This window comes from Aureimonas ureilytica DSM 18598 = NBRC 106430 (genome assembly GCF_000382705.1).
Taxonomy (GTDB): domain Bacteria; phylum Pseudomonadota; class Alphaproteobacteria; order Rhizobiales; family Rhizobiaceae; genus Aureimonas; species Aureimonas ureilytica.
The window spans coordinates 451,113-505,920 of record NZ_ARQE01000001.1; the positions used below are offsets into that span (position 1 = coordinate 451,113).

Sequence of the window (54,808 nt, forward strand, 5' to 3'; positions counted from 1 at the left end):
TGGCGCGCCGGGGGAGCTTCAGTCGCCGCTGACGGCCCATATGGTGCCGCCGCCGCCCCGGCTCGAGGAGCGCGTCGGCGAGTGGAAGGACCGCGAGCTTTATTGGCTCGGCCTGCATGGCATCAAATATTCCGGCATGCCCTCCTGGACCACGCAGACGCGGCCGGACGAAATCTGGTCGCTCGTCGCCTTTCTACGCGCCCTGCCCGACATGACGCCTGAAACCTATGCCGATCTGGCGCTCGGCGGCGCGGGCGGCGGCATGGGTGGCGCGCCCGTCCCGGCGGCTTTGAAGCCGGCGCTGGCGGGCCTCGGGCAGAAAAGCGTGCCGGCGCTCGCCGACTGCGCGCGTTGCCATGGCTATGACGGGCGCGGCCGCGGCGCGGAAGGCGCCTTCCCCAACATCGCCGGCCAGCCGGAAGCCTATCTCGCGGAAACGCTGATCGCCTATGCCAATGGCACGCGCGAAAGCGGCATCATGACGCCCGCCGCCGGCATCCACGATCAGGCGGTCTTGCGCGAACTCGCCGCCTGGTATGCCCGTCAGGACCCCGGTCCGGCGCCCGGCGGGGACATTCCGCCGCCCTCGGGCGTCACGATTGGCTACGAGGGCTCGACGCGCCTGCCGCGCGGCAGCGTCGGCCCGAATGCGCCCGCGACGGAGCCCCCCGCCAGCGGCTCGGCCGCCGAGGTGGACCACGCCGCCGCGCACGGTCCGCCCTACAGCGCGACCGGCCTTCTGGAACTCGGCCAGCGTCTTGCGGAGGAAGGCCTGCCCGACCGCAAGCTCGCCGCCTGCGACACCTGCCACGGCGCGGCGGGTCGCGAGAAGAACCCGCATTACCCGCGCCTCGCCGGCCAGCCCGAATGGTTCCTCGCCACCCAGCTCCAGCTCTGGAAGGACGAGCACCGGGGCGGCACGCCGTTCAACCATGTGATGACCCCGATCGCGATCAACCTGACCGAGGAGCAGATCGACGCGCTGGCGCTCTGGTATTCGCGCGCCGACCCGGCCGGCGGCGCGCCTCTTTCCAGCGCGGCGGCGGGGCGCTAAGCCGGCCTTTCTGATGGGTCGGTGCGCCTGTGCCGGCCTGCAAGGGAAAGCCACCATGCCGCTTCACATCGAGACGCCGCTCGTTCCGTCCTCGCCCCTCTCGCGCGAGGGGCTGGAGGTCTGGCTGAAGCTCGAAGCGCTCCAGCCGCCGGGCTCCTTCAAGATCCGGGGCATCGGGCATGCCTGCGAGCGCCATGCGCAAGCCGGCAAACGGCGCTTCGTCTCCTCCTCGGGCGGCAATGCCGGGCTCGCCGTCGCCTATGCCGGGCGCCGTCTCGGCCTGCCCGTCACGGTGGTCGTGCCGGAAACCACGAGCGCCCGCGCCCGGGCCCTGATCGAGGCGGAAGGGGCGGAGCTGCGCGTCCACGGCGCGGCGTGGCACGAGGCCAACGCGCTGGCGCTGTCCCTCGTGGACGAGACGACGGCGTTCCTTCACCCCTTCGACGATCCGCTTCTCTGGGAAGGCCATGCCAGCCTGATCGACGAGGCGCTGCGACAGGGCGCGCGCTTCGACGCCGTGGTGCTCTCGGTCGGCGGCGGCGGGCTTCTGGCCGGCGTCGTGGAAGGGCTGAAGCGCAACGGATTGAGCACGCCCGTCTTCGCGGTGGAGACGCACGGCGCGGCCTCGCTGGCGCGCTCGGTGGAGGCCGGGCAGCGGGTGGAACTTTCGGAGATCGCGACCGTCGCCACCTCGCTTGCCGCCCGTCAGGTCTGCGAACAGGCCTTCGAGCTGACCAAGCGCCACGACATCCGCCCGGTTCTCGTCAGCGACCGCGCGGCGCTCCAGGCCTGCGAGCGCTTTCTGGACGATCACCGGCTTCTGGTGGAGCCCGCCTGCGGCGCGGCGCTGGCGGCGCTGGAGGTGGCCGATCTCACGGCCTTCCGCTCGGTTCTGGTCGTGGTCTGCGGCGGGGCGGTGGCGACGATCGACACGATCCGCGCGGCGAGCGCCGCGCTCGCCCCGGCCGCCTGACCGGCCTTGCCTTTTCGCGCCCTGCCTCTCGCCACCCGCGCCCTCTCCGCGCATGATCGCCCCTGATTCGGGGGAGCCTGCATGAGCATCGTGTTTCTGGGGATCGACGCGGGCGGCACCTCTTGCCGCGCGCGGCTGATCGACGAGAGCGGAACCCTGTTCGGCGAGGGCGCGGCCGGTCCGGCCTCCGCGCGGCTCGGCGTGGAAACCGTGTTCGACGCCCTGATGAGCGCGGCGCGCGAGGCTTGGCGCGCGGCAGGGCTCGGCCCCTTCGCCTTCGGCCGGGTGCGCGCGGCGGCCGGGATAGCCGGCTATCTGCGCGAGGGCGTGGCCGACAGTTTCGCCGCGCGGCCCCATCCGTTCGAAAGCCTGACGCTGACCGACGACGGCACGATCGCCTGCCTCGGCGCCCATGGCGGGGCCGATGGCGGCGTGGTGATCGCCGGCACGGGCTCCATCGCCTATGCCCGGCAGAACGGGCGAACGCTGCGCTTCGGCGGCTACGGCTTTCCGGCCTCGGACGAAGGCTCGGGCGCGCGGCTCGGCCTTGCCGCGATGGAAGCCGCCTTCCAGGCGCTCGACGGCCGGCTGCAGCCGACCCCATTGACCGAAGCGCTGCTCGATCGGTTCGGCGGCCGCGCCCCGGCCATGACGCTCTGGTGCGAGGGCGCGACGCCGACCGACTACGGGAGCCTCGCTCCGCTCGTGACCCTTCATGCCGAGCGCGGCGACAAGGTGGCCCAGCTTCTGATGGAAAGCGCGGGCGACGCGCTGGCCGCGCTCGCCGCGACGCTGGAGGCGGCGGGCTGCGCGCGCGTCGCGCTGACCGGCGGCCTGTCCTCGGCGATCCAGCCCTACCTGCCGCAGGCGCTCGCCCGCCGCCTCGCCGAGCCGATGGGCGACGCGCTGGACGGTGCGCTCGCGCTGGCGGGCCTGCCGCTCGCCCCCGCCATGTCGGATGCACGCTGACGCTTGTCGCTCCGGTGGTGGCGCGAGAGGCCTTCCTTCGTGTATCGAAGGCACGACGACAAACGCCGCGCGGCACAGGCGCGGCTCGGGATGGGATGCGAAGACGATGAAATCACGCGCCGCCGTGGCCTGGGAAGCCGGCAAGCCCCTGACGATCGAGACCGTGGACATTCGCGGGCCGCAGCCGGGCGAGGTGCTGGTCGAGATCATGGCGACGGGCGTCTGCCACACCGACGCCTACACGCTGTCGGGCCTCGATTCGGAAGGCAAGTTCCCCGCCATTCTCGGCCATGAGGGCGCGGGCATCGTGCGCGAGGTCGGCGCGGGCGTCACCTCCGTGAAGCCGGGCGACCACGTCATCCCGCTCTACACGCCCGAATGCCGCAATTGTAAGAGCTGCCTGTCGCAGCGCACCAATCTCTGCACCGCGATCCGCTCGACGCAAGGGCAGGGCGTGATGCCGGACGGCACCTCGCGCTTCCGCTGCGACGAGTCGACCGTGTTCCACTACATGGGCTGCTCGACCTTCTCGAACTTCACCGTGCTGCCCGAGATCGCGGTGGCGAAGGTGCGCGAGGACGCCCCCTTCGACAAGATCTGCTATATCGGCTGCGGCGTGACGACGGGCATCGGCGCCGTCATCTACACGGCCAAGGTCTGGCCGGGCGCCAATGTCGTGGTCTTCGGCCTCGGCGGCATCGGCCTCAACGTGCTTCAGGGCGCGCGCATGGTCGGCGCGGACAAGATCATCGGCGTGGATCTCAACCCCGGCAAGGTCGAGATGGCCAAGAAGTTCGGCATGACCGACTATATCAACCCCAACGAGGTCGGCCACGACAAGGTCGTGCAGGCGATCCTCGATCTGACGGGCGGCGGCGCGGACTTCTCCTTCGACGCGACCGGCAACACGACCGTCATGCGTCAGGCGCTGGAATGCTGCCATCGCGGCTGGGGCGAATCGATCATCATCGGCGTGGCCGAGGCCGGCAAGGAAATCTCGACCCGTCCGTTCCAGCTCGTCACCGGCCGCGTCTGGAAGGGCACGGCCTTCGGTGGTGCGCGCGGCCGCACCGACGTTCCCAAGATCGTCGACTGGTACATGGACGGCAAGATCAACATCGACGACCTCATCACCCACAAGATGCCGCTCGACGAGATCAACACCGCCTTCGACCTCATGCACGAGGGCAAGTCGATCCGTTCGGTCGTCGTCTACTGAGCGTGAGCGCAGGAGACTGGCTCTGGCGCCGGTTCGACGAACTGACGGCGCGAGAGCTGCATGACGTGTTGAAGCTGCGCTGCGACGTCTTCGTCGTGGAGCAGCGCTGCGCCTTCGCCGAGATCGACGGGCAGGACCCGGCAGCGCTCCACCTCCTGTATCGGGAGGGGGAGGCGCTCGCCGGGTGCCTGCGCGTGTTCGCGCCACAGGGCCCTAGCGACGCGGCGCGCATCGGGCGCGTCGCCACCTCGCCCGATCATCGCGGCGGCGGGCTCGGCCATCGTCTGATGGGTGAGGCCGTGCGTTTTTGCGCCGAGCATTGGCCGCAAGCCGCGATCGACCTCTCGGCGCAAAGCCATCTTCAACCTTTTTACGGCAAGCACGGCTTCCAGCCCGTGTCGGAAACCTATCTCGAAGACGACATTCCTCATGTCGATATGCGACGCCGCGCGGGCGCCGCGTCTCATCCCTGATCGCTTTTCGCGCAAGGACCTTTGACCCATGCCGCTCGATATCGTTTCCACCGCGAAGGCCCATGGCGGCACCCAGGGCGTATACCGCCACCACTCGCGGTCGACCGACACGCAGATGACCTTCGCCGTCTTCGTGCCGCCGCAGGCGAGCGAAGGGCGCGTTCCCGTTCTCTGGTATCTTTCGGGCCTCACCTGCTCGCACCAGAACGCCATGGACAAGGCGGAATACCGGCGGCTCGCCGCCGAGCTCGGCCTGATGATCGTCCTTCCCGACACCAGCCCGCGCGGCGCGGACGTGCCGGACGAGAAGGACAATTGGCAGTTCGGCTCGGGCGCGGGCTTCTATGTGGACGCGACGCGCGAGCCCTATGCCGAGAACTACCGCATGTACACCTACGTGACGGACGAGCTGCCCGGCTATCTCGCCACGCATTTCCCGGCCGACATGAAGCGCCAGGGCATCTTCGGCCATTCCATGGGCGGCCATGGCGCGCTCACCATCGCGCTGCGCAACCCCGAGACCTACCGCTCGGCCTCGGCCTTCGCGCCGATCGTGCAGCCGACCACGGCCGACTGGTCGAAGCCCGCGCTCGACAAGTATCTGGGCGTCGGCGCCAAGTCGCAGCGTCTCTACGATGCCACGGCGCTGATCGAGGACGGGCACCGCTTCCCGGAATTCCTGGTGGATCAGGGCACGGCCGACAGCTTCCTCGAAACGGGCCTGCGCCCGCAGCTTCTGAAGGCGGCCTGCGAGCGCGCCGGCATCAAGCTGACCCTCAACATGCGCGAGGGCTACGACCATTCCTACAATTTCATCTCGACCTTCATGGACGATCATCTGCGCTATCACGCGGACCGTCTAAAGGCCTGACAAGCGTGGGGCGTCGGAGCGATCCGGGGCCCCTTTTCACGATGAGGACAGGCGGCAGGTGGGATGCCGCGACAGGGGGACAGGACAGGATGAGCGATCAACAAGCCGATCTCGGCGTGCTCGGCATGGGCACGATGGGTGCCAATCTGGCGCTGAACTTCGCCGACAATGGCGGCTTCACCGTGGCCCTCGGCAATCGCACGGTGGAAAAGGCCTATGGCGTGCGCGAGAGCAATCCGGCGCTGGCCGAGCGCCTCGTGCCGACCGATTCCATCGAGCATTTCATTTCGACGCTGAAGAGCCCGCGCGTCGTGGTTCTCATGGTCAATGCCGGCAAGCCGGTGGACGATCAGATCGCGCTCGTCCTGCCGCATCTCGAACCCGGCGACATCCTGATCGACGCCGGCAATGCCGATTTCAACGACACGGTGCGCCGCGAGAAGGACGTGAAGCCGACCGGCATCCACTTCGTCGGCATGGGGGTGTCGGGCGGCGAGGAAGGCGCGCGCCATGGTCCCTCGATCATGGTGGGCGGCGACGAGAAGGTCTGGGAGCGCCTGAAGCCGCTTCTGGAGCCGATCTCCGCCAAGTTCGACAAAACGCCCTGCGTCGACTGGCTGGGCGCGGACGGCGCGGGCCATTTCGTCAAGACGATCCACAACGGCATCGAATATGCCGACATGCAGATGATCGCCGAGGTCTACGGCGTGCTGCGCGACGGCATCGGCCTGTCCGCCGGCGAGATCGGCGACATCTTCGGCGACTGGAACACGCGCGGTCTCCAGTCCTATCTGATCGAGATCACCGCCGTGACGCTCGCCGAGAAGGACCCAGAGACCGGCAAGCCGCTGGTGGACGTGATCGTCGACGAAGCCGGCCAGAAGGGGACGGGCCGCTGGTCCGTCATCGAGGCGCAGAAGCTCGGCGTCGGAGCGACCACGCTGGAAGCCGCCGTTTCGGCGCGCGGCATCTCCTCGCGCCGCGGTGAGCGCGCCGAGGCGGAAAGGCTCTTCGGCGACGTCCAGACCGCGCGGGCCGAGTTCCACGCCGATCAAAGCGGGCTTACCGAGCTGGAAGCCGCGCTCGAGACCGCCAAGATCATCGCCTATGCGCAGGGCTACGCTGTCATGAGCGAGGCCAGCCGCGAATATGGGTGGAACCTGCCGCTCGGCGGCATCGCCCGCATCTGGCGCGCCGGCTGCATCATCCGCTCGCGCTTCCTCGACGACATCACGCAGGCCTACGAGGCGGGCGAGGTGGTCAATCTCCTCCAGTCGCCGCATTTCGCGACCCGCGTTCGCGAGGGGCAGGCGAGCCTTCGCCGCGTCGTCGCCAAGGCCGCGCTCGCCGGCCTGCCCGTGCCGGCGCTCTCCGCCGCGCTCGCCTATTTCGACGATTACCGCCGGGCGCGCGGCACGACCAACCTCACGCAGGCGCAGCGCGACCTCTTCGGCGCGCACACGTTCCACCGGCTCGACCGCGAGGGCACGTTCCACCACAAATGGCCGCAGGTCTGAGCGGATTTCCAAAAATTGCTAAAGGGCTCGCGCAAGCGGGCCTTTTTTCGTTGAAAGGCGCATGGGTCGGGCGCGCGGCAGACAATCGCGCGAACACGGACGGATCACATCGGCGGGAAACCGGTTGTTGGGCAGCTCACGAACGCCAATTGGCGGGTCGAGAGCGGTCGGAGAGCCGCTGACCCCAACTCGTGAGACCCGACCCGATGCGCTCGTCATCCCGCCTTCTCGCCGTGCTTCTCGCTTCCACGCTTCTCGGCGCCGCCCCGGCCTTCGCCCAGGGCGAGGGCTCCGAGGCCGACCGCCTGTCGCATGTCGACGGCAACCTGCCGGACGCCGGCAACGCCGCCGGCCAGCCCGCCGAAACCGCCGAGGCCAACGCGCCCCAGCAGGAGCCGGCCTTCGAGAACCAGACCCGCGCGCCGCAGCCGGCCGAGCTCGCCAAGGTCGAGACCGCCACGATCGCCGAAGGCCTGCCGCATCTCTGGGCCATGGAGTTCCTGCCCGATGGCCGGATGCTCGTCACCGCCAAGAAGGGCCAGATGATGGTGCTCTCGGCCGACGGCCAGACGCGCACCGACGTCTCGGGCGTGCCGGAGGTGGACGCGCGCGAGCAGGGCGGCCTTCTCGACGTCGCGCTCGGCCCGAACTACGCCACCGATGGCATGATCTATTTCACCTTCTCCGAGCCGCGCGGCGCGGAGGGCAACGGCACGGCGCTCGCCAGCGCCAAGCTGACCCTGGGCGACGGCTCGGCCAAGCTGGAGGACGTGAAGGTCCTCTTCCAGCAGATGCCGAGCTACGAGGGCAACAAGCATTTCGGCTCGCGCATCGTCTTCGACAACGAGGGCAAGCTGTTCCTGGGCGTCGGCGAGCGCTCGGACGACCCGATCCGCAACCAGGCGCAGGAGCTGAATTCGGGCCTCGGCAAGGTCTTCCGCATCAATGCCGACGGCTCGATCCCAGAGGATAATCCGTTCGTCGGCCGGGAGAACGCGCAGGATGCGATCTGGAGCTACGGCCACCGCAACATCCAGTCCGCGACGCTCGGCCCGGACGGCCGCCTTTGGACGATCGAGCACGGGCCGCGCGGCGGCGACGAGCTGAACCGGCCGGAAGCGGGCAAGAACTACGGCTGGCCGGTGATCACCTACGGCATCGAGTATGGCGGTTCGGAGGTCAACGAGGGCATCACCGCCAAGGACGGCATGGAGCAGCCCGTCTATTACTGGGACCCGGTGATCGGCCCCTCGGGCCTCGCGCTCTACAAGGGCGACGAGTTTCCGGGCTGGCAGAACGCCCTGATCATCGGCGGTCTCGTGACGCAAGGGCTCGTGGTCGTGCATCTCGACGGCGACAAGGTGAAGACCGAGGAGCGCGTGCCGATGGAAGCGCGCGTGCGCGACGTGAAGGTCGGCCCGGACGGCGCGGTCTATGCGGTGACGGAAAACCGCGAGGGCGAGGGCTCCTCCACGATCCTGCGCGTGACGGCGGCCGACTGAGCCACACCTTAAATCCGAACACGAAGGCCGGCTCGAAAGGGCCGGCCTTCCTCGTTCAAAGCGGAAAGGCGATCGGATCGCCCGAGCCGGGATGGGCGATCACGCTCATGTCGAGCCCGTAGATGCGCTTCAACGGTTCGGGCGCGACCACCTCGCCGGGGAGCCCGCGCGCCACGACCCGCCCGCCCTTCAAGGCCAGGATCTCGTCGCAGAAGCGCGCGGCCATGTTGACCTCGTGCAGGACGGCGATGACGCCGACGCCCTTTTCGTGGCTGAGCCGGCGGATGAGCGCCAGAATCTCGATCTGGTGGGCGATGTCGAGCGCCGAGATCGGCTCGTCCAGAAGCAGGCAGCGCGCGTCCTGCGCCACCAGCATGGCGAGCCAGACGCGCTGGCGCTCGCCGCCCGACAAGGCGTCCACCACCCGGTCGCCCATCCCGCCCGTGTCGGTGAGGTCCAGCGCCTCGGTGACTTTCTGCCGATCCGCCTCGCGAAAGCGGCCGAACGGTCCGTGCCAGGGGTAGCGGCCGAGCGCGACGAGCTCGCGCACCGTCATGCCGGGCGCTGAGGGCGTCGATTGCGGCAGATAGGCGACGGCGCGGGCGAAGTCGCGCGCGCCCCATTGGGCGAGGTCTCGCCCGCCGAACAGAAGACGCCCCGCGCTCGGGCTTTCCTGCCGCGCCAGAAGCTTCAGCAGCGTGGACTTGCCCGAGCCGTTGTGACCGACGAGACCGACGACGCGCCCGGCCGGCAGATCGAGCGTGATGGCGTCGAGAAGCCGGCGCCCCGGCACGTCGAAGGCGACGTCCTGCAGCGAGAAGCCGGCTTGCGACAGGCCGGGCGCCGCAGCGCCATCGGGCCGGGGGGCGGGTGTGTCGAGCATGGAGGGCCTCATGCGGAGCGGCGGTTGAGAAGCAGCATCAGGGCCGGCGCGCCGATCAGCGCGGCGACGATGCCGGTCGGCATCTGCCAGGGATAGGCGAGCGTCCGGCCGAGCCAGTCGGCCGCCACGAGCAGGAGCGCGCCCGACAGGGCCGAGACGAGAAGCGCGGGCGCGGCGCGGTGAACGCCGAGAAGCCGCGCGGCGTGAGGGGCCATCAAGCCGGCAAAGGTGAGCGGCCCGACGATCGGCGTGGCGGCGGCGGTGAGGGCGGCGGCGAGCACGAACAGGAAGAGCCGCGCGCGGTTCAGGCGCAGGCCGAGCGCGCTGGCACTCGCCGCGCCGAGCGGTAGGAGTGCGAGCGGCCGCACGGCCAGAAGCGCCAGCGCCGTGAACAGGACCGCGCCGCCCGCTGCCGCGAGCGCCGCCGAAGCATCGATGCCGCTGGTGGAGCCGGCCATCCAGGCAAACAGCATGAGCGCGCGCGGGTCGCCTGTCGCGGAGAGAACGCCCACCACCGCGTCGAGCAGCGCGTTCAGCGCGATGCCGGCGAGCAGCACGCGCTCGGGCTGGAAGCCGGAGCGCCGGCCGAGCGCCAGGATCGCGCCGATCACCGCGAGGCTGCCGCCTGTCGCCATGAGGCCGACCAGCGAGGCGTGCGGCGTCGCCGTCAGAAACAGCGACAGCGCGGCGGCGAAGGCCGCGCCGGCGCTGACGCCGAGCACTTCGGGGCTCGCCATCTCGTTGCCGGTGAGGCGCTGGAGGATGAAGCCGGCCAGCCCCAGCATGGCCCCCGCCGACGCCGCGCCGACCATGCGCGGCCAGCGCCAGGGCAGGATTTCGGCAAAGCGCGAGGGGGAGAGCCATTCCCAGGCGCCGGTCAGGGCGTCGCGACCGAGGCAGAGGGCGAGCGCGACGAGAAGCAGGGCTGCGCCGAGAACCAGCAGCCGGCTCGCGCCGGGCGAAAGGCGCGAGGCGCCGGCCGCAAGCGCGGCGCCGAGCGGCGGGCGCTCGGCCTTGGGCAGGCGCTGGAGGAGAAGGAGAAGCAGCGGCGAGCCGAGAAGCGCGGTGACGGCGCCGGTCGGCAGAAAGGCGTCCGACGCGCCGGCCAGAAGCTGCACGCCGCAATCGGCGAGAAGCAGGAGCAGCGCGCCGATCAGCGCGGCGCCGAGAAGCCGGCCGCCGAAGCCGCGCGCGCCGGCGAGCCGCGACAGGATGGGCGCGACGAGGCCGATGAAGCCGACGACCCCGACCGCGCTCACCACGAAGGCGGACATCGCGACCGCCAGAAGCACGGCGAGCGCGCGCAGCCGCCCGGCCTCCAGCCCGCGCGCCCGGGCGCTGGCGTCGTCGAGATCGAGAAGCGACAGGGGGCGCACGATCAGAAGCGCGAAGGGCAGAAGCAGCGCGAGCCGCAGGGCGAGCTGCAGGAGCGGCTCCCAGCTTTGCTGGCTGAGCGAGCCGGCGCCCCAGATGAAGAGCGAGGCGAGATAGCGCTCGTTGAGAAGCGTCAGCAGCGCCGACAGCGCGCCGGCATAGAGCCCGACCACCAACCCTGCGAGGATCAGCGTCACGGCGGCAAAGCCCCGCCGGCGCACGAGGGCGAAGACGAGAAGCGTCGACAGGCCTGAGCCGCCGAGCGCCACGAGATCGCGCCCCAGACCCAGAAGGCCGGGCGCCCAGAGGGTGGCGACGGCGAGCGCCAGCCGCCCGCCGGCATCGATGCCGAGCGTGGTCGGCGAGGCCAGCGGATTGCGCAACGCCTGCTGCAACAGGGCGCCGGACGCGCCGAGCGCCGCGCCGCACAGAAGCGCCATGCCGGCGCGCGGCAGCGTGGCGTAGAGAAACACCATGCGATCCGGATCGTAGCCGGCTGCCGCCGACGCGCCGCCCTGCCAGAGCTGGACGAGCGGCGGCCCGAGCAGGGCGGCGGCTGCAAGAAGCGTCAGGGCGAGGAGCGGCAGGATCACCGAGGCCGCGCCAAGCCGGCTTACCCCCGAGCCTCCCCCGTTCGCGCGCGAGGCGGCGGGCGCGCTCATGCCGCGCCGTCCACGGCGAGGCGATCCAGAAGCCGCGCGAAGCGCAGCGCCGAGGGCAGGGTTCCGAACATCAGCGAAGCGGGCATGGTGGCGACGCGCCCCTCGCGCACGAAGGGAAGCTCGCGCCAGAGCGGCGAGCGGGCGAGCGCCGGCCAGATGTCGGGCGCGACCGGCTCGATCGCCACGCATGTGGCTTCGCCCACTCCGGCCAGTTCCTCGATGCCGACCGTGGCAAAGCCCCAGCTATTGCCCTCGCCGGCCCAGGCGTTGGACAAGCCGAGCCGGGCGAGCACGTCGCCGTAAAGGCCCTTGCGGCCGTAAACGCGCACATGGCGCGGGTCGAGAAAGGACAGGAAGAGAAGCGGGCGCGTGAAACGCGGGCGCAGCCGCTCCCCGAGCGCGGCGATCTCGCTATCGAAGGCGGCGATCGCTCGGGTTGCCTCCGCTTCGCGGCCCGTCAGCTGGCCGAGCCGCCGCGTCACCTCCACCGAGCGTTTGAGCGGATCGTAGCCTTCCTCGTTGCCATGGACCGTCAGGCGCTCCACGGGCGCGATGCGCCGCAGCGTCGGCTCGGCCATGGCGACATAGCTCGTGGTCAGGATGAGGTCCGGCTTCAAGGCCGCGAGCCGCTCGAAATTGGGCTCCACCGAGGCGCCGAGATCGGCGACCGTCGGGGGCAAGGGCGGCTCCACCACCCAGATCTTCCAGTCCTCGGCCGACATGACCGCGATCGGCGTGACGCCGATCAGCATCAGCGCTTCGGCGAGGCCATAGTCGATCACCGCAATGCGCTCCGGGAAGGGCGCGGCACGGGCGGCCGAGGGGAGGGCCGCAAGGCTCGCCGCCGCCCAACACAAGCGAGCGAAGCTCCGGCGCGTCAGCGCGTTGCGGCTCATTTTTATAATCCTGACTTTTTATTTCATGTTTCTCCTAGCGAGGGCGGGAAGCCCGTTCAAGGGGCTGGTTCCCGAGCGTGCGAAAGGGCGGATACGAAAAAGGGCCGGAAACCGGCCCTTCTCATGAGGATGACACGGGGAGGGGAGGCGGGCGCCGTCAGGCGCTGAGGCGCTCCCATTCGCCCGCCTCGGGGCGCGGCGGGGCCGCGCGCGTGGGCGCGCGCAGCGGCGTGACACCAGCTGGCGCTTGCGCGGCGACGGGCGCGGACTGGCCGGCGGCAGGCGCTTGCGGTGCGGCGCGGTCGAGCCGGAAGAAATGCGAGCGCTCGTTGAGGCCGGCGGCCTCGGCCTGGAGCTGCGCGGCGGTGGCCGACATGTTGCCGGCGGCGGCCGCGTTCATCTGCGTCACCTGTTCGAGCTGCTGGATCGCCTGATTGATCTGCTGCGCGCCGAGATTCTGCTCGTTGCAGGCGGCGGAAATCTCGCTGACCAGCTCCGCCGTGCGATGGATGCCCGGCACGAGATCGCGCAGGAGGCTGCCCGCTTCCTGCGAGGTCGCGAGCGAGGTGCCGGACAGGTCGGCGATCTCGGCGGCGGTGCGCTGGGAGCGCTCGGCGAGCTTGCGCACTTCCGAGGCGACGACCGCAAAGCCCTTGCCATGCTGGCCGGCGCGGGCGGCCTCGATCGCGGCGTTCAGCGCCAGAAGATCGGTCTGGCGCGCGATTTCGCCGACTTCGCCGATCTTGCTGGCGATTTCGCGCATGGCCACCAGCGAATCGGCCACGGCCTTTTCGCTGCGTTCGGCATGGGCGCTGGTCTGCGAGGCGACCTGTTCGGTCTGGCGGGCATTGTCGGCGGTCTGGCGGATGGTCGCCGACATTTCCTCCATCGCGGCGGAAGCCTGCTCGGTGGCCGCCGCCTGTTCGCTGGCGCCCTGGTTCAGCTGTTCGGCCGTGTCGGCCGACAGATGCGAGCCTTCCGCGACCTGACCCGCCGACTGGCGCACGCCCGAGACGGTGTCGCGCAGCTGGCCGACCATGTCGTTCATCGCCCGCTGCAGGGCGGCGATCTCGTCGCTTCCGCGCGTCTCGACCGTCTGCGACAGGTCGCCCTCGCCGATGGCGCGGGCGAAATTCGCCGAGCGCGACAGGGCACGGGAAATCGACAGGGAGATCCACAGCGCGGCCGCGCTTCCCAGAACGATCGCGCCCGCCACGAGGGCAAGGAGCGTGACACGCATCGTTTCGGTGCGGTTGCGCGAGTCCGCGACATATTGCGCGCTGACCTCCTGGGCCCGCGCGACGAGATGCGCGACCTCGGTGGAAACGGCCTTGGCCTTGGGAATGGTGTTGTTGTTCAGATAGTCGAACATCGCCATGTCCGCGCGGTTCACCGCGTCCTCAGTGACCCCCCGTCCGGTCAGGAAGAGCGACCGGGCGCTGCTCTCGATGTCCGACAGCGCGTCGGGGGCGAGGCCCGGCAGGTCGCGCAGGGCGGGGAGCCTGGTTGTGAAGGCGCTTTCGGCGCTGGCAAGATCCTGGCTGGCCTCCTGGCGCAGGGCCGGATCGGCGCTGGCGAAGGCGGCGGCCGTGGCCAGGCGTGCCGCGCCCGCCGCACGGGCGAGTTCGGACGGGACGGGGCTTGCGGGATATCGCGCCTGCAAGGCGTCGAGGCGCTTGCTCAGGGCTTCGAAATCGCCGGCCGTGCGCGCGAGGCCGGTGGCGACCGGGGTCTTGTCCTGCGCCAGGATTAGGGCCAGCGATCGGTCGAGGGTCTCGCGATAGGACGCGATCAAGGGCATGAGATTGGCGACTTCGCCCTTCCGCTCGGGAGGAAGGGCGGCGACGAACTCCTGGATATCGCGCTCGATGGACGCCCAGCTCTTGGCCAGATCCTTCTGGGTCGCGGCCTGGCTCGCGGCGTCCTGGTAGACCAGGAGAGCCAGAAGCTGACGGCGCGTCGTCATCACGTCCGTGTCCAGCGCCGTGATCTGGCGCAGTTGCTCCAGCGGCTGAGCGGCGAGGGTCTCCATGGATGCGTTGCTCTGCGACAGGCTCGACACCCCGGCATAGCCGGCTATGCCCGTGAGAAGCAGGAGGCTCCCGAAGGAAGCGAGGAGTTTGGCCTTGATGGTCACGCGCATGATCGGTCTGCCTTGCTGGATTCGCTTCCGTCGCGTGGGGACGCCTCGTGCCTCCCGGCCCCGCCGCATGGGTCTGATGGAAGGGATTGCGCCCTTCTCTCACCCGTCGGTATTCCTTAGGCGTTTAAGGAATCACCTGATCCCCGCTGAAAATGCTCTGAATGACGCCGTTCGCAGGTCAGGTATGCAATTTTGGGTGGACTCGGATGCGAGGGGGGATGCGCTGATGGAAAGGCCAGGCGCCTTCGGATAACGATATGGCCGCCGGAAGTACGCATATGAACGCGTGTTTGTTCGCCGGCTTAGCTCGAGCCGAAGGGGTTGGGGCGAAGGAGACTCCGCTCGCGCCAGCGCCGCCGCTCGAAGGCGTGGCTGTGGAAAGCCCAGGGCATGGAAAGGGCTGGGGCGCGCGGCGGGGAAGACGACGTCGGAGGGGTCGCGCCGTCGCGCGTGGAGATCCCCGCATCCGGACAGGGCGTCGGCTGGGTGCCCTCCGCCCTGGGAGGCCCGCCGGGCAGGGCCGTGCCGTCCGCGCCGGGCCCGCCGCCTTGGCGCGCTAAACCTGCGTCAGGCGACGTCGGCGGCCGGGACCGATTCGTCCCGGGCGGTTTCCTCGTCCGAGCGATGCCCAAGGACGCAGGTCCCCTTGCCGGACGCCTTGGCCCGGTAGAGCGCCCGATCCGCCCGGCGCAGCATGTCGCGGAGCGCCGCGCCGTCGCCCGCGTCGCTCACGACCCCGACGCTCGCGCCGACGCTGGCAAGCACATGGTCGCCGAGCCGATAGGGCACGCAGAGAGAGGCGATGAGACGACGGCCGAGATGTTGCGCCTCGTCGGCCGAGAGCCGTTCCGCCAGGATGACGAACTCGTCGCCGCCCAGCCGGCACAGGAGCGGCTCGGGCCCCGCGACGTCGCGCATCCGCGCCGCCACCTGCCGCAGGAGCTCGTCGCCCGCGTCGTGGCCGAAGCGATCATTGGTCTTCTTGAAGTCGTCGAGATCGAGATAGAGCAGGCTGCGCATCGCGCCGGCCGATGCACTCTTGCTGAAAGCGTCTTCGAGGCCGCGCCGGTTGGCCAGACCCGTCAGGCTGTCGGTCACGGAGCGCTCGCGGCTTTCGATCTCGCCAAGGAGCGCTTTGGTGGTCGTCGCATGTTGCTGGTGCAGGATCTTGACGCTGATCAGAACGAAGACGACGGCCTGGATCGTCACGAGCGGCCAATATTCCGGATAGCGCCACAGGAAGGATATCTTGAAGCAACCGTCGATCAGGAGAACCTGAAGCAGCGCATAGCGCGGCGCGGCGAAATTGCGCCCGATGATGCCGCCCACCGTGGCGAAGGCCGAGGAGACCACGAGCACCGTCAGGGCCGGATCGCCCGAGGACACGACGAGACACACGGTGGCGCCCTGCAGAAGGGCGAAGAGAAGGCCGCCGGCGAAGATCGGACCCGAGGGCGCGCGGGTGCGCAGCTGAAGCAGGAGGCGAACCACGACGAGGATGCAATCGAGGCCGGCGATGACGGCCAGGGGGAAGAGGCCGGTGTGGAGCCAGGCGATCGTCGCCACCACGCAGGAATTCACGCTTCCCAGAATGATGGGCGCCTTGGACGTGAAGAAGACGGATCGAAGCTGGCGCTGCACGTCCGCCGGCAGGTTGGAGCCGGTGTCGCCGATCCAGCGCAGAATGGTATTTCCGGGAGGGGGATATGCACTGCGTCCTGGCATAGGGTCCTCACGGAGCATCGTCATGCCCAAACTGGCACGAAGCCCGTAAAGGAAGACGGAATCGGAGGGACGACTTTTGACGAGCTCAACAATCGAAGGCCCAAGCCCGACGAGAAAGCGGCGTCGATGGACCAGAACGATACGGTAACCGAGGTCTCGTTTCTGCCGTTCAGCCCCGGAGACCGCAAAGTCTACTTGCGGTCTGGGACAATCCGTCGGCATCCCGCGAGCGGTGGAGGCCGAGCCCGGCTCAGCCCCCGTTGGCGGAGGCCTGCCGCGTGTCCGGCTCGGCCGCCGTGTCCACGAAGACCACGACCGACAAGCCGGGCGACAGGTCGTCCATGCGCGGCTGGCCGGGGTCGATGCGAATGCGCACGGGCACGCGCTGGGCGACCTTGGTGAAGTTGCCGGTGGCGTTGTCGGGGCGCAGCACGGCGAATTCCGAGCCCGTGGCGGGCGCGAAGCGCTCGATATGTCCGGTCATCTCGCGGCCGCCGAAGGCATCCACCGTGAAGCGCACGGGCTGGCCGACCTGCATGCCGGGAAGCTGCGTTTCCTTGAAATTGGCGACCACCCAGATGGCGTCCGGCACGACGCTGGTGAGCTGCGTTCCGGCCTGGACATATTGCCCGGCCTTGACGCCGACTTCGCCGAGCTGGCCGGCGCGGGGGGCCAGGATGCGCGTGTTGGCGAGATCGATCTCGGCGAGCTTCACGGCGGCCTCGGCATTGTCCACCGCCGCTTCCAGCGTCTGGCGATTGACGATCACGGTCTGCAGGTCCTGCCGGGCGACTTCGAGCTGCGCCTTGGCCTGATCGAGCGCGGCCTCGGCCTGGCTGTTCTGGCGGGTGGCCACGTCGAGATCGCTGCCCGGCACGTAGCCCTGGCGGGCCAGCGGCTGGACGCGGGCGAAGTTGGCGCTGGCGTTCTCGGCGGCCGAGGCCGCGCTCTTCACCGCCGCCTCGCTGGCCGCGATCTTGGCGAGACTCGACTGGCGCTGCTGCTGCGAATTGGCGAGCGCGGCCTTCTGGCCGGCGAGGCCCGCACGGGCCTGCGCGACGCGCTGCGCGAAGATGCGGTCGTCGAGCCGGGCGATGAGCTGGCCGGCCTCCACGGTCTCGTAGTCCTGCACCGCGACCTCGGCGACGATGCCGGCGAGCTGCGGGGCGATCACCGTCACCTGCCCGCGCACATAGGCGTCGTTGGTGCGCTCGACGCTGCTGTCGAAGGGCGGCAGGCGCCAGGCATAAAGGGCGAGAAACACGCCGGCGAGGCCGACGAACAGCGCGACATAGGTGCCGAGGGAGCGAAACGGGCGCATGGCGAAACCGAAAAAGAGGGTTCAGGCCTCGACCGGCGCGGCGGGGGCGGAGCCCGCGCGCAGCCGGTCGACGGCGAGGTGGAGAAGAAGAAACAGGAGGGCGAGGGCGGCCGCCGCCGCCGTCACGAGGAAGGCGTCGTTATAGGCGAGGATATTGGCCTCGCGCGTCGCTTGGCTGCCGAGGAGCGCTAGCCCCTCCGCCTGCCGCAGGGCCGGGTCGGCGAGAGTGGCGCGGTAGCTGTTGCCGAGCGCGGCGATGCGGGCGGCGACGATCGGATCGGCAAGGGTGATGTTCTCGGCGATCTGGCTCGAATGGAACTTCTCGCGGATCGTGACGAAGGTGCGGAACAGCGCCGCGCCCATCGCCCCGCCCAGCGCCTGCGTGGTCAGGAAGATGATCAGGAAGGACAGGATGTAGTTCATGCCCTTCTTCATGGCCGAGGCGAAGCCCTGCGCCATGGCCGGCGGCAGGAAGAGCGTGCCCGCCGCCGCGATCAGGCCCTGGCTGAGATACATCTGCTCGGGCCGGGTCAGCGAGGTCGCCTTAGCGTCCAGAAGCGCGCCGGCGATCAGGAACAGGAGCGCGACGATGTGGATATAGGGCGCGCGGCCGGGCTTCAGGATCGAGGCGCAGACGAGCCCCGCCGTGATCGAGGAGCCGAGCATCACGAGATAAAGCACCACCATCTGCTCGTTGCGCAGGCCCAGCACCTGGAAGAAACCCGACGCGCCGCTCGTCTGCTCCGACAGGAGAAGCCGGAACAGGAGGATGACGCCGGCAAAGTGCAGGATTTCCTTGGAGGTGATCCAGCGCAGATCGACGAGCGGATTGGTGCGGTTCAGCTCGATCACGGCGGCGACGGTGAGGCTGAGCGCCCCGCCGGCCAGCGTCCAGCCGATCCAGGGCGCTTCCAGCCACCAGTCGAAGGGGCCGAGCGTCACGGCCACGGCGATGGCACCGAGGCCCGTCGCGATGAAGGCGTAGGACACGAGGTCGAGCCGCTCGATCACCGGCGTCTTGGGCGGCGAGTTGAGCGGCAGGAGGCGGATCGCGCAGAAGCTCATCAGCGCCAGCGCTGCTTCCAGCGCGAAGAGGCCGTTCCAGTCGCCGATGTCGAGAAGGCCGGGCGAGACGAGGCGCGCCAATGTGGGCGCGATCGCCGTGTTGGTGAGCGCAAGGCTCATGCCGATCGAGAGCTTCTTCTCGGGCGGAAAGCTTTCCAGCATGTAGAGAAAGCCGAGCGAGGACATGGGCGAGGCGGCCGCGCCCGCGAAGAAGCGCACCACCAGCGCCGACTGGAGATCGTCCACGAAGAGATGCAGCAGCGTCACCGCGACGAAGCCGGCGATCGCCCATTCGGCGAAATTGCGCAGGCCGAACTGGGCGCGCATCTTGGTCAGAAGCAGGGTCAGGCTGACATTGGGCGCCAGATAGGCCGCGCTCAGCCACACGGTCTCGTTCACGGTGGAGCCGAGCGGGCCTTGCAGCTGGTAGAGATTGGCGGAGATGAGGTTGAGGCCGAGTCCCTGCGTCGCCGCGATCAGGATCGAGGCGAGAATATAGAGCGCCATCAGGGCGGGCGGCTTGCGCACATAGGGCGCGGGCGCGGGCATGGGCGCGCCGCGCCGGCGCGGCGGGGCCACCGGGCCGCCGTCGATTTGGGTGTCCCGCGGCGCGTCGCCGCCGAGCGAGGCGGTCGCAGCATGGGGTGCGGGGGAGGGCGCGGGGGAGGGCGCGGCCCTGGTCGGCGCGGGGGCCGGGCGCGCCGTGTCATCCCGCATGGCCGCGATCCCGCTCCAGCGCCTCGGACACGCGAAGGAGAACCCCGAGCGCGACCTCGACATCGGCGGCCGGCACGTCGCGCAGCACGAGGTCGCGCAGCTCGCGCGACACGCCCGCGACGATCTCCGCCGCTTCGCGCCCCTTTGCCGTCAGCTCGATCCGCTTGACGCGCCGGTCGCCCTCGACGGCGGTGCGGCGCAGAAGGCCGAGCGCTTCCATCCCGTCGAGAAGGCGCACCACGGTCGGCCCTTCGAGTTCCAGATCGTCAGCCAGTTCTCGCTGGGTCATGGCCTGGCGGCTGAGCGCGGCCAGCGCCCGGGCGCGGGGATAGGTGAGCCCCCGCGCCACCACCCGCGCGTCGAAACGCGTGCGCAGCTTACGCGCCGTCTTGATCAGCGTTTCGGCGAAGCGGGCGTGAAGAAGGCGATCGGCATCGGTCATGGCGCCCATATAGATAGAGGGCTCTTAGTAAGCAAGGCATTGCAAATCGATTGGGCTCGTTCGGCTTGACGGGGTCGGACGGCTGTCGTCACAAGTTCCGAACGCCTCGGCCGACGAAGGATGCCACCATGCCGGATGCCGCCTCTCCCCGCATCACGATCCGCTACTGCACCCAGTGCCAGTGGCTCCTGCGCTCGGCCTGGCTGGCGCAGGAACTTCTGTCCACCTTCGGCCCGGACCTCGGCGAGGTCGCGCTGATTCCCGGAACGGGCGGCGTGTTCGAAGTGCATTGCGACGACGCACTGATCTGGGAGCGCAAGGCCGATGGCGGCTTTCCCGAGGCCAAGATCCTCAAACAGCGGGTCCGCGACATCATGGACCCCGAGCGCAGCCTCGGGCACAGCGACCGCTAGGAGACGGATCGGGCCGCCTCTTCCTCTGAAGGAAGACGCGGCCCGATCTCATCGGATGGAGCGGGCTGACGCGCCGGGGCGCTCGTCAGCGCTCGCCTGTCGAGACGCTCTTAGCGCTCGACATAGGTGACCACGCGGCGGTCGGCCTTGGAGACGATCACCGGACGGTCGTTGTTGTAGAAATAGACATAGTCGGGGTTGGACGGGACCGGCGTCAGGACGACGCTCTCGGGAACGACGTAGCCGGTCTTCACCTCGCCCTCGACCACGACCGGATTCACCGGATTGGCGATGACATACTGCTGCACGTCGTCGGGCGCGGAGGCCGCGCCGCCGATCACCGTGCCGGCGACGCCGCCGACCACGGCCCCGACCGGGCCGCCGACGAGAGCGCCCGCCACGGCGCCGGCGCCCGTGCCGGCCAGCGTGCCGGCGGCGCGTTCACCGTCGCTCTTCGGCTCGGTCGTGGTGACGACGGCGGTCTGGGCCAGCGCGGGGCCGGCAAGGATCGCGAGAGCGGCGGAAGCGAGAAGAATCTTACGCATGGGTTCTAGGTCCTGAAAAAATGTCCCTCGCCGTCACAATTCGCGATCGCTCATTGCGTTCCCGCGTTGCGAGCCGGGTTGCGTGTTGCGGCGCGAAGGCAGGTGGCTCAGCGATCTTCGGCGACGGCGATCCGCACCTTGTCGGGATAGAAGGCGAGATGGCCGGCAATGGCGCGCGCGGCGTCCTTCGGCTGTTCGTAGCTCCACACGGCGTTGTCCGCGCCGTAGCCTTCCGCCGAGATCGACCAGTAGCGCGCCTCGCCCTTGTAGGGGCAGGTCGTCGAGCGGTCGGTCTCGTGCAGGAAGGCCATCTCCACATGCTCGCGCGGGATGTAGTAGACGGGCTCGCGGCCGCTTTCGACGAGTTTCAAGGCGTCGTTGGTGGACGCGATCACCGCGTCGTGGAACAGGACCTGGACGGCGCGGGGCTCGCGCTCGATGCGGATGCGGTCGGTGTCGGACATGGTCTGGCTCTCCCTTGGGCGTGCGAGCGGGCAGGGGCCGGCGCGCATCTTGATCGAAACAAAGCCGCCGGCGCGCCGCTCGGTTCCCGCCCGGCGGCGGGAGCGACGAGGCGGCGCGGTTGACAAGCCGGCTTCGGTTCTGTTCGGTGCCCGCGCCTCGGGGGAATGACGGATGCCGCCACGATCGACGCCGAACGACCCGCGCGAGCATCTCGCCCGGTGCCTCGCCGAGGTCGCGGCCGGGCGCCGCGAGGCGCTGCGCGAAGTCTATGATCTCACCTCGGCGAAGCTTTTCGGCATTTGCCTTCGTATCTTGGAAGACAGGGTCGAGGCCGAGGACGTGTTGCAGGAAGTCTATCTCGCGGTGTGGAACAAGGCGGGGCGGTTCGAGCCCGAGCGGGCGAGCCCGATCACCTGGCTCGCAACGATCGCGCGCAACCGCGCCATCGACCGCTTGCGGGCGCTTGGGCCCACGCGCACCGCGCGCCGCGACCTCGACGCCGCCGAGACCGTGGCGGACGAAGCGCCCGACGCGCTCGCGCGGCTGGAAGCGCAGGGCGAGACGGCGCGGCTGCGCGCCTGCCTCGAGCAATTGGAAGCGCGCGCGAGAGAGGCGATCGTCAGCGCCTTCTATGGCGGGCGCACCTATGACGATCTGGCCGAACAAGCGGGGGTTCCGCTCGGAACGATGAAGAGTACGATCAGGCGCGGCCTGATCCGGTTGAAAGGATGCCTCGGCGAATGAAGGGCGATGCCGATCCCGAAGGCGAGGGCTGGCTGGCGGCGGAATACGCGCTGGGCGTCCTGACGCAGCCCGAGCGCCTCCAGGCGGAGCGCCGCGCCCGGCAGGACGCCGCGTTCGCGGCCGAGATGGCGGATTGGTCCGAGCGCCTCGCGCCGCTCGGCGAAGCCGTGCGCCCGCAAGCGCCGCCGCCGCTCCTGTGGGAGGCGATCGAGCGCGAGCTGTTCCCGGCCGCCCGCGCCTCCGCCGACGCGGCGCGCGCCGATGCCCCTCGCGCGCCGCTTGCCCGCGCACCGGCCGCCCGGCCCGAGCGGGGCGTGTCCTCCTTCTGGCGCGTCCTGGCGCTCGGCTCCAGCGGCCTTCTGGCGGCCAGCCTCGCGCTGCTCGCGGTTCTCGCCCAGCGCCCCGGCCCGGCGCCCGCCATGATGGCCTCCGTCGCCTCGCAGAACGGCGCGGCGCTTCTCACCGCCGTGTTCGATCCCGCGACCGGCCATGCCATGCTGATGCCGGCGACGATGGCGATGCCCGAAGGGCGGGTGCCCGAGCTGTGGATCATCCCGGAGGGCAAGGCGCCGATCTCGCTCGGCCTTCTCGACCCCGACCGCCCCTTGCGCCTCGAACTGCGCCGGCCGGGCATGCCGATGGGCATGATGAAGCCAGGCGCGGCGACGCTCGCCATTTCCGCCGAGCCGGCCGGCGGCTCGCCCACCGGCCAGCCCACCGGCCCCGTTCTCGGCACCGGCGCGCTGCGTTCGATCTGACGGGCGGCGTTCTAAGAGCCGGGGACAGAACCCTGCGGCGGAGAGCCGGCGAGGAATTTTCGTTCCCGGCAAGGCGCCGAGCGGAGGCGATGCAGCGCATCGGCGAGCATCGGCAACGATGATCGGGGGCGGAAAGACCCGGCGGATCGACCCAAAGGGTTTTGTCCCAGGCTCTAAGAGCCGCCGCCCCTAAAAAGCACCGCCCGCAAAAAAAGATCGGCCGGCCCTGCATCCGCCGGCCATCCCGCCCTCGTAGCTCTTCCCGACCCGCCCGGCCGTGGCGGGCGTTCAGGGAGAGTTCCATGCTTCGCCAGTCCTTCGCCGCTCTTCTTCTCGCCGGTTCGCTCGCCGCGTCCGGCGCGGCTTTCGCGCAGTCGCCCGTCATGGTCGGCGGCGCGCCGATGTATGCCAACAAGACCATCGCCCAGAACGCGCCCGAAGCGCCCAACCTGAAGACGCTGGTCGCCGCCGTGAAGGCTGCGGGCCTCGTCGACACGCTGGCCTCCAAGGGTCCCTTCACGGTCTTCGCGCCCACCGACGCCGCCTTCGCCAAGCTGCCCAAGGGCACGGTGGAAACGCTGGTGAAGCCCGAGAACAAGGCGACCCTCACCAAGATCCTGACCTATCACGTCGTGGCCGGCGATTATTCCGCCGAGCGCCTGATGCGCGACGCGCGCCGCAATGGCGGCGAGGTGCATCTCAAGACCGTCGAGGGCGAGCCGCTGACCGTCAAGATGAGCGGCAAGAAGCTCGTGGTCATCGACCGCACCGGCAAGGCCGCCTCGATCCAGACGCCTGACGTCAAGCAGGCCAATGGCGTCGTGCATGTGATCGGCTCGGTGCTGATGCCCAAGGCCAAGTCCGGCAAGATGGGCTGATCGCCCGTCGTCCTCCTGCGCCTTCCGAAAGGCCCGGACCGCCCCGTCCGGGCCTTTCGCCTGCCCGGGCCTTGCATGATCCCCTTTCCGCCGAAATGCTCTATGAGGAGCGCCGGAGGCACCGTCGGCGCGCATGAACAAGCTCTTTTCCTTTCTCGTCATCCTCGTGATGGCCTTCCACATCTGGCGGCCGCTCGGCCTGCCGGGCCTTCGCCGGCGCGGCGATTTCTGGAAGATCGCCATCGCCGCCATGGTCCTGTTCGGCCTCGACGTCGTGCTGCGCGGCCATTGAGAGCCCTCTCGGCCCTTGCGCTTCACCACGAAAAAGCTTTGTTGCGGTGCCAGAGGCGGCGTCGAGCCGGGCGGGACCCCATCGGCAAGGCGGGCGAACGATTTGCCCCCGAGGGCCGGCTCATGTAGAGCAGCGGGCTTGCGCCGGCGCCGCTGCACGTCTTGGCCGCTGCACGTCTTGAGGGGATTTCATGGATCGGATTCGCATTCGCGGCGGTAACGCCCTCAACGGCACGATCGCGATTTCGGGCGCCAAGAACGCCGCGCTTCCGCTGATGATCGCCTCGCTCCTGACCGACGACACGCTGACGCTGGAAAACGTGCCGCATCTGGCCGACGTCGAACAGCTCATCCGCATTCTCGGCAATCACGGCGTCGATTATTCCGTGTCCGGCAAGCGTCTCGCCACGACGCTCGGCTCGGGCCGCACCATTCACTTCAACGCCCGCACCATCGTGGACACGACCGCCCCTTACGAGCTGGTCTCGAAGATGCGCGCGAGCTTCTGGGTCATCGGCCCGCTTCTGGCGCGCATGCGCCGCTGCCGCGTTTCGCTGCCGGGCGGCTGCGCCATCGGCACGCGGCCGGTGGATCTCTTCATCGACGGCCTGCGCGCGCTCGGCGCCGAGATCGACATCGAGGCCGGCTATGTGGTGGCCGAAGCGCCCAAGGGGCTGGTGGGCACGCGCTTCAGCTTCCCCAAGGTCTCGGTCGGGGCGACGCATGTCCTGATGATGGCCGCGACGCTCGCCAAGGGCGAGACGATCCTCGAAAACGCCGCGCGCGAGCCGGAAGTGCAGGATCTCGCCGCCTGCCTCAACGCCATGGGCGCGCGCATCACGGGCGCGGGCACGTCGACGATCACGATCGAGGGCGTCGAGGCCCTGTCGGGCGCGCGCCACCGCGTCCTGCCCGATCGCATCGAGACCGGCACCTATGCCATGGCCGTCGCCATGACCGGCGGCGACGTGACGCTGGAAGGCACGAATGGCGACCTTCTGCGCAACGCGCTGGTCGCGCTGGGCGACGCGGGCGCCGAGATCACCGACGTGCCGAACGGCATCCGCATTCATCGCAACGGCAACGGCATTCGCCCGGTGGATGTCGTCACCGACCCGTTCCCCGGCTTCCCGACCGATCTCCAGGCGCAGTTCATGGCGCTGATGACGCGTGCCGACGGCGTCTCGCACATCACCGAGACGATCTTCGAGAACCGCTTCATGCATGTGCAGGAACTCGCCCGTCTCGGCGCGAAGATCTCGCTCTCGGGCCAGATGGCGCGCATCGAGGGCGTGCCGCGCCTGGCCGGCGCGCCGGTCATGGCCACCGACCTGCGCGCCTCCGTGTCGCTCGTCATCGGCGGGCTCGCGGCGGAAGGCGAGACCACGGTCAACCGCGTCTATCATCTCGATCGCGGCTTCGAGCGATTGGAAGAAAAGCTCGGGGCCTGCGGCGCCGAGATCGAGCGCATCTCCTCCTGACGCCGCACTCCCGGCCCCTTCGGGCGGGCCGGGCCGCACCGTGCCGGAGAGCGCGCCTTGTCGGAAACGCTTGCTTTTTGGCGGGCGAAGACCGATCTAGGGCGCGAATTCACCGATCAGACCTGCCGAAGGCGGGCCGTATCCTTTTTCAAAGGGGCGGGGTCCGATCCCGCTGCCCCGTTCATCCGAGGTCAACAGACGCATGGCGAAAGAAGAAGTTCTCGAGTTTCCGGGAGTCGTCACCGAACTCCTGCCGAACGCGACGTTCCGCATCAAGCTCGAGAACGACCATGAGATCATCGCGCACACCGCGGGTCGCATGAGAAAGAACCGCATCCGCGTGCTCACCGGCGACAAGGTGCTCGTGGAAATGACGCCCTACGATCTGACGAAGGGCCGAATCACCTATCGCTTCAAGTAAGGCGGACACGCGATGAAGGCGCCGAGCGCCCTCGTTCTGGCGTCGGCCTCGCCGCGCCGTCTCGAACTCCTGCAGCAGGCCGGGATCGAACCCGAGCGCCTTCTGCCATCCGACGTGGACGAGACGCCCGAGCGCTCCGAGCACCCCCGCCACCTCGCCAAGCGCCTCGCGCGGCTCAAGGCCCTGAAGGCCTACGAGGCCCTGAAAGGGCGCGGCGAAACGCAGGGGCGCTTCACGCTCGGCGCCGATACGGTGGTGGCGGTCGGCCGGCAGATCCTGCCCAAAGCCGAGATCGAGGACGAGGCGATCGAATCGCTGCGCCTTCTGTCGGGCCGCACGCATCGCGTCTTCACGGGCGTCTGCGTCGTCTCGCCGAACGGCCGGGTGCGCGAGAAGCTGTCGGAAACCCGCGTGCGCTTCAAGCGCCTGTCGCGCGACGACCTGTCCCGCTACATCGATTCGGGCGAATGGCAGGGCAAGGCGGGCGGCTACGCCATCCAGGGGCTCGCTGGCGCCTTCGTCGTCCGGCTCATCGGCTCCTATACGGGCGTCGTCGGCCTGCCGCTCTACGAGACGCTGGCGCTTCTGCAGGGCGAGGGCTTCGTTCTCGGCCCGCTCGCGGCCGACGCCTCCGTCTGAACGGGAGGGTGACGCCGTGAGCGCCTCGATCACGCCGCTTCGCCAGAAGCGCAAATGCCCCGAATGCGGCCGGCCCTCCTCGCAGGCCGACTTCCCCTTCTGCTCGCCCCGCTGCAAGGCGGTGGACCTCAACCGCTGGCTGTCGGGCGGCTATGTGATCCCCGGCCCGGCGGACGAACCCGACGCCTCGCCGGGTGGCGGCGGCAGCGGCGAGGAGCGCTGAAGCGGCGCGGATCGCATCCGCCCCGGCGCCGCGCCGACGATGCGCTTGAAGGCGCGGCTGAACGAGGCTTCCGAATCGTAGCCGAGCCGGTGCGCCGCTTCCGCGATGCGCATGCCGTCGCGGCCGATCCATTGCCGGGCCTGATGCATCCGCACCTCGGCGACGTAGCGCGCCGGGGTCGAGCCGACGATGGCGGTGAACTTCGCCGCGAAGCCCGACCGCGACACGCCCATGCGCTCGGCGAGATCGGCGACCGTCCAGTCGCGCTCCGGCTCGGCATGGATGGCGGCCAGAACCCGACCAATCTGCGGATCGCGCACCGCCGCGAGCCAGCCCTTGGCCTCGCCGCAGCCCCGCTCCACCCAGGAGCGGATGATCTGCGCGGCCATCACGTCCGCCAGCCGCGCGAGAATGCCGCTGGCCCCGACGCGGTTCATGGCGCATTCGGCGACCATGGCCTCCAGAAGATGCGGAATGGTCGGCTCGCTCACCATGAGTTCCTGCGCCCGCATGAGATCGGGCATCAGCTGGAGAAGCGGATGCAGCCCGTCGAGATTGAAGCGCATGGAGCCGCAGAACAGGAGCGCGGCGTCGCCCTCGCCCTCCTCGGCATAGTCGAAGACGCTTTCGCAGATCGCCTGACAGTCGCGGCGCGGAAAGGGGCGCGGCTCCAGCCCCGGCCGGCTCGCCAGCGTATGCGCCGCCCCGCGCGGCACGAGCACGGCGTCGCCCGCCGTCAGCTCGCTCCAGCGCCCGTCCGGCCCCTGGAGCCAGCAGCCCTTGCCGGCGACGAAGTGGAAATAGGCGTGCGGCTGCGCGCCGTAATGGAAGCTCCAGTCGCCCGACAAGCGGCAGCGGCCATAGTCCACGCCGTCGAGCCGCAGGCCGCGCAGCATGTCGGTCAGCGGATCGACGCTCGAAGAAGCGGTGGTTTTGGACGATCGGTCAAACATATCGGCGTTTCTAGCATGGAAACGCCAAGGCTGCGAGCGTAGGTTCGCGCCATCTTGCACTGCATCATTCTCGGAGGACGTCGATGTCCGACACGATCTGCACTCCCCCGCCGCTCTCGGCGGACCTCGGCTCCGGTGACGAGGCGGAAAGCCGGGCGGCCTGGCCCGCGGTCTTCTCGCTGTCCTTCGGCGTCTTCGGCCTCGTGACGTCGGAATTCCTGCCGGTCAGCCTGCTGACGCCGATGGCCGCCGATCTCGGCGTCTCCAACGGCGCGGTGGGGCAGGCGATCACGGCGACCGCCGTGGTGGCCGCCTTTGCCGGCCCGCTTCTGGTTCTCGGCTCCGGCCGGCTCGACCGGCGCACCATCCTCTTCGCCCTGATGGCGCTCCTGATCGTCTCCGGCATCATGGCGGGTCTGGCGACCAGCATCACCATGCTTCTCGTCGCGCGCGGGCTTCTCGGCTTCGCGCTCGGCGGCTACTGGGCGATGATGACGGCGCTGGCGCTGCGCCTCGTGCCCTCCTCGCAAGTGCCACGGGCCATGTCGATCATCATCATGGGCGTCTCGGTCGCCACCGTCTTCGCCGCGCCCCTCGGCTCGGCACTCGGCGATCTCTGGGGCTGGCGCGCGACCTTCATCGCCGCGTCCGGCATCGGCACGGCCGCGCTCCTCGTGCAGATCGCGACGCTTCCCTCCATGCCCTCGGCTCGGGCGCCCGGCCTCGCCGCCTTCGGCGCCGCCCTGTCGCGCCGCGCCGTGGTGATCGGCCTCGCCACCGTGGTGATCGTGGTCTCCGGCCATTTCGCCGGCTTCACCTTCATCCGCCCCTTCCTGGAAACGGTGCCGCGTCTCGACGTGTCCGCGATTTCGGTGGCGCTTCTGGCCTTCGGCATCGGCGGCTTTCTCGGCAATCTCGCGGCCGGGGCCGTGGCGCGGCGCAGCCCGGCCTGGGCGGCGGCGGGCGCGGCGCTCCTGATCGCGCTGAGCACGCTCGCCCTCGTCCTGCGCGGCGGCGAGCCGAGCGTCGCCTTTCTCGCCACGGCGCTCTGGGGCTTTGCCTTCGGCGGCTTCCCGGTCTCGGTCTCGATCTGGAACGCGCGCGCCGCGCCCGATCTCGCCGAAAGCGCCGGGGCGCTCTTGTCCTCGGCCTTTCAGGTGGCGATCGCCAGCGGCGCGATGGTCGGCGGCCTGCTGGTCGATGGCATCGGCCCGGTCGGCGTCACCGTCTATTGCGCCATCGCCGTGATCGCGGGGGCGAGCGTCATGCTGACCCTCGGCCGCGCCTGGGAGCGCCGCCACCACCCCGCCTGAACGACGCTTGAGTTCCGCCGCCTCGTTCGCCGCCCTCGCGCGGCGGGCGGGTCGGCGGAGCGCCTTCCTCCAAAGGGGATCGGCAGCGCGGCGGGCGTCGAGGCCCCCGAGAGGGGCCGGCTTATTTCTCGACCGCGCTGACCAGCTGTTCCGTGTCGGGCTCAATCGAGACCCAGAGGCCGGGATCGCTTTCCTGCTGGCGCTTCACGAAGCGATAATCGACATCGCCCCAGGGCCGCACGCGCCAGTCGAGATTGTCGAGCACGAAATCGCCCGAGCGGGTGCGAAGCGTCAGAACGGCGTGTCCCGTGCCGTCGGGCTTGTGGACCACGGTCATCAGGAGATCGCCGAGCGGCACGCCCGCTTCATGCAGGCGGCGGCGCTTTTCCAGCGCGTAATCCTCGCAGTCGCCCTTCTTGTTCGTGGGATAGGTCCAGAACTCCTCCGTCCCGTAGAGGGACTGGTCGGAGGCGGGCGCGATCTCGGAATTCACGTCCGTGTTCACCTGCGCCACGAGAAGCTTCATGGGCATGTCGAGCTCGACCGGCCGGGCGGCCGGGCCGGGGATCGGCTTGCACTCGTTCGGCATGCGCAGGCAGAAGTCGCGATGACCGAAGGGCTGCAGCGTCGCGCCCCCCAGCGGCATGAAGGCGTCGGCGGCCAAGGCGCCACCCGAAAGCGTCGCCGAAAAAAGGCAAAGCAATGCCGTTGCGCCAAACACGCGCGGAAAAACCATGACGATCTCCGTCTTGGGACAGGCCCGTTCCCCGATCCGACCGTATCGTGTGGGCGGCACCATAACCCTGTCAACCGAGGGAAAAGCAGGTTGCCGCCGCGATCGGCCCCCTTATAGGGCTCAAAGGCAAAGATCGGCGGCGCAAAATGGCGCACCCCCTCCTTGCGACAAGGGCGATTGCGCGAAAAAATCGCTGATTTCCGGGCGAAAACGGGAGGCGTCGGGCTTCTTGTTGCCGATCTGTCACGCTTGGCGAAGAAGCGTGACCTCGCCGCACCTCAAGACTGCCCGGCTTCGATCATCTCCGCAACCGCGCGTTCCAGACGGCGCAAATCCTCCTCGCGCGACAGGCGGTGGTCGCCGCCGGGCACGAGCGTCAGCGCCACGCCCTCGCCGGGCAGGCAGGTCAGGAGTTCGAGGGCATGGGCGTGGGGAACGTCCGGGTCGGCCATGCCCTGGATGATGTGAACCGGGCAACCGGTGCGGATCGGGCCGGTCATGACGCTCTGCGCCCGCCCGTCCTCGATCAGCGCGCGCGTATAGACGGTGGGGCGCGGATCGTAGGGGGAGGGCTCGGCCAGAAAGCCCTTGGCGTCGATCTCGGCGCGCTGCGCTTCGGTGAGGCGCGGCTCCAGAAGGCGGGAGGTGAAGTCGGGCGCGGGCGCCAGAAGCACCAGCCCCGCCACGCGGCCGGGCTGGTCGAGGCGCGCCATGGCAAGCCGTAGCGCGATCCAGGCGCCCATGGAGGAGCCGACGAGGATCAGCGGTCCGCCGGGCGCCAGCGTGTCGATGACGTGTTCGGCGTCGCGGGTCCAGAACGAGATCGTGCCGTCCTCGAAGCGTCCGCCCGATTCGCCATGCCCGGAATAGTCGAAGCGCAGGAACGAGAACCCGTCCCGCTCCGCCATGTCCGACAGGCGCTCGGCCTTGGTGCCGCGCATGTCGGAGCGAAAGCCGCCGAGCCAGACGACGGTCGGCGCGCGGCCCGGCACCTGCAGCGCGGCGAGCGAATGATCGTCGCCGGGGGCGGGAATGCGGAGCGGCGCGGCGGGCTGATCGGTCATGACATGTCTCCCGGGGGTCTCGATCGAGGCAGTAGAGGCCGGGCTCCGGCCCGTCCAGCCCGCGCCGCCCTCCGGCCGGGGGATCGGCGCTCCCTTGGCGCGGACAGGGAAAAATTGCGGCAACTCGCGTGAAATCTCGATGCCGCCATGTTATATGAGGCTGAAGACCCCGGATCGAGGGCAGTTTCCGTCTCCGCGGCGGAACGGCCGCTCGGTCGAGGCATTTGTTTCAGACCACCGCATCATGTCGTCAACAGCGGGAGTGAACGACCATTCGCAGACCATTTCGTGCGCCGCCGACCCAGAAGGAAGGGCCGCGCTCCAACCGGGAAATCCGGGTTCCGCAGATCCAGCTGATCGATGCGGACGGGCAGAACCGGGGTGTCATCAATACGGCGGAAGCCATGGCGCTGGCCGAAGAGGCCGGACTCGATCTCGTGGAGATCGTGCCCACCGCCAGCCCTCCGGTTTGCAAGATTCTCGATCTCGGCAAGTTGAAATACGAGGGCCAGAAAAAGGCCGCCGAGGCGCGTCGCCGCCAGAAGGTCATCGAGGTCAAAGAGATCAAGATGCGCCCGAACATCGACGACCACGACTACGAGACGAAGATGAAGGCCGTGCGCCGCTTCTTCGAGGAGGGCGACAAGGTCAAGGTGACGCTGCGCTTCCGGGGTCGCGAAATGGCGCACCAGGAACTCGGCATGAAGCTTCTCATGCGCGTTCGCGACGAGACCGCCGAAATCTCCAAGGTGGAAGCCGAGCCCAAGCTCGAAGGCCGCCAGATGATGATGGTTCTGGCGCCGCGCGGCTGACGCCGCCTCGCCGGTTCATCGGACCAAACCCAAAAGGGCGGCTTCGGCCGCCTTTTTCATGTCCGCCTTTTGGAAGGTCGCGCGCCCCCGCTCGCTTCTCGGGGTGATTCACGTGAAATCGGTGGGGTCCCGTTCTCCTTCGGCATCCTCGCCCGGCCCGCGCCAGCGCCAGACCGTGGTGCGCTTCACGTCGGCGTCCTCCAGAACGCGCGTCACCGGCACTTCGTAGACGGCCTGCCGGACGACGCGCGCGGCGGGCAGGTAGAAGCGGCCGGGATCGCCGACCACGATCGCGGTGCCCCGAGCGGCCAGCGTGTCGAACCAGGGCTCCAGCAGCCCCGCGAAATTCGGGTCGTAGAAGACATCACCGGCCAGAAGCACGTCGGCGTCGAGCGCCGAGCCGATCGCGTCGCGCCGCTCGACCGTGAGGGCGACGCCGTTCTCCGCCGCGTTCAGCCGCGCTGCCTCCACCGCGAACGGGTCGATGTCGAGCGCCAGGACCTCGGCCGCGCCCGCCTTCATCGCGGCGATGGCGACGAGACCCGAGCCGGTGGCGAAATCCACCACGCGCCGTCCCGCCACGAGTTCGGGATGATCGAGCACGAAACGCGCCAACCCCTGGCCGCCGGCCCAGGCGAAGGCCCAGAAGGGCGGCGGCAGGCCGCCGGCCGCCAGTTCCTCCTCCGTCGCGATCCAGAGGTCGTGAACCTCGCTGGCGAGATGCAGCGCGATCTCCGGCACATGCGGCGGATGGAGGATCGAAGTGTTGGCGCGAATGAAGCGACGCGGGTCGCCGGGATCGATCATCGTTAGGTCCGACCGGATGGAAGAGGGGAACCCGCGAGGGCGGGACGCGCTTTCGATAGGGAACGGGCCGTGTACGGGCCTGAACGGGAAGGGTGGCGTCGCATGTTGAAGGGTGGCTTGTTGTGGTTGATCGGCATTCCGATCCCCATCATCCTGATTCTCTGGTTCATGGGCTTCCTGTCCTGACCGGAGCCTGACGATCGAGACCACGAAAAAGCCCGCCCCGGCCATCAGGTCCGGGCGGGCTTTTTGCATGAGGTCTTGCGCAGCCCCGCCCCCGAGAGCCCCGCCCCGAGGAGGCGAGGCTGGGGGGCGAGGCCGAGGGCCTGACGCCCTCAGGCGTTCTTTAACCGCTTGCTCTTGCCCTGCAGCTCGTCGATCAGCTTCGAGGCGTCGGCCTTGGACAGCTTGTCGTCGAACGGCGTGTCGGTTTCCTCGCAGAGCGTCTGCAGATAGGAGGCCTGCGCCCCGGTCATCGGCTCGTCGCCGGTGGTCCAGGTGTCCGGGTCCTTCTCGGCATTGGAGGGGGCGTCGACCTTGGGCTGGGACTGCGTCATGGGTACACTCCATATCGGATCTGTTCCCACAATGTTCCGGCCCGGCCTTCGTTCCGCCCCCGCGTCCTCCCGCCTCAGCCGAGCGCCTTCTGGGCGTCGAGTCCGCCCATCTCGCAGATGATCAGAAACTCGGCTTCCGTCACCGGCTGCACCGACAGGCGCGAATTGGTGCCGAGCACCATGCCCTGGAGGCGCGGCTCGGCCTTGACCTGATCGAGCGTCACCGGGCTCGGCATGTCGCACACGGCGCGGATGTCGACGCATTCCCAGCGCGGATCGTCCGCCGTGGAATCGGGATGGGCGAGGGCGGAGACCTCCACCACGCCGACCACGGCCTTGCCCTCGTTGGAATGGTAGAAGAAGCCGCGCTCGCCGATCTGCATCGTGCGCATGAAGTTGCGCGCCTGATAGTTGCGCACGCCCGTCCATTCCGTGCCCGCTGGCCCGCACGCCTTCTGCTGGTCGAAGGACCATTTGAACGGCTCGGACTTGAACAGCCAGAACGCCATGGATCAGGCCTCTTCGGGATTGTTAACGGTCCAGTTCCAGCGCCGCACCGTGACCGAGGCAAAGAGGCCGGCCTTGGCGTAAGGGTCGGCGTCGGCCAGCGCCCGCGCGGCCTCCAGGCTCTCGGCTTCCACCACGAGCAGGCTGCCGTTCGGCTTCTCGTCGGCGCCGAGGAAGGGACCGGCGAAACGCAGCGTCGAGCCCAGCGCCTTCAGATGCTCGAGATGGGCGGGCCGGGTTTCGGCGCGCAGCGAGCCGGCGTCGGCGCGGTCTTCGCAGAGAAGGGCGAACAGCATGGGGCGTCTCCGAAATGGGCGATCGTTCGACGCCTCATAGGTTCGCCCGCTTGGTGCGGCAAGCCCGAACCGGAAAAGCTCCGGGTCGGGCGCGCTCGCGGCCCCCCTTGCAGCGGAGGGAGGCGGTACGCCTCCTGTCGCGCTCAGTAGCGATGCCGGATCGGAATGCCGTGCTCCAGCCGGATCATGTTCTCGGTGATCGTGGCGGGGTTGGCCACGGGATCGGGCTTCATGTAGGCGCCCAGACCCACCGTGAAGTTTTCCTCGTCGTCGTAGTTCTGGCGCTTGATGCCGTAGGCGTTGTGCCAGGCGTGGATCAGCTCATGGGCGAGGCCGATATAGGGTGGACGCTGCCCTTGCTCGGGAATGACCCAGACGTTGCTGTTCCAGAAGACGACGCTGGCACTGCCGACACCGTTTTTGGCGTCGCCATCCTGGATCGCTTTGGCCTGGCTGCCGCCCTTTTCTATCGGCAACTCCGCCCGAGCGATCCGGATGCCGCCGCCCCACTTTGCCATATGGGGTGCACGGCCGCTGATTTCGGTCAGGAGTCGCAGGCCGAGCGGCTTGCTGACGATCCGGTCGAGACTGTCGCGGCAGGTGGCGGCGAAGGTGGACGCACCGCCCTGATCATCGATCTTGATGCCGGGAAACAAGGCGGCGTTGTAGTCAACGAGAGCCATGGGACACGCTTTCGAGAAAGGGCCTCGCGCCCGGCCGGGAGGCCGGACCGTCGAATGGGTCTGTCGATCCTGACGAAAGACGGAGGGGCTGAAAAGCGCGCGACGCCCTCCGTCCGGCCGGAAAACCGAAGCGCGGGACGACGGGGCGCAAATCTGGACGGAGCGTCGGTTGCTCTCGCGCCGGTGTCTCCGGCGGGCGCGCGCCGCCTACTCGAACTCGCGCTTCAAGGGGCGGGCGAGGAGGGCGCGCATGGCCCCGGCGGCGGGCAGGCCGTCTTCGAGAATGGCGGCGACGGCTTCGATGATCGGCGCTTCGATGCCGTGCTCGCGGGCGAGCCGCGCGGCGATCGCGGCGGAATAGACGCCCTCGGCGAGCTTCAGCCTGCCCGTGTCCTCGCCCCGGCCGAGCGCCAGCCCGTAGCTGAAATTGCGCGACTGCGCGCCCGAGCAGGTGAGCACGAGATCGCCGAGGCCGGACAGGCCGAGCAGCGTGTCGGGCCGCGCGCCGAGCGCCTCGCCGAGCCGGCGCAACTCCACGAAGCCGCGCGTGACGAGCGCCGCCAGCGCCGAGGCGCCGAGGCCGAGCCCGGCGCAGGCGCCCGCCGCGATGGCGAGGACGTTCTTGAGGGAGCCGCCGGCCTCGACGCCGAGCACGTCGTCGCCGGCATAGATGCGGAAGGCGGGCGCGGCGAGACGGCGGGCGAGCGCGTCCGCCACGGGGCTGCTTTGCGCGGCGAGCGTCACCGCCGTCGGCAGGCCCGCCGCGACGTCGCTGGCAAAGCTCGGGCCGGACAGGACGGCGACCGGGTGGCCCGGCAGTTCCGCTTCCACCACGGCGGAGGCGAAGAGGCCCGTGTCGCGCTCGATCCCCTTGGAGCAGAGAACCAGCGCCGCGCCGGGTTCGAGATGCGGTTTCAGCTCGCGCGCGGCAAGGCGCAGCGCCTGCGCCGGCAGAACGAGGAGCGCGATGCGCGCGCCTTCGAGCGCCGCGCCGAGATCGTCGGTGGCGCGAAGGCTCGGCGGCAGCGCGGTGCCGGCGAGATAGCGCGGGTTCTCGTGCCGCGCGTTGACCGCGCGCACCGTTTCGCCGTCGCGGGCATAAAGGCGGACAGGTTCGCCGTCCCGCGCCCGCATGGCGCCGAGCGCCGTGCCCCAGGCGCCGCCGCCGATCACCGCGATGTCGCCGCGTTCGCCGATGACCTCTTCGGCCATGACCTCTGCGCCGATGACCTGTTCGCTCACGCCTTGGCCCCGCGCTTGCCGAAGCCGACCAGCGGCGCGGCTGTCTCGTCCAGCGGCCAGCGCGGGCGCACGGGGGCCGAGAGCGGGTCGGCGAGGCCCGCTTCCAGCCGTTCCAGCCCGGCATAGGCGATCATCGCCGCGTTGTCGGTGCAGAGCTTCAGGGGCGGCGAGACGACGCGAACGCCGTGCCGCGCCGCCGCCTCTTCCAAAGCCGCGCGGATTTCGCCATTGGCCGCGACGCCGCCGGCCACCGCCAGCGCCGGATCGGCCAGGTCCGGATAGGCCGCGCGGAAGCGGGCGAGCGCGAGCGTCACGCGGTCCCGCACGCTTTCCGCCGCCGCGCGCTGGAAGCCGGCGCAGAGATCGGCCACGTCCTGTTCGCTGAGCGGCGCATGGGCGAGGGCGATCTGGCGCACCGCCGTCTTGAGGCCGGAAAACGAGAAGTCGAGCCGCTTTTCGCCGCGCAAGGGGCGGGGCAGGTCGAAACGTCCCGCATCGCCCTTCCGCGCCATGCGCTCGACGCTCGGACCGCCGGGATGTGGCAGTTCCAAGAGCTTGGCGGTCTTGTCGAAGGCCTCGCCCAGCGCGTCGTCGATCGTCGTGCCCCAGCGCTCGTACTGGCCGAGGCCGGAAACGAGAAGGATCTGCGTGTGGCCGCCCGACACGAGAAGCAGGAGATAGGGATAGGCCAGCGCGTCCGTCAGCCGGGGTGTCAGCGCGTGGCCTTCGAGATGGTTCACCGCCAGAAAGGGCAGGTCGCGCGAGGCGGCGATGCTTTTTCCCACCAGCGCCCCGACGATCAGCCCGCCGACGAGGCCCGGCCCGCTGGTGGCGGCCACGGCGTCGATCCGGTCCAGAGTCACGCCCGCTTCCGCGAGCCCCGCTTCCACCACGCCGCCGATGCTCTCGGCATGGGCTCTCGCGGCGATCTCCGGCACCACGCCGCCGAAGGCCGCGTGTTCCTCGATCTGGCTGAGAACGACATTGGACAGGATCACCGGCCGCCCGTCGCTCCCGCGCCCGACGACGCTCGCCGCCGTCTCGTCGCAGCTCGTCTCGATGCCGAGAACGAGCGGCCGAAGGTCGGGGGAGGGGGGCGAAGCGGAGGCGGACAAGGGCTGGCTTTCGACGGGCGGGCAGGGCCGCACAGGGCGTTCCCCCGCGAATTAGCGATTCCCGGTTGGTTTCGCCAGCGCTTCGCGTTTAGAGCTGGGGTCAAAACCTCGCGGGGTCGGCTGGCCGGATCTTTCCGTCGCTCTCTTCATCGCGAATGCTCGCCGATGCCGCCGGCATCGACTGTGCTTCGCTCCTCGTGATCGAACGAAAATCTCTCGACCTTCCTCCGCCCGGAGGTTTCGTCCCCAGCTCTTAGACCGTCTCCAACTTCAGGAAGGCCGGCCCATGACCCAACCCATCCGCATCGGCACGCGCGGCAGCCGTCTGGCGCTGGCGCAGGCAGAGGAAGTGCGCGCGCGCCTCATGGCGGCGCACGATCTGCCCAGTGACGTCTTCGCGATCACGGTGATCTCCACCTCGGGCGACCGCATCCAGGACCGCGCCCTGTCGGAAGCGGGCGGCAAGGGGCTCTTCACCAAGGAGATCGAGGAAGCGCTTCTGGATGGGCGCATCGATCTGGCGGTTCATTCCTCCAAGGACATGGCGACGCTCGTGCCGGACGGGCTCGCGCTTGCCGCCTATCTGCCGCGCGAGGACGTGCGCGACGTCTTCATCGGGCGCACGGTGCGGCGCATCGCCGATCTGCCCGAAGGGGCGCGGGTTGGCTCGGCCTCGCTGCGCCGGCAGGCGCTCCTGCGGCGCATCCGGCCCGATCTCGAACTCGTGATCTTTCGCGGCAATGTGCAGACGCGCCTCGCCAAGCTGGAAGCCGGCGAGGTCGAGGGCACGCTTCTGGCGCTGGCCGGGCTGAAGCGGCTCGGCGACGAGGCCGTGGCCTGCGAGATTCTCGACGCCGAAGGCTTTCCCCCCGCGCCCGGCCAGGGGGCGATCTGCATCCAAATCCGCGAGGGCGACGCGCGCATCGCCGCGCTCGTCGCGGCCATCGACCATGCCGACACGCATGGCGTGCTCGCGGCCGAGCGAGCCTTTCTCGCCGTGCTCGACGGGTCCTGCCGCACGCCGATCGCCGCCCATGGCACGCTGGAGGGCGATCATTTCCGCTTTCACGGGATGATCCTGACCCCGGACGGAACGCGGATGCACGAAACGCGGGTCGAGGGCACGCGCGCGGAAGCCCGGCAGATGGCCGAGGACGCGGCGCTGCGCCTCGTGGACGAGGCGGGCGCGGCCTTCTTCGAGGGCTGGCGGCGCTGAGCGGGGCCGCTCCTCCTCCAGGAAGCCCGCGCCTTCTCGTCCTGCGCGAGCGCGAGGACGCGGACGCCACGGCCGCGCATTTGAGGGAGGCGGGTTTCGAGCCCGTGCTCCTGCCCTTGAGCGAAACGCGGCTTCTCGACCCGGCGCCGCCCGAAACCCATGTCGCGGGCCTCATCGCCACGAGCCGCCATGCCGTGCCGTGGCTACGGCGGCATTTTGGCGGAAGCGGGCACCCGGTTCTGGCGGTGGGGGAGGCGACGGCGTCGCGGCTTCGCGACGGCGGGTTCCGCCAGGTGATCGTCGGACCGGGGCGGGCGGGCGATCTCGCGGCGCTGGCCGCGAGCCTGCCGATCGCGCCCGGCGCGCGCTTTCTTCATGCGGCGGGCCGGGTTCGCCTGTCGGATCTGGACGCGGGGTTCGCGGCGGCCGGACTGCCGCTGGACGTGGCGGAGGTCTACGACACGGTGCCGCGCACCGTCTCGCCGGAGGAGCGGGCGCGTCTGCGCGGCGAAGCGGGGACGATCGCCGGCGCGCTTCTCCTGTCGCGCGGGCAGGCGCGCGGGTTGGACGCGCTTCTGCGCGAGGAAGGGGCGCCCGGCGAGGGCCTCACCTTCTTCTGTCTTTCCCGCGCGATCGCGCTGGAACTTTCGCCGCAGTTTGGAAAGAATGCGATCTGGGCCGACCATCCTTCGCTTGCGTCTCTGATCGAGACGATCAAACGGTGGAACGGGCGGCTCGGTCGATAATCTTTTCGTTGCAGCTTGCGCGCCGCACGCTAGATCAGGGCGTTGACTCGTCCGAGACATCGGCCGAAGGGAATCCGGCTGGGGCCGGCCGGTTCGCCAGCCACCCAGCCGCCATGGGATGCGACATGAAGGAGTTCTCGGATGGCCAATCGTCCGCGCCGGTCCAAGCCAGGCGCACGACCGGAAACCACGATCGACCTCGAGGCCGGCCGGATCGCCAAGGCCGGGGGCGCTGAGGACGGCACGCAGACGGGCTCCCTGCCGGAGGCCGAACAGGACGAGACGGTTTCGATGAACGACACGACCAAACCCGGCGAAGCCGCTCAAACGCCAGGGTCCCAGACACCGGACGCCAAGACGCCGAGCGCCAAGACGCCGGTCGCTGCCACGGACGGGGCGAAGACGCCCGAGACCACGGTCTCCGCTGCGGCGACGCCCGAGGAGCGGCACGAGGACGCGCTGATTTCCGCGACGGTGGACGACGCGGCCGAGCGCGAGCGCAAGAACGAGATCGCCACGGGCATCGCCTCGGCCGACGCGCTCGCCGGCGGCGAGCCGGTTTCGACCTCGACGCCATCCGCGCCGCTGGGCACGACGGATGGCGGCGAAACGCCGGCCGATCCGCTTCTCTCCGACGCAGCGCGCTCCGACGAGGCGACGCTCGGCGAGACCGGCGAGACCACGGCCAAGGACGGCACGGAAGCCGGCCCGACCGAGGCCTTCGCGCGCGACGAGGGCTTTGCCGGCAAGCGGCGCGATCTCGGCGAGTTCGAGGACGACGAGACGGTTCTGCCGGCCGCCCACCCCGAGCCGGCCGGCCCCGATCCGCTGACCTCCAGCCCCTATCATGCGGCGGCCGGCACCTCGCCGACCGACCATCGGCCGGGCTTCGGTCCGCTCCTCGGCGCGGGCCTTCTCGGCGCGGTGATCGCGCTCGGCGGCGGCGCGGCCCTTCTTTATTCGGGCGCGGTGCGCCCGCCCGCCGCCCAGACGCCCGCCGTTTCCACGACGCAATTCGCGCCGGCCGGCGAAGTGCAGAAGCTCACCGGCGACATCGCCACCCTGCGCGGCACGGTGGAGCAGCTCCAGTCGGCCCAGGCGGCCGGCGGCGCGGGCACGGGCAATGTCTCGCGCACCGAGTTCACCCAGCTGACCGACCGCGTCACCGCCAACGAGCGCTATGCGCAGGCCAATGGCGATTCCGCCGCCGCCGCGGCGAAGGCCGACGAGGCCGCCACCGCCGCGCGCGACACGGCGAGCGAAGCGCTGAACACCGCCAACGCGGCGCGCGACACGGCCCAGAGCGCCCAGCAGACGGCGCAGAGCGCCCAGCAGGCCGCGCAGAGCGCGCAGCAGGCGGCGACCAGCGCCCAGACCGCCGCCAACGAAACGCGCGACACGGTGAACAGCCTCGGCCAGCGCGTCGACGCGATCGAGGAATCCAACCGCCGCGCGGCGACCGCCCTGTCGGCCGCCGGGCTGAAAAGCGCGATCGACAGCGGCCAGCCCTTCATGCAGGAGCTGGAGCGCTTCGCGCAGGCGAGCGGCAACAATGGCGACGCGGTGAACTCGCTGCGCGACTTCGCGGCCTCCGGCGTTCCGACCATTTCGGCGCTCGACCGCGAATGGAACGAGGCCGAGACGCGCATTCTCACCTCGCTGCGTCCGGTGGATTCCACCGCCGATGTCGGCACGCAGGTTCTCTCGGGGCTTCGCTCGCTCGTCACCGTGCGCCCGGCCGGCTCCAGCGTCTCGCCCGAGACGCAAGGGCCGGAAGCCACCGTGGCCCGCATGGACGAGGCGCTCGACAAGGGCGACTTCGCCGCCTGGCTGAAGGAGTGGGACACGCTGCCCGACGCCGCCAAGAGCGCCTCGAAGGACTTCGCCGACAAGGTTCGCGCCCGCGCCAATGCGGACGACCTGATTCGCCAGACCATCAACAGCGCCGTCGGCGCTTCCGCGTCGCAGGGCTGACATGCTGCGTATTCTCGCATTCTTCCTCGTCGTTCTCGCGGGTGGCCTCGGCTTCGCCTGGCTGGCCGACCATCCCGGCTCCGTCTCGATCCTCTGGCAGGGCCAGGAGGTCGGCACGAGCTTCACGGTCTTCGTGATCCTGCAGCTCGCCCTCGTGGTCGCCGCCGTGCTCCTGTTCTGGCTGGTGCGCGGCTTCTTCAAGGCGCCGGATCGCGTGTCGCGCTTCTTCGCAACGCGCCGCCGCGACAAGGGCTACCGCGCCCTCTCGGCCGGCATGATCGCCGCCGGCGCGGGCGACGCCGTCATGGCGCGCCGCCTCGTCAAGCAGGCGCAGAAGCACCTGTCCAACCGCCGCGAGCCGATGGTTCGCTTCCTCGACGCGCAGACCGCGCTGATCGAGGGCGACCACGCCAAGGCGCGCTCGATCTTCGAGACGCTGGAAGGCGATCCCGACACCCGCCTCGTGGGTCTTCGCGGCCTGTATCTCGAAGCCGAGCGCCTGGGCGACCGGGACGCGGCGCGCTCCTATGCCGAGCGGGCCGTTCGCATCGCGCCGCATGTGCCCTGGGCCGGCGGCGCCGTGCTCGACCTCAAGGCCGCGCAGGGCGATTTCGACGGCGCGCTCGCCATTCTGGAAGCGCAGCGCGACTCGCGCCTCGTGGACAAGGCCGAAAGCCGTCGCCTGCGCGCCGTGCTCCTGACCGGCAAGGCGCAGGAGCTGGCCGACAGCGATCCGGCCGGCGCCAAGACCGCCGCGCGCGAGGCACAGAAGCTCGCGCCCGATCTCGTGCCCGCCGCCGCGATCGCGGCCCGCGCCATGATCCGCCTGAACGAGCATCGTCAGGCGCAGAAGGCGCTGGAAGCGGCCTGGAAGGCCAATCCGCATCCCGAGCTCGCCGCGCTCTACATCCACCTCTGGCCGGGCGACGGCGTCGCCGAGCGCTTCAAGCGCGCGCGGCATCTGTCGAGCCTCCAGCCGGGCCATGTCGAATCGCGCCTGGCGCTCGCCCGCGCCGCGCTCGACGCCCGCGAGTTCGGCACGGCCCGCGTCGAGGCCATGGCGGCCGCCGAGAGCGCGCCGCGCGAATCGGCCTATCTCCTCCTCGCCGATATCGAGAACGCCGAGACCGGCAACGACGCGCTGGTGCGCCAGTGGATGAACCGCGCGCTTCATGCGCCGAAGGACCCGTCCTGGAGCGTCGACGGCGCCCCGGCGGAGGAATGGCGCGCGGTGTCGCCGACCACGGGGCGTCTCGACGCCTATACGTGGAGCGTGCCGGACGAGGGCGATCCCGAACTCGTGCAGCGCGTCGGCCGCATGTTGCGCGGAATGCAGCCCGCGCCCAACACCGACCCGAACCGCCGCGTCTTCATCGACGCGCGCCTGCCGCCCGAAGAGGAGCCCAAGGCGCCCGAGGGGCTCGACAATGGCGAGCCGCCGCTGGAGCGCACCCCCGCTTGAGGGCAAACGGCAACAGATGACGAAGGACGGCCCGGAGCACACCCGCTCCGGGCCGTTTTCGTTTGCGCGAGGCTCTCTTCCCAAGCGAAATGAAATGAACCTCGACCCCGCGAAGTCGTTTGGGAGAGGGGCCGAGCGCCCCCGACCCGACCCGACCCGACCCGACCCGAACCTTCCCGAGCCCGGACGCCGCCCATGCTGGACGCCTTCAAGGATTTTCTTCGCAACCTGTCGGGCGGGCCGACCGGCGGCTCCGCCGGCGAGGACGATCCCCTGGTCGCGGCCGCCGCGCTTCTCTTCCATGTGGGCGAGGCGGACGGCACGCTGACCGAGGCCGAGGGCGCCAAGCTGCGCGAGCTTCTGATCCGGGAATACCGGCTCGACCCCTGGCGCGCCGAGCAGGTGCGCCGCGCCGGCCGCGAAGCCGATGCCGAGGCCGTCGATCTCTTCCGCTTCACCCATGTCCTCATGCGCCATTGGAGCGCGGAGGAGCGCGTGCGCTTCGTGGAAGTCCTGTGGGAGATCGTCTTCGCCGACGGCGAGGTCCACGAGCTGGAGGACAACACGATCTGGCGCGTCGCCGAACTCCTCGGCGTGTCCGGGCGCGACCGGATGCTCGCCAAGCGCGAGGCGCAAAGCAAGGTCCAGACGCCCCCCGTGCAGACGGCCAAGGTACAGACACAAGAGCATGGATGATCTTCCCTTCTCCCGCCCGCAGAGCGCCGCGCCGCTGAAGCGCTTCGTCCTGCGCGATGCCGGCGATAGCAGGCCGGTTCTGGTGGTCCTTCATCAGGAAACCTCGACGCCCGGCCGCGTCGGCCAGATCCTGGAGGCGGCCGGCGTGCGGCTCGATATCCGCCGTCCGGTGCTGGGCGAAACGCTGCCCGCAACGCTGGACGGGCATCGCGGCGCGGTCGTGTTCGGCGGGCCGCCGAGCGCCAACGATCAGGAGCCGCATCTGCGTCAGGAGATCGACTGGCTGGAAATTCCGCTGAAGGAGGATCGCCCGTTTCTCGGCATCTGCCTGGGCGCGCAGATGCTCGCCAAGCATCTCGGCGCGACGGTCGGCCCGCATCCCGACGGGCTGGTCGAGGTCGGCTATTATCCGGTCACGGCCACGGCGGAGGGTCGCGCCATCATGCCGGGTTGGCCCGGCATGGTCTATCAATGGCACCGCGAGGGCTTCACCCTGCCGCACGGGGCGACGCTTCTCGCCGAGGGCACGACCTTTCCCAACCAGGCGATGCGCTACGGCGCGAACGCCTATGGCGTGCAGTTCCACGCCGAGCTGACGCTCGCCATGCTGCATCGCTGGACGACGCATGGCCATTCGCGCCTGTCGCTGCCGGGCGCGCAGGCGCGGCGCGAGCATTTCAGCGGCCGTGCGATCCACGACGCGCCGGTGAAGCGCTGGCTGGAGCAGTTTCTGGGCCTGATCTTCGGCCGCGAGGCGAGCGGCGAAACGCTGGCCGAGGGGCCGCGCGGCTGACGGGTCAGCGCGTCAGGTCCGCCGTCGCGCAGGAGAGCACGGCGATGAGGTCGGCCGGCGCGATCTCGATCTGCAGGCCGCGCTGGCCGCCGTTCACGACGATCGTCTCGAAGAGGAGGGCCGTCTCGTCGAGAAGCGTCGGCACGGGCTTGCGCTGGCCGAGCGGGCTGATGCCGCCGACCTTGTAGCCGGTCAGCCGCTCGGCATCGGTGGGTTTCATCATGCGGGCCGACTTGCCGCTGAGCGCCGCCGCGAGCTTCTTCATGTTGGCCTCCTCGTCGGAGGGCAGGATCGCGCAGACCGGCTTGCCGTCGAGCTCGGCCATCAGCGTCTTGAACACCTGCGAGGGCGAGCGGCCGAGCGCCTCGGCGGCCTGCAAGCCGACGCGCTCGGCATTGGGGTCGTAATCATAGGTCAGAAGCGCGAAGGGGCGCCCGGCTTGCGACAGGGCCTTGGTGGCCGGCGTGGTCTTGGACATGGCGTTCGGTCTTCTCGGGAAGGCTCCGCGATCGGCCGGCGCACGGTTCGGCGCGGCCCTCGCGCCCGCAGTCTAGAGGCGGGTGCCCGCGCCTCTCAAGCGCGACGGCGACACCCTTTGCCCAGAAAGCGGGTGAGCAAGGGCGGCCTTCGCCTTTACGCGGGCTTTGCACAAGCCAGTGTATGGAGAAGGTCGAGACCGAACCCCGCGGCGCGCGCCCGCAATTCTTTGAAAGAAGACGAGGCTCCATGTCGACCTACGACCTCATCGTGATCGGTAGCGGCCCATCCGGCCGCCGGGCCGCCGTGCAGGCCGCCAAGCTCGGGCATTCCGTGCTCGTGGTGGAGCGCAACCGCCGCGTCGGCGGCGTGTCCGTCCACACCGGCACGATCCCGTCCAAGACCATGCGCGAGACGGTGCTGAACCTTTCGGGCTGGCGCGAGCGCGGCTTCTATGGCCGCGCCTACCGCGTGAAGCAGGACATTTCGGCCGCCGATATCCAGGCGCGCATGAGCAAGACGCTGGAGCACGAGGTCGACGTGCTCGACCACCAGTTCGCCCGCAACGGCGTCAAGGTCATGCGCGGCGTGGCCTCGTTCCGCTCGCCGCACGAGATCGTGGTGCGCAACGAGGGCGAGGACGAGCGCGTCGTCACCGGCCGGTTCATCCTGATCGCGGTCGGCACCAAGCCCTTCCGCCCGGATTACGTGCCCTTCAACGGCACCAATGTCTTCGATTCCGACGAGATCGTCTCGCTGCCCAAGCTGCCGCGCTCCATGACGGTGATCGGCGCGGGCGTCATCGGCGTCGAATATGCCACGATCTTTTCCGCGCTCGAGGTGCAGGTGACGCTGGTCGAACCGCGCGCCACCTTCCTCGACTTCGTGGACAAGGAGCTGATGGAGGATTTCGTCCACGACCTGCGCGACCGGAACCTGTCGCTGCGGCTCGGGGCAGAAGTCACCAAGATCGAGTTCGACGCCAATGGCCGCCCGGTCTGCCGCATCGCCACCGGGCGCGACGTGACGAGCGACATGCTGCTCTTTGCCGCCGGGCGCATGGGCGCGACCGACAGCCTCAATCTCGAAGCCGCCGGGCTGGAGGTCGATCGGCGCGGGCGCATCAGCGTCAACGAGAAGACCTTGCAGACCGCCGTGCCGCATATCTACGCGGCGGGCGACGTGATCGGCTTTCCCTCGCTCGCCTCCACCTCGATGGAGCAAGGGCGCCTCGCCGCCTGCCACGCCTTCGGGCTCCAGCCGCCGCCGCCGCCCGAGTTCTTCCCCTATGGCATCTATTCCGTGCCGGAAATCTCGACGGTCGGCATGAGCGAGGAGGACGTGCGCAAGCGCGGCATTCCCTATGAATGCGGCATCGCGCGCTTCCGCGAGACCTCGCGCGGCCACATCATGGGCCTCGACCGGGGCATGATGAAGATGATCTTCTCCAAGAAGACCCGCCGTCTTCTCGGCGTCCATATCGTGGGCGAGGGGGCGACCGAGCTGATCCATATCGGTCAGGCCGTTCTCAACCTGAAGGGCACGATCGACTATTTCATGGACAACACGTTCAACTATCCGACGCTCGCCGAGGCCTACAAGATCGCCTCGCTCGACGCCTGGAACCGCGCCTTCGCCCATGCCGCCGAGCCGCCGGTGGCCCCGGTGTCGGGCGAGGACGAGATGGTTCACTGACGCCCCGCGCCATGGGCCGACCCTCATGAAAAAAGGCCGGGACGCCTCGCGCCCCGGCCTTTTTCGCATCGTAGCTTGCGGAGGCCGGCCGGCCCCCAACGCCTTTGTTAGTAGAGCGGCACCGCGCCGGTCAGCACCGCGCCGGCGAGCATGAGGCCCGCCAGACCCGCCGCCCAGGGCAGGGCGAAGCGCTGCAAGGCGCCGGTTTCCACCTCCGACAGGTTGGTCAGGACGTAGAGCGCGGGCACGAGCGGGCTCAGCATGTGCATGGGCTGGCCGACCAGCGAGGCGCGGGCGATCACTTCGGGCGCGATGCCATAGGCGCGCGCCGCTTCCGCCAGAACCGGCACCACGCCGAAATAGAAGGCGTCGTTCGACAGGAGGAAGGTAAAGGGGCCGCTGAGGACCGCCGTGATCAGCGGAATGAAGTTTCCGGCCGATTCCGGGATCAGGTAGATGACGCTTTTCGCCAGCGCGTCGGTCATGCCCGTGCCCTGGAGAATGCCGGTGAAGACGCCGGCGGCGAAGATCACCGCCACGACCGACAGCGCGCTGCCGGCATGGGCCTCGATGCGCTCGCGCTGCTCGCGGATGCCGGGGAAGTTCACGGTGATGGCGATCGCGAAGGCGATCATGAACATCAGCGCCAGCGGCAGGACGTCGGCCACGAGCAGGACGAGCAGCGCCGCCGTCAGGACGAGGTTGAACGCCTGAAGCCAGGCGGGGCGGGCGACCACGGCGCGGCGCGAGGCCAGGATCTGGCTCATCGGCGTTTCCTCGCTATCGGGCACGATGCCCGGCAGGGCGGCGAGGCGGCGGCGCTCGATCAGGCCGAAGCGCGCGGCAATGAGGACCGCGCCGCAGCAAGTGAGGAGAATGGCCGGGATCAGCGGCACGAAGACCTGGCTCGGCTCCAGATGCAGCGAGGCCATGACGCGCGCCGTCGGCCCGCCCCAGGGCGCGATGTTGATGATGGCGTTGGGCAGGATCGTCACCGCCGGCAGGATCAGTGGCCGGATGCCGAGACTGCGATGCAGCGGCATCATGGCCGTGACGCAGATCAGGAAGGTGGTGGAGCCGTCGCCGTCCAGCGACACGACCATGGCGAGGAGCGTCGAGCCGACGATGACGCGAAGCGGATCGCCATGGCAGACCCGCACCACGAGCCGCACCAGCGGATCGAACAGGCCGACATCGATCATCAGGCCGAAATAGAGAATGGCGAAGAGCAGCAGCGCGGCGGTCGGCCCGATACGCTTGATGCCCTCCAGAACCATGTCCGGGATCATCGGGCCGAAGCCGCCGATGAGCGCGAAGGCCATGGGAATGAGGATGAGCGCGATCAGCGCGGACAGGCGATTGCTCATGACCGCCGTCATGAAGACGGCGATCATCGCATAGGCGAGGAAGGTCAGCATGGTCGTTTCGTTGTGAGCATCGGGCGAGGGGAGGTCCCGCCGGGACGCAAGGGATGGAGAGGCGGTGCGCACGCGGCGCCTCACGGACGCGTTACCGGATATTGGCGCGCCTAACCATCCTCACATCGCCTTTTTTCGACGCCTCGCGTGTCCCGCCGGCGCCCGTCGTCCGTAGCCCTGCGACCGGCCGCCTGCCGCCCTATTCGCGCGCGGCGAGGCTGCGGGCCTGGCGGAGCTGCGGGAAGGCGAGGCTCCAGATGCCGGCGACCGCGACGGTCGCGAGGCCGCCCACCACGACGGCGGGCACGGCGCCGATCCAGGCGGCCATGAGGCCGGCGCGGAATTCGCCGAGCTCGTTGGACGCGCCGACGAAGATGCCGTTCACCGCGTTGACGCGGCCGCGCACCTCGTCCGGCGTCCAGAGCTGGAGCAGCGTTTCGCGGATATAGACCGAGATCATGTCGGCCGCGCCCATCAGGGCGAGCGCCGGGATCGACAGCCAGGGCGTGGTGGACAGGCCGAACACCGCCGTGAACACGCCGAACAGGGCGACGAACAGGAACATGATGTGCCCCGCCCGGTCGCGCACCGGATGGGCGGCGAGCCAGGCGGCCGTCAGGATGGCGCCGACGCCGGGCGCGGCGCGCAAGAGGCCGGCGCCCCAGGGGCCGACGCCCAGAACGTCATGCGCGAAGACCGGCATGAGCGCCACCGCGCCGCCGAGAAGCACGGCGAAGAGATCGAGCGAGATGGCGCCGAGCACGACCTTTTCGCGGAAGATGAAGCGGAAGCCCGCCACCACCGTCTCGAAGCTCGCCGGCTCGCCCGTCGTGTGCTGGCGCGGCGCGGAGATCGACAGGACGAGGCCCGCGCCGAGCAGGAACAGCACCAGCGCCGTGCCATAGGCGATGTCGGGCGACAGGCCGTAGAGAAGACCGCCCGCGACCGGACCGACGATCGAGGCGACCTGCCAGGAGGAGGAGTTCCAGGCGACTGCGTTGGCGAGCTCGTCCTTGCTCACGAGATTGACCACGAGCGAGGAGGCGGCCGGGCCGAAAAAGGCGCGCGCGATGCCGAAGACCACGAGAATGGCGAAGACCGGCACGGGCGAGACGAGGCCCGTCAGGGTGAGGAACAGAAGCGCCGCCGCGCCCGCGCCTTCCACCAGGGTGGACAGGCCCATGATCCAGCGCCGCGAATAGCGGTCGGCCACCGAGCCGGTGACGAGCACGAGCAGGAGCGCCGGCAGGAACTGGCAAAGGCCGACCAGCCCGAGATCGAACGGATCGCGCGTCAGCGCATAGATCTGCCAGGTGACGGAGACCGAGACGATCTGCACCGCGAAGGCGGCGAAGAACCGGGCCAGCCAGTAGCGCAGAAAGCGGCGGTTGCGAAAGGCGGCAAAGCGATCGTCGGTCGGCGTGTGGACCGGGGCGTCGTCGGACGGGGGAAGGGAGGGCGCGTCGTCGCTGGACATCGTGGCTCCGGCCGTCTTTTCCTTATCAGTGGCGCGCATCGGCGGGGCGCGGTGCGAGGAAGCGCCGCGTGGTCGGACATGCGGACAGGAAGGGAAGGGGCCGCCTTTCGAAGAAATCGGGAAACAGCGCATCACCGGCCGGCGCACCCTCCGGAGAACGGACGGGCACCCCTGCGGCGCGCGGGAGCGTGACCGCCTCTCCTTCCGGGGATCGCGACCGCGAAAACACAGTCACGAGCGGAGGCCTTGCGTCAAGTCGCCCGAAGGCAAGGCTTACGAAGTTTTCTCGGGGCCACGCATCCAAGACGGCCTTTGCGTGTCCCGCAGCGCGGCGCGCCGCTCCGACGGGCCGTTCCCCCTTCGAGCCGAGGCGGGGACGAGGAGGATGGGGCCGCCGTTAAGACGTGCGACATATCGCCTCGAAAAACGATTTACCCCATTTGGCGATACCTGCGTCGTTTCAGGACTTGGCAGCTTTCTTGGCCTTTATTTTCCCCCGAACCGACAAGGGGGCGTCAATGAGAGTCTCGATTCGCACCAAACTCGCCGGCGGCTTTGCCGTCATGGTCTGTCTCAGCCTGTTTCTGGGCGGCATCGGCGCCTACAATCTGATGACCGTTCAGGAGCGCATGGAAGCGCTCCGGTCCGGGCCGATCGCGCAGAACGAGCGGCTTTTGAGCATCCGCTCGGCCGTGTCGGATATCGGGCGCCTCGTGAACACCCTGACATCGGTCGACGGCAGCACGTTCGGCGATACGCAGGAGGCGATCCAGGGCCGGTCGAAGGACGCGTTCGACGCGCTCGCCGAGTATCGCGCCAACGCGGCCCGGACCGAGATCCCCTCGGTGGATACGCTGAAGGGCAGCATTGAGACCTATCTGCGGATGACCAGGCAGGCGGCGGACTTCCTGACGCTGAAGACGAGCGATCCCGCCCAGCGGGCCGAAGCGCAGTCCAACGCGCGCTCGCTTCTGGGCGGCGGCATGCAGCCGACCATGGTGGCGATGATCAGCCAGGTGAAGACGCAGCTCTCGCGCGAGAAGAAGCGCATGAACGCGCTGTCCGCTGAGATCGACCAGGCCAACCAGCGGGCGCTCATGCAGCTGACGGCGCTGGCCGGCGCCGCCGTCGTCATGGGCCTGTTCCTGGCCGCCTGGCTCGGCCTGTCGATCTCGCGCGGCCTGTCGCGCTCGGTGACGCTCGCCCGCCAGATCGGCTCGGGCGACCTGACGCAGCGGATCGTGGTGAAGGGCCGTGACGAGATCGCCGAGTTGCAGCAGGCCATGAGCGACATGACGGTGAAGCTCTCCGAGATCGTGTCGGGCGTTCGCTCCTCGTCCTCGCTGGTCGCCGCCGGCTCCGCCCGCTCCGCTTCCACCGCCGAGCGCCTGTCGTCGGGCTCGACCGAACAGGCCGCCGCCTCGGAGCAGGCCTCCGCCGCCATTGAAGAGATGAGCGCGAACATCCGTCAGAACGCCGACAACGCGTCCACCACGGAGAAGATCGCCGCGCAGGCGTCGGAACATGCCGGAACGACCGGCGAGGCCGTGGCGCAGTCCACCAAGGCGATGCGCGAGATCGCCGAGAAGATCGCCGTCGTGCAGGAAATCGCGCGCCAGACCGACCTTCTGGCGCTGAACGCCGCCATCGAAGCCGCCCGCGCCGGCCAGCATGGCAAGGGCTTTGCCGTCGTCGCGTCGGAAGTGCGCAAGCTCGCCGAGCGCTCGCAGACCGCCGCGAGCGAGATCGGCGAACTCTCGGCCAAGACGCTGGTCGTCGCCGAAGAGGCCGGCTCGCGTCTGGAGCGTCTGGTGCCGGACATCCGAAAGACCGCGGAACTCGTGTCCGAGATTTCGGCCGCCTGCCGGGAGCAGTCGATCGGCGTCGAGCAGATCAACCAGGCGATCCAGCAGCTCGATCAGGTGACGCAGGCCAATGCCGGCGCGGCCGGCGAGATGACGGCCACCGCCGAGCAACTGGCGGCGGAAGCCGGGCGGCTGGAAGAGCGCGCGGGCTATTTCCGCATGACGGATGCCGAGCGCGAGCATTTCCAGAAGGCGGAAGCCGCCGAGATCGAAGCCACCAACCAGCGGATCGAGCGCGAGAAGGCGCGGCGGGGCGAGGCGTCGGCCAAGCCGGCCGCGTCCAAGGGTGCGGCGTCCAAGCCGGTTGCCGATCAGGCCGCCCCGCCGTCCAAGCCGGTCCGCGCGGCCAAGGCGCCGGTCGCGGCGGTGGCGGAGGACGATCTCTTCGCGGATGGCGGCGACAACCCCGTCCATTCGCTCCAGGCGCAGGCGGCGGACTTCGCCGCGCGCCCGAGCGCCAAGGCTGGCAAGGCCGGTTTCGCGCTGGATCTCGGCCGTGACGAGGGCTTCGAGCGCATGAGCCGGTAAGGCTCACGGGCCGCTCCGAGCGGGCGGCCCCGGTCTCCAAACCACGAAAGCCCGGCGCGACAGCCCCCCCCCGCGCCGGGCTTTCGTGTTCGGGCCATTCTTGTTGGAAGCGCGAGCGAAAGCGGCGTCTCATGCGTCCGGCCGGCTCAGCCGCAGATCGAACTGCGACAAGCCGAATAGCCACGAAAGGACGTGGGCACGCTTTCCAAATTGTAAGATGAGAGCCGGTGATTGGTGGAGCTGAGCGGGATCGAACCGCTGACCTCGTCATTGCGAACGACGCGCTCTCCCAACTGAGCTACAGCCCCGTCCACCGGTGAAGCGGGATTTAGATCAGGGGCGGGGTACCTGTCAAGCGGGCCGTTTCGATTCGGCCGCGTCGGCCTCCTCCGCCGTCAATTCGGTGCGAGAAGGGTGCGAAACGTTAGGGAAATACCCACTTCCCTCGTCGATTGTGCCAAAGCACATAGGTCCATCATCCAAAGGCTCCCCATGCTCGCCGTCGTTCAAGTCGTTCTTCTGATCCTCAACATTCTCTGGTGGATCATCATCGTCTCGGCGATCCTGTCCTGGCTGCTCGCCTTCAACATTCTGGACTACCGCAACAATTTCGTGCGCACCGTCAGCGACACGCTCTATCGCATGACCGAGCCGCTCTATCGCCCGATCCGCCGCATCCTGCCCAATCTCGGCGGGCTCGACCTGTCGCCGCTGGTGGTGCTGATCGCGATCTTCTTCATCCAGCAGCTGATCTATCTCTACGTCGTGCCCGCGATCTATCGCGCCGGCATCTGATGCTGCTTTCGGTGCGCCTGACGCCGCGCGCGGCGAGCGACCGGGTGGACCGGATCGCGCCGGGCGCGGAGGGCTGGCGCATCGAGGCGCGGGTGCGCGCGGTGCCGGAAAAGGGGCTCGCCAACGAGGCCCTGATCCGGCTCCTCGCCGATACGCTCGGCGTTCCCAAATCCGCGCTTTCGCTGAACTTCGGCTCCAAGGGGCGCGAAAAGCGCGTGCGCGTCGAGGGTGACGGCGCTAGTCTCGAGAATGCTCTTCGCGCTCACGCTTGTTTCCGCCCTTCTGGGGACGCCTGAGGACTCCCCGCCCCAGCCGCCTTCGCGTGCCGAGCTGACCGGCGCGGAAACGCCCGTCATCGAAAGCCTCTGCGTGTCGGCGGAACGGCCGGAGGCGGGCGGCGAGGCGCTGCGCTGCGCCGGCCTTCCGGGCTTCGATCTCTTTCTCGCAGGCCCGAGCGATCGACGGCGCGTCGCGATCGGCCGGCCCGAGGGCTTTGTTCCAACGCCGCCCGAACCGATGCGGCTCGGCTCCACGGCGCGCTGGCGCCTCGATGGCACCCGGCCGCTCGCCGTGATCCTGCGCTACAAGCTTGCAAGCGTGCCGGACGAAATCCTGCGGGTCGTCGTGAAGGCGCCCGTCGGCGAGACGCCCGGCTGTCTGGCGGCGATCCTCGCGGGCCAGGCGGGTGCCGAGGGCGAGGAGGCCGACGCCTTCGTGGACGGCCGCGCGGCGGCGTTTCGCTGCGGCGTGGACCGGCCCGCCTTCCTGGGGCCGCGCGCCGACCCGGCCTTGCAGCGGGCGGGCCTGGCCTGGGTTTCCGAGCCGTAGAGATCCCGTCGAACGAGAAAGGGCGCGGCTCCCTTTGGCGCCGCGCCCTCCTGATGGTCCTGCGAGCCGGATGGCTCAGGCGTTTTCCTGGCCCACCGGCGTCTTGTTCTTCTCGGCCGCCGAGGCCTCCTCGTAGCGCGTCACGGCTTCCGTGATGAGCTTGCGGGCTTCGGCCGCATCGCCCCAGCCACCGATCTTCACCCACTTGCCGGGCTCCAGATCCTTGTAGTGCTCGAAGAAATGCTCGATCTGCTTCAGCGTGATCTCGGGCAGGTCGGTGTATTCCTCGACCTTGATGTAGCGCTGGGTCAGCTTCGGCGAGGGAACGGCGATGACCTTCTCGTCCACGCCGCTGTTGTCCTCCATCTTGAGGACGCCGATCGGACGGCAGTTGATGACGCAGCCCGGGAAGAGCGGGCGCGTCGAGCAGACGAGCACGTCGATCGGGTCGCCATCGTCGGACAGCGTGTGGGGAACGAAGCCGTAGTTCCCGGGATAGGTCATCGGCGTGTAGAGGAAGCGGTCGACGAAGAGAGCGCCTGACTCCTTGTCCATCTCGTACTTGATCGGGTGGCCGCCGACCGGCACCTCGATGATCACGTTGATGTCCTCGGGCGGGTTCTTGCCCCGGGCGATAGCGTCGATGCGCATGGGAAAACTCCTCGAAAGCGTCGCGCGTGTCTAACCTGCCTGCCGCCCTCGAAGCAATTGGACTGGGTGTTTTCCCTGACGAAAGGTTAAAAAGCTAAGGGGACGGGATGAGCCCGCCGACGCCCCGACACCTTGGCCCCCTTTTTAAGGAAAGGTGAAGGCCAGCTTGCGCAGCGTCACGCCTTCGAACGTCTCCGTGCCGGTCGCGACATCGACGCCGCCCGCCGCCTGATAGAAGCGCACGGCGCCCGGGTTGTCCTCCAGCGCCCAGACGGCGGTTCCCGAAAGACCGCGCGAGCGGATCAGCATCCGCGCCGCCGCGAACAGGCGCTGGCCGAAGCCGATGCCCTGGAATTCGGGGCGCAGATACAGCTCGTACACCTCGCCCTCGACGCCGAGCGCCCGCGTCCGGTTGCGGCCGAGCGTGGCGTAGCCGCCCATCTCGCCGCCATATTCCAGAACGAGGATCGCCGCCTGGTTCTGGATGGCGCTGTGCCACCAGGCGGCGTTGCGGCGCTCCACCATGCGCGTCAGCGTTCGAAAGGGGATGAGCCCCGCATAGGCGCCCCGCCAGGAGGCCTCGTGGACGCGGGACAGGGCCGCCGCGTCGCGGGGCTCGGCCAGTCTGATCTCTGCGGCGATCGTCTTCATGGGCGATTAACCATGTCGAACGATTTCCGATCCAGCGCGAGGAGAAAAATCGCGCGGCTGATTCGAGAGGGCATTCGTCATCGTCACGGGTGGTACAAGCTCGGGCGCGTGGCGGCAACGGCTTGACGCGCCCGAAAATAAGCCGCCCAAGCGATCCGCTCCTAGCCGCGCCCGAGAACCCCGCCCGCCAGCGCCTTCTGGATGCCGGCGAGATTGGCCCCACGCGCGAGATTCTGGGTGAAAGGCTGGCTCTGACCGGAGACCCAGATGCGCAATTCGGCATCCGTGTCGAAGGAACCGGCGGTTTCCACCGAAAACATGGTCACGGCGCGATAGGGAATGGAATGATACTGGCGCTTGCGCCCGGTCATGCCCTGCTTGTCGATCAGGATGACGCGGCGATCGGTGAAGACGATCTGGTCGCGCATGAGCTGGAAGGCGATCTCGATGCCCTCGTTGGGCAGGAGAACGGGCTCCAGCTCGTGCGTCAGCGCGCCGACATCCACATCGCTCGCAAGGCCGAGAAGGCCGCTCAGGAATCCCATTTCGTCGTCTCCTCTTCAGCCGGGCCAGCCGGCGATCACGAGCTTGCCGAGCGTCGCGCCGGTTTCGCTGATGCGGTGTCCCTCGCGCACGGTCTCGGCGCAGATCGGGGCGAGCGTCCGCGTGCGCGTCGAATGCAGGCGCCCGGCGTCCACGAGGCGCGAGACCTCGGACAGGAGGCGGTGCTGCTCGATCATGTCGGCGGTCTGGAACAGAGGCCGGGTGAACATGAACTCGAAGTGCA

Annotated in this window: 57 protein-coding genes and 1 tRNA gene (2 of these 58 only partly in view); 30 read left to right on the top strand and 28 right to left on the bottom strand. The window is 69.4% G+C overall.

Translation table 11 applies throughout. The annotated features are described in order from the left end of the window. From B146_RS24745 to B146_RS0102160, 8 genes are all read left to right on the top strand, one after another. A protein-coding gene (locus B146_RS24745) for a c-type cytochrome (protein ID WP_019994763.1) crosses the window boundary here: on the top strand, nt 1–1,054 show its 3' portion. Its footprint begins 275 nt before the window's first position; 1,054 of the gene's 1,329 nt are visible here — the last part of the coding sequence; the start codon falls outside the window, past its left edge; the stop codon is at nt 1,052–1,054. Nucleotides 1,055–1,109: 55 nt separating this feature from the next. Beyond that, entirely contained in the window at nt 1,110–2,027 is a 918-nt protein-coding gene (locus B146_RS0102130; RefSeq protein ID WP_019994764.1) for a pyridoxal-phosphate dependent enzyme, read from the top strand. Between the two features lie 81 nt (nt 2,028–2,108). Continuing rightward, nucleotides 2,109–2,996 (top strand): glucosamine kinase nucleotide-binding domain-containing protein, encoded by an 888-nt coding sequence (locus B146_RS0102135; RefSeq protein ID WP_019994765.1) that lies wholly within the window; start codon nt 2,109–2,111, stop codon nt 2,994–2,996. 106 nt (nt 2,997–3,102) lie between these two features. Continuing rightward, the gene (locus tag B146_RS0102140) at nt 3,103–4,215 is read left to right on the top strand and encodes an S-(hydroxymethyl)glutathione dehydrogenase/class III alcohol dehydrogenase (protein ID WP_019994766.1); all 1,113 of its coding nucleotides are present in this window, start codon (nt 3,103–3,105) and stop codon (nt 4,213–4,215) included. Nucleotides 4,216–4,217: 2 nt separating this feature from the next. Continuing rightward, a complete protein-coding gene (locus tag B146_RS0102145; RefSeq protein ID WP_019994767.1) occupies nt 4,218–4,688 on the top strand; it encodes a GNAT family N-acetyltransferase in 471 nt (156 codons plus the stop codon). Nucleotides 4,689–4,716: 28 nt separating this feature from the next. Beyond that, nucleotides 4,717–5,559 (top strand): S-formylglutathione hydrolase, encoded by an 843-nt coding sequence (gene fghA / locus B146_RS0102150; protein ID WP_019994768.1) that lies wholly within the window; start codon nt 4,717–4,719, stop codon nt 5,557–5,559. 89 nt (nt 5,560–5,648) lie between these two features. Then, nucleotides 5,649–7,076: an NADP-dependent phosphogluconate dehydrogenase gene (gndA, locus tag B146_RS0102155; RefSeq protein WP_019994769.1), complete on the top strand. Its 1,428-nt coding sequence runs from the start codon at nt 5,649–5,651 to the stop codon at nt 7,074–7,076. A gap of 206 nt (nt 7,077–7,282) precedes the next feature. Further along, nucleotides 7,283–8,578: a PQQ-dependent sugar dehydrogenase gene (locus B146_RS0102160; protein ID WP_019994770.1), complete on the top strand. Its 1,296-nt coding sequence runs from the start codon at nt 7,283–7,285 to the stop codon at nt 8,576–8,578. Nucleotides 8,579–8,633: 55 nt separating this feature from the next. Here the strand turns inward: B146_RS0102160 and B146_RS0102165 are convergent, their stop codons facing one another. The 8 genes from B146_RS0102165 to B146_RS0102200 all read right to left on the bottom strand — a co-directional run bounded on the left by B146_RS0102165 (nt 8,634) and on the right by B146_RS0102200 (nt 19,815). Next, nucleotides 8,634–9,461, bottom strand: coding sequence for an ATP-binding cassette domain-containing protein (locus tag B146_RS0102165; RefSeq protein ID WP_019994771.1), 828 nt, complete (start codon nt 9,459–9,461; stop codon nt 8,634–8,636). A gap of 8 nt (nt 9,462–9,469) precedes the next feature. Then, a complete protein-coding gene (fhuB, locus tag B146_RS0102170) occupies nt 9,470–11,497 on the bottom strand; it encodes a Fe(3+)-hydroxamate ABC transporter permease FhuB (RefSeq protein WP_019994772.1) in 2,028 nt (675 codons plus the stop codon). Next, complete coding sequence (locus B146_RS0102175) at nt 11,494–12,393, bottom strand: ABC transporter substrate-binding protein (RefSeq protein ID WP_019994773.1); 900 nt, start codon at nt 12,391–12,393, stop codon at nt 11,494–11,496. Before B146_RS0102175 ends, fhuB begins: the two co-directional genes overlap by 4 nt. A 157-nt stretch (nt 12,394–12,550) precedes the next feature. Continuing rightward, nucleotides 12,551–14,536 carry a HAMP domain-containing methyl-accepting chemotaxis protein gene (locus tag B146_RS27505; protein ID WP_019994774.1) on the bottom strand — a complete coding sequence of 662 codons (1,986 nt, stop codon included), beginning with the start codon at nt 14,534–14,536 and terminating at the stop codon, nt 12,551–12,553. 567 nt (nt 14,537–15,103) lie between these two features. Then, entirely contained in the window at nt 15,104–16,261 is a 1,158-nt protein-coding gene (locus tag B146_RS0102185; RefSeq protein ID WP_019994775.1) for a GGDEF domain-containing protein, read from the bottom strand. Nucleotides 16,262–16,511: 250 nt separating this feature from the next. Then, the gene (locus B146_RS0102190) at nt 16,512–17,582 is read right to left on the bottom strand and encodes an HlyD family secretion protein (RefSeq protein ID WP_019994776.1); all 1,071 of its coding nucleotides are present in this window, start codon (nt 17,580–17,582) and stop codon (nt 16,512–16,514) included. A gap of 21 nt (nt 17,583–17,603) precedes the next feature. After that, complete coding sequence (locus B146_RS0102195; protein ID WP_051091492.1) at nt 17,604–19,196, bottom strand: MFS transporter; 1,593 nt, start codon at nt 19,194–19,196, stop codon at nt 17,604–17,606. A gap of 157 nt (nt 19,197–19,353) precedes the next feature. Continuing rightward, nucleotides 19,354–19,815 (bottom strand): MarR family winged helix-turn-helix transcriptional regulator, encoded by a 462-nt coding sequence (locus tag B146_RS0102200; RefSeq protein ID WP_019994778.1) that lies wholly within the window; start codon nt 19,813–19,815, stop codon nt 19,354–19,356. A 119-nt stretch (nt 19,816–19,934) separates the two neighbouring features. Between B146_RS0102200 and B146_RS0102205 the strand changes: the two genes are divergently transcribed. Then, nucleotides 19,935–20,219: an Rdx family protein gene (locus tag B146_RS0102205; protein ID WP_019994779.1), complete on the top strand. Its 285-nt coding sequence runs from the start codon at nt 19,935–19,937 to the stop codon at nt 20,217–20,219. 110 nt (nt 20,220–20,329) lie between these two features. Here the strand turns inward: B146_RS0102205 and B146_RS24755 are convergent, their stop codons facing one another. Beyond that, nucleotides 20,330–20,764, bottom strand: a complete 435-nt coding sequence (locus B146_RS24755) for a DUF1236 domain-containing protein (RefSeq protein WP_019994780.1) — start codon at nt 20,762–20,764, stop codon at nt 20,330–20,332. Nucleotides 20,765–20,871: 107 nt separating this feature from the next. Then, on the bottom strand, nt 20,872–21,228 hold the full coding sequence (locus tag B146_RS0102215; RefSeq protein WP_019994781.1) for a DUF427 domain-containing protein: 357 nt from the start codon (nt 21,226–21,228) through the stop codon (nt 20,872–20,874). Nucleotides 21,229–21,400: 172 nt separating this feature from the next. On the opposite strand from B146_RS0102215, the gene B146_RS0102220 reads away from it, so the two are divergent. From B146_RS0102220 to yacG, 8 genes are all read left to right on the top strand, one after another. Continuing rightward, a complete protein-coding gene (locus tag B146_RS0102220; protein WP_019994782.1) occupies nt 21,401–21,973 on the top strand; it encodes a sigma-70 family RNA polymerase sigma factor in 573 nt (190 codons plus the stop codon). Further along, nucleotides 21,970–22,731, top strand: a complete 762-nt coding sequence (locus B146_RS0102225; RefSeq protein WP_019994783.1) for an anti-sigma factor — start codon at nt 21,970–21,972, stop codon at nt 22,729–22,731. The genes B146_RS0102220 and B146_RS0102225 overlap by 4 nt, the downstream gene beginning before the upstream one ends. 302 nt (nt 22,732–23,033) lie before the next feature. Continuing rightward, entirely contained in the window at nt 23,034–23,609 is a 576-nt protein-coding gene (locus B146_RS0102230) for a fasciclin domain-containing protein (RefSeq protein WP_019994784.1), read from the top strand. Between the two features lie 133 nt (nt 23,610–23,742). Further along, nucleotides 23,743–23,901: a hypothetical protein gene (locus B146_RS29485; protein WP_019994785.1), complete on the top strand. Its 159-nt coding sequence runs from the start codon at nt 23,743–23,745 to the stop codon at nt 23,899–23,901. A gap of 190 nt (nt 23,902–24,091) precedes the next feature. After that, nucleotides 24,092–25,381: a UDP-N-acetylglucosamine 1-carboxyvinyltransferase gene (gene murA, locus B146_RS0102240; RefSeq protein WP_019994786.1), complete on the top strand. Its 1,290-nt coding sequence runs from the start codon at nt 24,092–24,094 to the stop codon at nt 25,379–25,381. A gap of 202 nt (nt 25,382–25,583) precedes the next feature. After that, a complete protein-coding gene (infA, locus tag B146_RS0102245) occupies nt 25,584–25,802 on the top strand; it encodes a translation initiation factor IF-1 (RefSeq protein WP_019994787.1) in 219 nt (72 codons plus the stop codon). Between the two features lie 12 nt (nt 25,803–25,814). Continuing rightward, nucleotides 25,815–26,441: a Maf-like protein gene (locus B146_RS0102250; RefSeq protein ID WP_019994788.1), complete on the top strand. Its 627-nt coding sequence runs from the start codon at nt 25,815–25,817 to the stop codon at nt 26,439–26,441. A 16-nt stretch (nt 26,442–26,457) separates the two neighbouring features. Continuing rightward, nucleotides 26,458–26,664 carry a DNA gyrase inhibitor YacG gene (gene yacG / locus B146_RS0102255; protein WP_026358258.1) on the top strand — a complete coding sequence of 69 codons (207 nt, stop codon included), beginning with the start codon at nt 26,458–26,460 and terminating at the stop codon, nt 26,662–26,664. Here the strand turns inward: yacG and B146_RS0102260 are convergent. Next, complete coding sequence (locus tag B146_RS0102260; RefSeq protein ID WP_019994789.1) at nt 26,592–27,617, bottom strand: AraC family transcriptional regulator; 1,026 nt, start codon at nt 27,615–27,617, stop codon at nt 26,592–26,594. The two genes, yacG and B146_RS0102260, sit on opposite strands and share 73 nt — an antisense overlap. Before the next feature lie 83 nt (nt 27,618–27,700). Here B146_RS0102260 and B146_RS0102265 point away from each other — a divergent pair, with 83 nt between their 5' ends. After that, entirely contained in the window at nt 27,701–28,930 is a 1,230-nt protein-coding gene (locus B146_RS0102265) for an MFS transporter (protein ID WP_019994790.1), read from the top strand. Between the two features lie 121 nt (nt 28,931–29,051). Here B146_RS0102265 and B146_RS0102270 read toward each other — a convergent pair whose 3' ends face one another. Continuing rightward, the gene (locus B146_RS0102270) at nt 29,052–29,594 is read right to left on the bottom strand and encodes a transglutaminase-like cysteine peptidase (RefSeq protein ID WP_244498133.1); all 543 of its coding nucleotides are present in this window, start codon (nt 29,592–29,594) and stop codon (nt 29,052–29,054) included. A gap of 350 nt (nt 29,595–29,944) precedes the next feature. Further along, the gene (locus B146_RS0102275; protein ID WP_019994792.1) at nt 29,945–30,730 is read right to left on the bottom strand and encodes an alpha/beta hydrolase; all 786 of its coding nucleotides are present in this window, start codon (nt 30,728–30,730) and stop codon (nt 29,945–29,947) included. Nucleotides 30,731–31,002: 272 nt separating this feature from the next. Here B146_RS0102275 and infC point away from each other — a divergent pair, with 272 nt between their 5' ends. Next, entirely contained in the window at nt 31,003–31,542 is a 540-nt protein-coding gene (gene infC, locus B146_RS0102280) for a translation initiation factor IF-3 (RefSeq protein WP_081630880.1), read from the top strand. Nucleotides 31,543–31,650: 108 nt separating this feature from the next. Here the strand turns inward: infC and B146_RS0102285 are convergent, their stop codons facing one another. The 7 genes from B146_RS0102285 to tsaD form a co-directional block, all read right to left on the bottom strand. Then, nucleotides 31,651–32,349: a class I SAM-dependent methyltransferase gene (locus B146_RS0102285; RefSeq protein WP_019994794.1), complete on the bottom strand. Its 699-nt coding sequence runs from the start codon at nt 32,347–32,349 to the stop codon at nt 31,651–31,653. 335 nt (nt 32,350–32,684) lie between these two features. Next, nucleotides 32,685–32,906 carry a DUF3072 domain-containing protein gene (locus tag B146_RS0102295; protein WP_019994795.1) on the bottom strand — a complete coding sequence of 74 codons (222 nt, stop codon included), beginning with the start codon at nt 32,904–32,906 and terminating at the stop codon, nt 32,685–32,687. 74 nt (nt 32,907–32,980) lie between these two features. Next, nucleotides 32,981–33,415: an EVE domain-containing protein gene (locus B146_RS0102300; protein ID WP_019994796.1), complete on the bottom strand. Its 435-nt coding sequence runs from the start codon at nt 33,413–33,415 to the stop codon at nt 32,981–32,983. Nucleotides 33,416–33,418: 3 nt separating this feature from the next. Then, nucleotides 33,419–33,709, bottom strand: coding sequence for a YciI-like protein (locus B146_RS0102305; RefSeq protein WP_019994797.1), 291 nt, complete (start codon nt 33,707–33,709; stop codon nt 33,419–33,421). 143 nt (nt 33,710–33,852) lie between these two features. Next, nucleotides 33,853–34,392 carry a M91 family zinc metallopeptidase gene (locus B146_RS0102310; RefSeq protein WP_019994798.1) on the bottom strand — a complete coding sequence of 180 codons (540 nt, stop codon included), beginning with the start codon at nt 34,390–34,392 and terminating at the stop codon, nt 33,853–33,855. A 207-nt stretch (nt 34,393–34,599) separates the two neighbouring features. After that, complete coding sequence (locus B146_RS0102315) at nt 34,600–35,604, bottom strand: NAD(P)H-dependent glycerol-3-phosphate dehydrogenase (RefSeq protein ID WP_026358260.1); 1,005 nt, start codon at nt 35,602–35,604, stop codon at nt 34,600–34,602. Nucleotides 35,605–35,630: 26 nt separating this feature from the next. Then, nucleotides 35,631–36,749 carry a tRNA (adenosine(37)-N6)-threonylcarbamoyltransferase complex transferase subunit TsaD gene (tsaD, locus tag B146_RS0102320; RefSeq protein ID WP_019994800.1) on the bottom strand — a complete coding sequence of 373 codons (1,119 nt, stop codon included), beginning with the start codon at nt 36,747–36,749 and terminating at the stop codon, nt 35,631–35,633. Nucleotides 36,750–37,035: 286 nt separating this feature from the next. On the opposite strand from tsaD, the gene hemC reads away from it, so the two are divergent. From hemC to B146_RS0102350, 6 genes are all read left to right on the top strand, one after another. After that, on the top strand, nt 37,036–37,965 hold the full coding sequence (gene hemC, locus B146_RS0102325) for a hydroxymethylbilane synthase (RefSeq protein ID WP_019994801.1): 930 nt from the start codon (nt 37,036–37,038) through the stop codon (nt 37,963–37,965). A gap of 41 nt (nt 37,966–38,006) precedes the next feature. Next, nucleotides 38,007–38,711, top strand: a complete 705-nt coding sequence (locus B146_RS27510; RefSeq protein WP_280512691.1) for a uroporphyrinogen-III synthase — start codon at nt 38,007–38,009, stop codon at nt 38,709–38,711. Between the two features lie 141 nt (nt 38,712–38,852). Further along, nucleotides 38,853–40,685: a hypothetical protein gene (locus tag B146_RS0102335; protein WP_019994803.1), complete on the top strand. Its 1,833-nt coding sequence runs from the start codon at nt 38,853–38,855 to the stop codon at nt 40,683–40,685. 1 nt (nt 40,686) lies between these two features. After that, on the top strand, nt 40,687–42,147 hold the full coding sequence (locus B146_RS0102340) for a heme biosynthesis protein HemY (RefSeq protein WP_019994804.1): 1,461 nt from the start codon (nt 40,687–40,689) through the stop codon (nt 42,145–42,147). A gap of 195 nt (nt 42,148–42,342) precedes the next feature. Further along, nucleotides 42,343–42,843, top strand: coding sequence for a tellurite resistance TerB family protein (locus B146_RS0102345; RefSeq protein ID WP_019994805.1), 501 nt, complete (start codon nt 42,343–42,345; stop codon nt 42,841–42,843). Then, a complete protein-coding gene (locus tag B146_RS0102350) occupies nt 42,836–43,636 on the top strand; it encodes a glutamine amidotransferase (RefSeq protein ID WP_019994806.1) in 801 nt (266 codons plus the stop codon). The genes B146_RS0102345 and B146_RS0102350 overlap by 8 nt, the downstream gene beginning before the upstream one ends. Nucleotides 43,637–43,640: 4 nt before the next feature. Here B146_RS0102350 and ybaK read toward each other — a convergent pair whose 3' ends face one another. Beyond that, on the bottom strand, nt 43,641–44,114 hold the full coding sequence (gene ybaK, locus B146_RS0102355) for a Cys-tRNA(Pro) deacylase (protein ID WP_019994807.1): 474 nt from the start codon (nt 44,112–44,114) through the stop codon (nt 43,641–43,643). A 248-nt stretch (nt 44,115–44,362) separates the two neighbouring features. On the opposite strand from ybaK, the gene sthA reads away from it, so the two are divergent. Then, nucleotides 44,363–45,808: a Si-specific NAD(P)(+) transhydrogenase gene (sthA, locus tag B146_RS0102360; protein WP_019994808.1), complete on the top strand. Its 1,446-nt coding sequence runs from the start codon at nt 44,363–44,365 to the stop codon at nt 45,806–45,808. A gap of 107 nt (nt 45,809–45,915) precedes the next feature. On the opposite strand, the gene B146_RS0102365 is transcribed toward sthA, so the two are convergent. Together B146_RS0102365 and B146_RS0102370 are read right to left on the bottom strand one after the other, a co-directional pair. Further along, nucleotides 45,916–47,226, bottom strand: a complete 1,311-nt coding sequence (locus B146_RS0102365) for a CitMHS family transporter (protein WP_019994809.1) — start codon at nt 47,224–47,226, stop codon at nt 45,916–45,918. A 199-nt stretch (nt 47,227–47,425) separates the two neighbouring features. After that, nucleotides 47,426–48,703 (bottom strand): MFS transporter, encoded by a 1,278-nt coding sequence (locus B146_RS0102370; RefSeq protein WP_019994810.1) that lies wholly within the window; start codon nt 48,701–48,703, stop codon nt 47,426–47,428. 518 nt (nt 48,704–49,221) lie between these two features. Here B146_RS0102370 and B146_RS24765 point away from each other — a divergent pair. Continuing rightward, a complete protein-coding gene (locus tag B146_RS24765) occupies nt 49,222–51,096 on the top strand; it encodes a methyl-accepting chemotaxis protein (RefSeq protein ID WP_019994811.1) in 1,875 nt (624 codons plus the stop codon). A gap of 232 nt (nt 51,097–51,328) precedes the next feature. Here B146_RS24765 and B146_RS0102380 read toward each other — a convergent pair. Next, nucleotides 51,329–51,404, bottom strand: a tRNA-Ala gene (locus B146_RS0102380). A gap of 184 nt (nt 51,405–51,588) precedes the next feature. Here B146_RS0102380 and B146_RS0102385 point away from each other — a divergent pair. The 3 genes from B146_RS0102385 to B146_RS0102395 are packed head-to-tail and all read left to right on the top strand — an operon-like array spanning nt 51,589 to nt 52,719. Then, nucleotides 51,589–51,891, top strand: coding sequence for a YggT family protein (locus B146_RS0102385; RefSeq protein ID WP_019994812.1), 303 nt, complete (start codon nt 51,589–51,591; stop codon nt 51,889–51,891). Next, nucleotides 51,891–52,187, top strand: a complete 297-nt coding sequence (locus B146_RS0102390) for a DUF167 domain-containing protein (RefSeq protein ID WP_019994813.1) — start codon at nt 51,891–51,893, stop codon at nt 52,185–52,187. The genes B146_RS0102385 and B146_RS0102390 overlap by 1 nt, the downstream gene beginning before the upstream one ends. Next, nucleotides 52,141–52,719, top strand: a complete 579-nt coding sequence (locus B146_RS0102395) for a hypothetical protein (protein WP_019994814.1) — start codon at nt 52,141–52,143, stop codon at nt 52,717–52,719. Before B146_RS0102390 ends, B146_RS0102395 begins: the two co-directional genes overlap by 47 nt. 75 nt (nt 52,720–52,794) lie before the next feature. Here the strand turns inward: B146_RS0102395 and ppa are convergent, their stop codons facing one another. The 4 genes from ppa to B146_RS0102415 form a co-directional block, all read right to left on the bottom strand. Continuing rightward, nucleotides 52,795–53,370, bottom strand: coding sequence for an inorganic diphosphatase (ppa, locus tag B146_RS0102400; protein WP_019994815.1), 576 nt, complete (start codon nt 53,368–53,370; stop codon nt 52,795–52,797). Nucleotides 53,371–53,514: 144 nt separating this feature from the next. Next, complete coding sequence (locus tag B146_RS0102405; protein ID WP_019994816.1) at nt 53,515–54,021, bottom strand: GNAT family N-acetyltransferase; 507 nt, start codon at nt 54,019–54,021, stop codon at nt 53,515–53,517. 161 nt (nt 54,022–54,182) lie between these two features. Next, nucleotides 54,183–54,566, bottom strand: coding sequence for a PH domain-containing protein (locus tag B146_RS0102410; protein ID WP_019994817.1), 384 nt, complete (start codon nt 54,564–54,566; stop codon nt 54,183–54,185). A 15-nt stretch (nt 54,567–54,581) separates the two neighbouring features. Continuing rightward, nucleotides 54,582–54,808, bottom strand: partial view of a zinc-binding alcohol dehydrogenase family protein gene (locus B146_RS0102415; protein ID WP_019994818.1) — the final stretch only. It continues 787 nt past the right edge of the window; only the last 227 of its 1,014 coding nucleotides appear in the window; the start codon falls outside the window, past its right edge; its stop codon occupies nt 54,582–54,584.

Bases quoted from the DNA above. Each gene is read 5' to 3' on its own strand.
- B146_RS0102140 (WP_019994766.1), top strand. From the start codon at position 3,103: ATGAAATCACGCGCCGCCGTGGCCTGGGAAGCCGGCAAGCCCCTGACG.
- B146_RS0102295 (WP_019994795.1), bottom strand. From the start codon at position 32,906: ATGACGCAGTCCCAGCCCAAGGTCGACGCCCCCTCCAATGCCGAGAAG.
- B146_RS0102215 (WP_019994781.1), bottom strand. From the start codon at position 21,228: ATGTCCGACACCGACCGCATCCGCATCGAGCGCGAGCCCCGCGCCGTC.
- B146_RS0102285 (WP_019994794.1), bottom strand. From the start codon at position 32,349: ATGATCGATCCCGGCGACCCGCGTCGCTTCATTCGCGCCAACACTTCG.
- B146_RS0102165 (WP_019994771.1), bottom strand. From the start codon at position 9,461: ATGCTCGACACACCCGCCCCCCGGCCCGATGGCGCTGCGGCGCCCGGC.
- gndA (WP_019994769.1), top strand. From the start codon at position 5,649: ATGAGCGATCAACAAGCCGATCTCGGCGTGCTCGGCATGGGCACGATG.
- B146_RS0102315 (WP_026358260.1), bottom strand. From the start codon at position 35,604: ATGGCCGAAGAGGTCATCGGCGAACGCGGCGACATCGCGGTGATCGGC.
- B146_RS0102365 (WP_019994809.1), bottom strand. From the start codon at position 47,226: ATGCTGACCTTCCTCGCCTATGCGATGATCGCCGTCTTCATGACGGCG.
- B146_RS29485 (WP_019994785.1), top strand. From the start codon at position 23,743: ATGAACAAGCTCTTTTCCTTTCTCGTCATCCTCGTGATGGCCTTCCAC.
- B146_RS0102300 (WP_019994796.1), bottom strand. From the start codon at position 33,415: ATGGCGTTCTGGCTGTTCAAGTCCGAGCCGTTCAAATGGTCCTTCGAC.
- B146_RS0102225 (WP_019994783.1), top strand. From the start codon at position 21,970: ATGAAGGGCGATGCCGATCCCGAAGGCGAGGGCTGGCTGGCGGCGGAA.
- B146_RS24755 (WP_019994780.1), bottom strand. From the start codon at position 20,764: ATGCGTAAGATTCTTCTCGCTTCCGCCGCTCTCGCGATCCTTGCCGGC.
- B146_RS0102275 (WP_019994792.1), bottom strand. From the start codon at position 30,730: ATGACCGATCAGCCCGCCGCGCCGCTCCGCATTCCCGCCCCCGGCGAC.
- B146_RS0102390 (WP_019994813.1), top strand. From the start codon at position 51,891: ATGCTGCTTTCGGTGCGCCTGACGCCGCGCGCGGCGAGCGACCGGGTG.
- B146_RS0102350 (WP_019994806.1), top strand. From the start codon at position 42,836: ATGGATGATCTTCCCTTCTCCCGCCCGCAGAGCGCCGCGCCGCTGAAG.
- B146_RS27505 (WP_019994774.1), bottom strand. From the start codon at position 14,536: ATGCGCGTGACCATCAAGGCCAAACTCCTCGCTTCCTTCGGGAGCCTC.
- B146_RS0102370 (WP_019994810.1), bottom strand. From the start codon at position 48,703: ATGTCCAGCGACGACGCGCCCTCCCTTCCCCCGTCCGACGACGCCCCG.
- B146_RS0102260 (WP_019994789.1), bottom strand. From the start codon at position 27,617: ATGTTTGACCGATCGTCCAAAACCACCGCTTCTTCGAGCGTCGATCCG.
- B146_RS0102135 (WP_019994765.1), top strand. From the start codon at position 2,109: ATGAGCATCGTGTTTCTGGGGATCGACGCGGGCGGCACCTCTTGCCGC.
- murA (WP_019994786.1), top strand. From the start codon at position 24,092: ATGGATCGGATTCGCATTCGCGGCGGTAACGCCCTCAACGGCACGATC.
- B146_RS0102340 (WP_019994804.1), top strand. From the start codon at position 40,687: ATGCTGCGTATTCTCGCATTCTTCCTCGTCGTTCTCGCGGGTGGCCTC.
- B146_RS0102310 (WP_019994798.1), bottom strand. From the start codon at position 34,392: ATGGCTCTCGTTGACTACAACGCCGCCTTGTTTCCCGGCATCAAGATC.
- B146_RS0102265 (WP_019994790.1), top strand. From the start codon at position 27,701: ATGTCCGACACGATCTGCACTCCCCCGCCGCTCTCGGCGGACCTCGGC.
- B146_RS0102335 (WP_019994803.1), top strand. From the start codon at position 38,853: ATGGCCAATCGTCCGCGCCGGTCCAAGCCAGGCGCACGACCGGAAACC.
- B146_RS0102160 (WP_019994770.1), top strand. From the start codon at position 7,283: ATGCGCTCGTCATCCCGCCTTCTCGCCGTGCTTCTCGCTTCCACGCTT.
- B146_RS0102175 (WP_019994773.1), bottom strand. From the start codon at position 12,393: ATGAGCCGCAACGCGCTGACGCGCCGGAGCTTCGCTCGCTTGTGTTGG.
- B146_RS0102405 (WP_019994816.1), bottom strand. From the start codon at position 54,021: ATGAAGACGATCGCCGCAGAGATCAGACTGGCCGAGCCCCGCGACGCG.
- fhuB (WP_019994772.1), bottom strand. From the start codon at position 11,497: ATGAGCGCGCCCGCCGCCTCGCGCGCGAACGGGGGAGGCTCGGGGGTA.
- infA (WP_019994787.1), top strand. From the start codon at position 25,584: ATGGCGAAAGAAGAAGTTCTCGAGTTTCCGGGAGTCGTCACCGAACTC.
- hemC (WP_019994801.1), top strand. From the start codon at position 37,036: ATGACCCAACCCATCCGCATCGGCACGCGCGGCAGCCGTCTGGCGCTG.
- B146_RS0102185 (WP_019994775.1), bottom strand. From the start codon at position 16,261: ATGCCAGGACGCAGTGCATATCCCCCTCCCGGAAATACCATTCTGCGC.
- B146_RS0102220 (WP_019994782.1), top strand. From the start codon at position 21,401: ATGCCGCCACGATCGACGCCGAACGACCCGCGCGAGCATCTCGCCCGG.
- B146_RS0102410 (WP_019994817.1), bottom strand. From the start codon at position 54,566: ATGGGATTCCTGAGCGGCCTTCTCGGCCTTGCGAGCGATGTGGATGTC.
- B146_RS0102200 (WP_019994778.1), bottom strand. From the start codon at position 19,815: ATGGGCGCCATGACCGATGCCGATCGCCTTCTTCACGCCCGCTTCGCC.
- B146_RS0102190 (WP_019994776.1), bottom strand. From the start codon at position 17,582: ATGCGCCCGTTTCGCTCCCTCGGCACCTATGTCGCGCTGTTCGTCGGC.
- B146_RS0102395 (WP_019994814.1), top strand. From the start codon at position 52,141: ATGCTCTTCGCGCTCACGCTTGTTTCCGCCCTTCTGGGGACGCCTGAG.
- B146_RS0102305 (WP_019994797.1), bottom strand. From the start codon at position 33,709: ATGCTGTTCGCCCTTCTCTGCGAAGACCGCGCCGACGCCGGCTCGCTG.
- B146_RS0102130 (WP_019994764.1), top strand. From the start codon at position 1,110: ATGCCGCTTCACATCGAGACGCCGCTCGTTCCGTCCTCGCCCCTCTCG.
- B146_RS0102230 (WP_019994784.1), top strand. From the start codon at position 23,034: ATGCTTCGCCAGTCCTTCGCCGCTCTTCTTCTCGCCGGTTCGCTCGCC.
- sthA (WP_019994808.1), top strand. From the start codon at position 44,363: ATGTCGACCTACGACCTCATCGTGATCGGTAGCGGCCCATCCGGCCGC.
- B146_RS0102250 (WP_019994788.1), top strand. From the start codon at position 25,815: ATGAAGGCGCCGAGCGCCCTCGTTCTGGCGTCGGCCTCGCCGCGCCGT.
- B146_RS0102205 (WP_019994779.1), top strand. From the start codon at position 19,935: ATGCCGGATGCCGCCTCTCCCCGCATCACGATCCGCTACTGCACCCAG.
- B146_RS0102195 (WP_051091492.1), bottom strand. From the start codon at position 19,196: ATGCCCGCGCCCGCGCCCTATGTGCGCAAGCCGCCCGCCCTGATGGCG.
- B146_RS0102345 (WP_019994805.1), top strand. From the start codon at position 42,343: ATGCTGGACGCCTTCAAGGATTTTCTTCGCAACCTGTCGGGCGGGCCG.
- B146_RS24765 (WP_019994811.1), top strand. From the start codon at position 49,222: ATGAGAGTCTCGATTCGCACCAAACTCGCCGGCGGCTTTGCCGTCATG.
- fghA (WP_019994768.1), top strand. From the start codon at position 4,717: ATGCCGCTCGATATCGTTTCCACCGCGAAGGCCCATGGCGGCACCCAG.
- ybaK (WP_019994807.1), bottom strand. From the start codon at position 44,114: ATGTCCAAGACCACGCCGGCCACCAAGGCCCTGTCGCAAGCCGGGCGC.
- B146_RS0102385 (WP_019994812.1), top strand. From the start codon at position 51,589: ATGCTCGCCGTCGTTCAAGTCGTTCTTCTGATCCTCAACATTCTCTGG.
- ppa (WP_019994815.1), bottom strand. From the start codon at position 53,370: ATGCGCATCGACGCTATCGCCCGGGGCAAGAACCCGCCCGAGGACATC.